The organism is Chryseobacterium sp. KMC2 (assembly GCF_016756935.1).
In the GTDB taxonomy this organism is placed as follows: domain Bacteria; phylum Bacteroidota; class Bacteroidia; order Flavobacteriales; family Weeksellaceae; genus Chryseobacterium; species Chryseobacterium rhizosphaerae.
In genome coordinates this window covers 1-57,671 of sequence record NZ_JAESIT010000012.1, presented here as the reverse complement: position 1 = coordinate 57,671, position 57,671 = coordinate 1, and the positions used below count along the sequence as shown (strand labels likewise).

Genomic DNA, 57,671 nt, shown 5'->3' with positions numbered 1-57,671 from the left:
ATATGCAGGAGCAAAGGCACCGGTAGAACATTTTACAAGAGCAGCTTCTAAAGAATTCGGTGGAAGAGGAATCTCTGTAACTGCTGTGGCTCCAGGTCCTATGGATACACCTTTCTTCTATGGGCAGGAAACGGATGATGCAGTGGCTTATCATAAATCAGCTGCTGCTTTAGGAGGACTTACCGATATCAAAGACATCGCTCCACTGGTAGAGTTTTTGGTAACAGAAGGTTGGTGGATCACCGGGCAGACTATTTTTGCTAACGGAGGATATACAACCAGATAATCCAAGAAACCTGTAATCAATAACAAAACCACTGAATTATTTTCAGTGGTTTTGTTATTGATTCTAAAAAGAAACCCATACAATTAAGAGGTTTACTTTTCCTTTTCCCAAAATACTTTTGATAATAATGGACGGTCCCGGAAGTACAAATGGGGTATTTTGAATCTGCTCATAATTTTGTTAAGTAGAAGCTCTGTAGACCAATTCTGCATCCATTGTAACTGATCGGCTTGCGGCTGAACTATCTTTGATTTTTTCCAGTGCCAGTTCTGCAGCTTTTTCACCCATTTTCTCCAGGGGCTGTTGTACACTGGTTAATTGGGGATATACCATTGACGATAATTCGGTTCCGGAAAAGCTTGCGACAGCCACATCTTCAGGTATTCTTATCTTTTGCTCGAGAAGATAATTCATGACCCCCATTGCTAAGGTATCACTAAATGCAAAAATACTGTCAAATTCTATATTCTTATCCAATAGTTGTTTGATTATATCTCTTCCATGCTGAACGGTCATCCCATTAGCCTGTATAATAAGGTTTTCATCAAAAATGTTGTATTTCATAAGAATACGTTTGTATCCATTCATTCTTTCCGTAACATTCCGGATGGTTGTAGGACCCATGATATAGACAATTCTTTTTCTCCCTGTTTTAATTAAATGTTCTACCATTAATGATGCTTTGATAGAATCATTAACAATTACTTTCGAAACATCTAAGGATTGATGGGGGAGTCTGTCAAAGAATATTAAAGGGATTCCCTGTCCCATAATATGCTGATATATGTCGTTGTTATAAGTTTCATGACAGAGGTTGATAATAATAGCATCCACATTAAACTCTTCCAGTAGTTGTAGATTTTTTCTTTCTATAAGAGGATCTTCATCTGATTGGGTGATGATAATCCGGTATCCAAGTGGATACAATATATTCTGAATTCCTTTAAGAACTTTTGCTGAAAAAGGAGTGATCATTTCAGGTACAACAAATCCGATAGTCTTGGATTGTCCGGACTGGAGACTTAGCGCAGTAAGGTTTGGTTTATAGCCCATTTTATGTGCTGCGTCCAATACCCGTTTTCTTGTTTCATCATTAACATTTTTGTCATGAAGGAGTGCTCTGGAGATGGTAGAGGTAGATAATGACAAAAATTTAGACAGATCTTTAATAGTAATACGCTTCATTAGACCTTACTTTTCGCCAAAAATAACAAAAAAATATGCAATTGGGAACGTTCCCTAAATTTTGGGAACGTTCCCAATTTAAATTTTTTAAAAAAACTAATGAATTAACTATTTGTTAATATAGTTTTAGCGGATTGATTAATCCGTTAATAATTTATTGCTTATGAATAAGATGTATTGTAATGATGATTTACTTGAAATTCGTGCAGGGATTTTACACATTGGTGTAGGAAACTTCCACAGGGCTCATCAACAATTTTATACCCATATGCTGTTGCATGAAAAGGATCAGCAGAGTTGGGGGATTTGTGGAGTTTGTTTACTGCCTTCAGATGAGAAGATCGTAAATAATTTAAGGGCTCAGGATCTCAAATATTCGCTGACGGTTTGCGGAAGAAACGGGAAAAATGAAGTGCATAAAATATACTCATTATGTGAATTGATTTGGGGAGTTGAAGATCCGGATGCCGTAGTCAGAAAAATTGCCGACGATTCGATTAAAATAATCACTTTAACCATTACAGAAGGTGGATATAATCTGGATAAGGAAACTGGAGAATTTATTCTGGATGATGAAAAAATAAAGTATGATCTGGAAAATCCTGCCAGCCCTACTACCGTTTTTGGTTTTATTGCAGAAGGGTTACGGAATAGAAAAGTGAAAAATGGAGGAGGAATTACCATACTTTCGTGTGATAATCTTCAGCATAATGGTGATACTGCAAAGAGAGCCTTTACGGCATTTATAGAAGCACAGGATAAAGACCTTGCAGCATGGGTAAAAGAAAATGTGACTTTCCCCAATAGTATGGTAGACCGTATTACTCCTGCCACAACTCCCGAAGATATTGAAAGACTGAACAAGATGAATGGGATGAACGACAAAGCTCCTGTTTATTGTGAAGATTTTGCACAATGGGTAATAGAAGATCGATTTATGGCTGGAAGACCTGCCTGGGAGAGAGTAGGAGTAGAATTTACGGATGATGTCACCGCCTTTGAAAATATGAAACTGAGCCTGTTGAATGCTTCACACAGTCTATTGTCTTATCCGTCTTTTCTGATGGGATATCGAAAAGTAGACCAGGCAATGGAAAACAAAGATCTGGTACAATTTATCCGAAACTTTATGGATATTGATATTACACCATTTGTTCCCGTCCCTAAAAACACAGATTTAGAAAATTATAAAAAAACACTTATTGAAAGATTTGCCAATCACAGTGTCAGCGACCAGGTAAACCGTTTGTGTTCTGACGGAGTTTCAAAATTTCCGGTTTATATTATTCCTAATCTTGGTAAAATGATAAAAGAAGGGAAAGATCTTACAAGGCTTGCTTTTCTTATTGCTTCCTATAGACATTATCTGAAATACAAAACAGATGACCATAGAAATACTTTTGAAGTGTCTGAACCCTGGCTGACTATCAATGACGAGTTACTTATTGCTAATGAAAATCCCCTGGATTTTTTAGAATTATCAGCTTTTAAAGGAGTTCATCTGAAGGCTACTGAACAATTCACAGATCTGTATATCCGGTTTGTACAGGATATCAGAAACTCAGGAATCGATTGGGTTTTACAATCAATCATAAAATAAAAGGTCATGCAAGTAAATACTAATATAAGTTCTTCAGAAAATAAGACAAACAATGCCATATTGCCCTTTGCAATCATCACCTTTATTTATTTCATTGTAGGCTTTCTGACCACTGTGAATGAACAATTGCAGGCACCTCTGAAGTTTACTTTTCTAAGTCATGCGGGTAGTCTGAAAAATACATTTACCACTCTAATTTCCTTTTTCTTCTTTCTGGGCTATCTTTTGAATGGAACTTTGGGAAGTAAATGGGTCAATGCATTTGGATATAAAAATACGATCCTGCGCGGTCTTTTTTTTATGATTTCAGGTCTTTTTATGTATTTATGCTCATCCTGGTTTGGGGGTCAGTATCCGGATTTAAAATTCAGTATTAAGGACGCTGTTATTCCGTTTGGATTTATCATTTTCGTTATAGGATCCTATTTAATGGGGACTTCTGCCGCCATTATTCAGGTAGTTGTAAATCCTTATGCCGCATCATATGAACTGAAGGGAACCCAGCCGGTACAGCGTCTGAATATTCTGACAGCCATTAATTCTATCGGGACCACTTCTGCACCATTTTTTGTTACGGTGATCATGTTCAGTGGAATTTCCATTGAAAATATAGAAATCAGACAGCTGCTGCTGCCTCTATCAGCACTTATTGTATGCATATTAATTGTAATTGTGATTACCAAAAAGCTTCACCTTCCTGATATTGCCCATACAAGAGTAGTAGGAGAAGAAAAACTGGAAAGAAGTATCTGGTCATTCAGACATTTTGTATTGGGGGTTCTGGCGATCTTTTTTTATGTTGGAACTGAGGTGGCTATTGGAGCCAATATTAACCTATATGCCTTTGAGCTGATGGATTCTGGGCATCCCATTACATTTTTCGGAAAAACAGATATTATTGTGGGTGGGGTAGATTTAGGAATTCATGCATTACTGTCTACATTATACTGGGGAGGCTTTCTTGTAGGAAGGGCGATATCAAGTTTCCTCACTAAAATTTCAGCAAGGACACAATTAATAACCACAACAATTCTTGCGACGATTCTTGCCCTAACATCTATGATGACACAAAACCTTTGGTTTCTTGTAGCAATTGGTCTTCTGCATTCTTCTATGTGGAGTTGTATCTATACCCTTTCCATAAAAGGACTGAATAAGTATACATCAAAAGCATCAGGTATTTTTATTTCTGCAGTATTTGGCGGGGCTGTGTTTACCCTTATCCAGGGTGGTCTGGCAGATATTTTATGTTCATGGAGATGGACGTGGGTGCTTACTGTAATCTGCGAATTGGTGATGCTGACTTATGCTTTGTTTGGATCAAGGATAAGAGAAAAAGATCTTATTCACTAGTTCACAATCATCTATTTTCTTAGAATCATTTTATTATCCTGTACATAATTACCGGATAGAGAATGCTTAGTATTTATATTAAAAAATACTTAGGTCATGCTAAAATTTATTGTATTGCTTTTTCCCACGATTATAGGAAGTGTATTTTTGAATGCACAGGAGATACATTCTGCTTTACAGCTTCGAAACAGTCATTTATGGCGTGGTATTGAAGTTTCTGCAGGGTTGGTTTATACAGGAGATGTCCATTTGGATTATAAGAACTTTTATGGAGGGTTCTGGGCTGGTGGTAATGTGAATGGTTCTTATAAAGAATTTAATAATTATATAGGATACAGAAATAAACACCTTACTTTAGAGTTATGGGATATTTATAATTTTTCACCCGATGCTTCGTATAATAACAAAGAATTTTTTAATTATTCGGCAAGGGAAACCGGGCGCTTTTGGGATCTGAGATCTTACTATTTCATAAGTGAAAAGTTTCCGTTAGTTCTTAGTTGGAACACTGTTGTTTTCGGGAGAGACAGGAACAGTGACAATACAGAGAACAAATATTCATCATTTGTCTCGGGAGAATATCCTGTGTATAAGAAAGAAAACCTGGAAGTGAGAGGAAGAGTGGGATATGGCTTTGCATTAAACAACAGCAACGGCGAAAAGGATAATTTTTTTGCTAAAGAAGAAGGATTCAATGAAGTGAGCCTTATTATTTCAAAAAACTTGACCATTGAAGGATATAAAATACCCATTGGAATATGGGGGATGTGGAATCCGGTAAACAATAATGCATTTCTGCAGTTTTCTGTACAGGTCTATTCATTCTGAAAAACAGAGATGAATTTAAGAAGTCTATTAACAATACATTTATTATTTTAAAATAATGGAAGATAAAAAAAATAAAGCAGTCTGCTTTGGAGAAGTTCTTTGGGATATTTTTCCAGGAGAACAGAAAAGAGTAGGGGGAGCCCCTTTTAATGTAGCATACCATCTTTCCCGGATGGGTGTTGAGACCCATATGATCAGCAGTGTTGGTGATGATCAGCTTGGGCATGATCTGTTACAGAAAATGAAAAACTGGAACATTTCCACAGAACACATCCAGATAAACACAGAGTACCCTACCAGTACCGTTATTGCTTCAATGGATGAGAATAATGATGCACATTATGATATTGTAGAAAATGTTGCCTGGGATTTTATTGATACGACCAATGCTGATGAGGAAATCCTCAATAAAACGGATGTTTTGGTGTTTGGAACACTGGCAGCGCGAAATGAGAAATCCAAAAATACATTGTTCAATTTACTGGAGCTTAGTTCTTACAATGTTTTTGATATTAACCTTAGAGAGCCATATTATGAGATTAGCATGATTAAGGATCTGCTGCACAAAGCAAATCTTGCAAAGTTTAACAAAGCAGAATTGCGCATGATGTTGGATTTTTTAGGTAAAACATATACCAATGAAGAAGACAGTATACATTATTTGCAGGATCAGTTTGACCTCCAGGAAATTATTATTTCTAAAGGAAGTAAAGGCGCTCTGTATGCTGATAAGGACGATTTTTATCTCTATCCTACCATCCCGGTTACCATAAAAGATACTGTTGGAAGTGGTGACTCTTTTTTAGCCGGGTTTTTATCAAAAAAACTGGAAAAAGAAAGTTCCGTAGATGAAACAATGATACAGGCTGTATCGCTCGGAGCTTTTATTACATCACAGGAAGGGGCATGCCCTGAATATACCGTCGAAGATTTTAACAGATTTAAAAGTGAATACCCTCTTTCGGCTTTGAAATAAATCAACAGGCTGTACACTAATTTAAAATGATTCTTGAAGAAACATTTTATACCTTTAATTGCACAATTAAGACAGAAATTAGTATGCATCATCAGTTGGAAAAACATTATGTAAACAGGGTAGGCTGGCTTAGGGCAGCTGTTTTGGGAGCTAATGACGGATTGCTGTCCACTACAAGTATTGTTATTGGGGTTGCAGCCGCAGAACCGGAGCGTCATATCATTATCCTCGCCGCTTTAGCAGGCATGATTGCAGGGGCCATGTCTATGGCTGCCGGTGAATATGTGTCTGTAAGTTCACAGGAAGATACGGAAAAAGCAGATTTAATCCGTGAAAAACGTGAACTTGAAGAAATGCCTGAAATAGAACTTAGAGAATTAGCTAAAGTGTATGAAAGAAGAGGATGTACCCAGGAAACAGCAATGCAGGTTGCTATAGAGCTCACAGCACATGATGCACTAGGCGCTCATGCCCGGGATGAATTGGGAATCAATGAAATCACACAGGCAAAACCTTTACAGGCAGCTGTTGCTTCGTTTGGATCTTTTGCAGTGGGAGCTTTATTACCTTTTATGGTCTCTTTACTGGCTCCTATCAAACAGATGATCTATTTTCAATATGGTTTCTCCATTATATTCCTTATGTTGCTAGGAGCAATTTCTGCCAAAACAGGCGGTTCAGATATTAAAATTGCCATGCTCAGAATTTGTTTCTGGGGGACAGTAGCAATGGGAATTACAGCATTGGTAGGCCGGTTTTTTGGCGTGAGTGTAGCATAAATCCATATTTTTTTGATCTGCTGAGCACGAAAAATGAAATTAAAATAAGCAAAAATAAAGAGCAGGAATTCACGACGGACAGTGTGTTTGAAGATCTTTATAAAGAAAATAAGATGAGCTCAACAGGGTTCATCTTATTTGCTTTTATTATAGGAATTTTATTTTTTTTGAAAGCTAATCTTTTGATTTACAAATAATAAAAAACCTAACAAGTGTTAGTCGTAGAAATACTACACTTTTCCAGATTTACACTTAAATATTCTTTCAGTCTGGTAAATACTTCTAATTTTGGTGATATAACCAACCACAAATCACAAAATATTAACGATTAAAATTTACGATCATGGCAGAAAGAAATTCAAGAGGAATTCTAAAATTCAACAACGGTGAAGGACAAAAGTTATTAAAACTTAATTATACGGTAGCCCGTGCTACAGACGTGTCCGGTAGAGTAGCATCTGATCCTTCTAATGCTCTTATTAAAATTACAGTAGAAGCTACGGAGAAATCTGATATTCTTGAAAGTCTTCTTAACGGAAAATACAAACCTACAGTAGGGGAAGTAACTTTCAACAAATCTCACGAAGAAGGAACATTGACAACATTAAAATGGACTAACGGGTATGTCATCCAGCACGAAGTAGATTTCGATGCCGTAGATGAAAACAGTATGTACATCAGTTTTGTTGTAAGTGCAGAACAAATTGATCTTGGTAATTCAGCTTATAATGGGGCTTGGCCTACAGCATAAGAATCTGATCTCTTAAAATTAACTCAACATAAAACAGAATAGTGCTACAAAGATGCTGTTCTGTTTTTTTGTCTGTAATTATTTCCATCGGGACATCATAAATAGACAAGCAGCTTTACCTTTTTTAAAAATTCTATAATTTTAAACATAAAGCTGATAGTGTGAATTTTATATTGTGAAAAATTCATAACTTTATGAAAAGGTCATTTGTTTTTTAATTTTTTTTATTAAATAAATTCCCCCGAAAACACCTTACATAATATGAATAAAAATACCTCGAATTCAGATAAGATTTCCGAGAATCATATTCCCGGAATCAACCGTGTGGTTAAACTGGATATTGTAATAGAAGGCAAAATCATCAAGCACTTTAAGCATTTTCGTTTACAGCAAAGTGTAAAAAAACATCATGATTTTGAACTGACTTTAGCTCATGATACCCTGGATGGAAGACAAAACCATGATCTGGAAGAAGCTCAACAGTTTTTAGGAAAACGTTTAACAATAGTTTTTAAATATAAAGATGTGGAAGGAAGTCCGGAAAGGACCTTTGTAGGAGTGATCACAAAAGTGGGTTTCAACCAGGAAAATCATAATCTTGGAAATATTGTTTTGAAAGGCCATAGCCCTACCATTCTGCTGGATGCAGCTCCCCATACACAAAGTTTTGGAGGAGGTCAGCCTGTTAATATGGGAATCATTGCAGAGGAAGTTATCAAACAGGGAATAGAAAATACTAAGTTTGATGTAAAAGTAAATGCCAAAGCTTCTTCCCAGATCCTCTACAGTGCTCAGTATAACGAAACTCATTATAATTACCTCTGCAGAATGGCTGAAGCCTATGGCGAACAGTTCTATTATGATGGCGAAGTACTGCACTTCGGAAATATGCCACCTCAGAATAAAGCATTGGAACTGGTGTATGGAAGCAATGTTTCTGATGTGAATGTTGAATTAAAGGCAGTTCACATCAAACCCAGTTTTTATGGATATAACAGCAGCTCAAATGCTAAACTCTCTTCAGGAGAAACTCCTATAAAACATGTAGGAAATTTAGCAAAAACGGCTTACCAGAATAATGATGGAATATTCAAAACTCCGGCATTACAGGTAGCTCCCATAAAAGCGGCAACCGATATGGATGTTGTTATTTCCCAAACCAGTACAGCCGGAAGTAAGGCGGTAGAAGTCTTTACGGTTTCAGGAGGAACAACTATTCCTTTTTTATATCCGGGATGCGTTGCCGATATCAATATGCGCAAAACAGATACTAATCAGACGTCCTATTTTACAAAGCTCATGATGACGGAAGTGATTCATGAGGTAGATGCTTTAGGACGCTATACAGGAAGATTTGAAGCAATAGCCTCAGATACTGGATTTATCCCGAAACCTGATTTTACTGTTCCTGTGGCGCAACCTCAGATTGCCACCGTCATATCCAATACAGACCCGCAGGAACAGGGAAGGGTAACTGTAAGATTTGACTGGCAGCTTAATGATACGACCAATTTCATCCGAATGATGGCTCCTGATGCAGGAGGAACAGATCAGATTACCCAAAACAGGGGGTATGTGGCTGTACCTGAAGTAGGCGATCAGGTGATGGTTGGTTTTGTACATAATCACCCTGACCGTCCTTTCGTGATGGGAGGAATGTTTCATGGAGGAACAGCTATGGGTGGCGGTGTCAATAATCATTTGAAATCTATACAGACCAGAAGCGGAATCAGGATTTTAATGAATGATGCAGAAGGGAGTGTCAATATTATCGACCCTAGCGGAAATAATTATTTTATGGATGGAAAAGGTAATATTGTGGTCACTGCCCCTAAAAATATGACGTTCAATGCAGGAGAGAATCTTAATATTAATGTAGGAAAAGATATGAAGACCAGTGTGGGAAATGATCATACAACTACTATTATCAATGATCACAGATTTACCTCAAAAAATTATAAACAGACGGTCAATGAAAATAAAACCATTAATGTAACAGGGGATCTAAAAGAAACAACTTCTACCACCACCCATAAAGCAAAAAATGGCGATATTTTGTTACAGAGCTCAGGAGTGGCGAAAATGCTGGGTAAGATAGATGCTAAGGTGAATAAAGGATAAAAAAATGTTTAAAAAAGCGCTGATCTCTTTCTTTTCATCGGTCTTATCGGTAGTGGCTCTTGTCATTATTGAATTAGGTTTTATGGATCTGACTACAGAGTATAGTCACGGAGATTATGGATGGGTTGCCCTTTGGTTGATTTTCGCTTTTTTTCCGGTATTATTTGCTCTGCCGTTTGTAATTGCTTCTAAACGTAAACAAAACGAAATAAATGATTTTGTTTTATTTTGTTTTTACTCTTTTTGTATATGTTTTCTTGTGATATCGTTAATTTTAGTGATTATCCTTCCGTTGATGTCATAAGACTCATTAGGTAACAACAATTAAGAGTAAATTATTAAAAAAATGTAAGGTGTTAATAATGAATAAACTAATAAAATATCTATTAAGCTTTTTATTTTTTACCCAGATCTCGTGTCAGGAAAAAAAAGACCATAAAAAAACTGAAACTATGACAAAATATGAATGGACTGAGGGGACTTCTGCCCCTTTAGGATATCCGATGGAAGTATACAAAGGGGGAATGGAATGCGAAGGGGGAGAATGGGTAGGATTAAGCTTTGGTATCGCTCCCGGGAGCCGCCCCTGGGGTTCAATTAATCATGGGATGGGGAATGGTTTTAAAAGTCTTCCCTCCCGTTTGGATTTTATCTGGATGTCTTATATGGAGAACCAGTTTTACATGATTGATACTGCTATTGATACCGCTAAGATTAAAGAGTATTTCAGTAAAGGCTATCAGGTAAAAGTAACGAATGGAAGTGGTGAAATTGAGCATTTAAATTATAACAATATTGCTGTAGGAATGGCTCCGGGGGGTGTGGTTGTAGTCTGGGTAGTCGGTGTTGGGGTTCAGAAGGAAGTAGGCCGATATCAAGGGAAAAAAGTGACGATTCCTGAATCGGAAATTGCTAAGCTGGACAGCCATGAGAACCGTTTTTGGAGGAAAGATTACCTTGATGAAGTATTTAATAATGGCAAGGTTATCCCTGCTGAGGTAAGAGAAAAAAATAAAGGGAAATCTATTCCATTTGGTTTATGGGATACCTACAGAATACGATACAGCTGGAAACCGGTTTTCGAATTACCGGAAAATGCTAAACTCAACCCATTGACAGATATTGGAATATCAGCAATTAATGGCGAATGGGAACAGCTTGATGCATCGAAAATCTCTTTGGTTGGGAATGAGTTAAGAGCAATACCCAGAAGCATTGGTTTCGACTTTATGGGTGCTGATAATAAAAAATATGGAGCAGATTGTGATCTGAATGAAAAGTCAGCTTTTGAAGCCTATAAGACTGTGTTTGGAAATGATCCTAATTCAACTAAAGCTAATATTATTGTAAAGGTTAATGAGTCTAATAGCTACTTTACGATAATGCTAAAAGGTGAAAATGGTAAAGAAGCTTTCATAAAAGCAGATAAAATAGAAGTTTTCTAAAACAAAAACGATGGGAAAGACTTTTGTATATAACACGGGCAATGCTAAAATTCCTCTCAATGAGCTGCACCTTGAAATAGGGGTGTTTTTCGATGGTACTTTAAACAATTTAAAAAATTCTGAATTGAGAGCGAAGTACAGGGATGGAAAGAATAAAATAGAAAGCACTGATACCGAGGAGGAAATACTGAAGAAAGAAAAGGCCATTGAAGACACGAGGGCCCAACAGGAAAAAGAATATAAAAAACTTAAAAATAAAGAAGTATCTGATAATGACTCCGAGTATGAACGCTATCTTAAAGGGAGTCACCGATCTTGGCTGGATAGCCAGGGGGTTGATAATAGTTTTAGTAATGACTATACCAATGTAGCAAGAATGTATAAATGTAGTGAGCAATATAATTATGGGGTTTATGTGGAGGGTATTGGTACACTTGATAACAGTAGGGATGTAGATGATGGGTTCCAGTACGGATCCGGTAAAACCGGAGTGCGGGGAAAAGTAAGGAAAGGATGTGAAATGGTTGCTGATAGAATCGGTGTTTTAAAAAAGCAACAACGTGATAAAAAAGGATTGACTAAAATTACCATTGATACTTTCGGATTCAGCCGCGGAGCTGCTGCTGCGCGGAATTTTGCTTACGAAATCAATGGAAGAAAGAGAACAAAAGATATTGAGATAAAAAAATCCAGAAAGATCATAGGATATACTCAGATGGATTCTTCTGAGGGCCCTATTACTGTTCCGGAATATGGAGATATTTGGATAGATAAAGATGATACGGAGGTAGATCCTCGATATATTAAAGATGGTAAACTTCCAAAATTTGGATTTTTAGGATACTATCTTTTAAGTAAGAGAATTTTATCAGAACAACAACTTGAAGACTTAGAACTGGATGTTCGTTTTATCGGGGTTTATGATACTGTTTCTTCTTATGAGGAATTTGGTGATATGGGCGGCATGAGACGTGTCGGATGGGAAGGGATGAAGCATTCTACCTTAGGTTCTGCGTACAATTTCGGAGATGATGTAGAACAGTTACAGTTATTGAATCCAGGATCTTATTTCAAAGCGGTTCATTTTACGGCAGCCAATGAGCATCGGGAAAACTTTTCATTAACCAGATTCCCGGGCAGTATCGAAAAGGAGTTTCCGGGGGTTCATTGTGATATAGGCGGTGCTTATGAAAACGGAATGGAAAAAGTGGATGAAATAGAAACTTCTAACCATAAACCCGTATGGTTCTTAAATAAACGCAGACAACAACTGATTGATGAACATTGGTACGATGAAGAACAGATTGAAATCAATAATAGCTTTCTGAATTTTATTACAGCGGGAAGTGTCTATCGTAAAATAACCGGAACCCGATTTCTGAGAAAAGAATACAGCTATATTCCTCTGCATTTTATGGAAGAGCATGGCAAAAACCTGTATGATAATCAATTGATGATGAAAACAGAAACTACCTATTCTATAGAAAATGATCAATATCTTCCTCATGCAAAAGATCTTTTACATGGTTATGTATTTGAAAATGAAGGGAAGTGGAATTTCAAACCAGATGAACAGGTTGAAAAAGAAAAACAGGAAAGAGCATTGCAGAGACTGCTAGACCCGGAACCGGTACAGGAACAATCTCCTGATGAGACGGTAGATGAAAACGGTAATAAAATCAAAACGACAACATTGGAAGAAGTGACAGTTACTTCCTACCATCCACAGACCTTATTAAGAATTATACGCAATAAATACCTTCATTGGTCGGCGAATAGGGACTGGATGGGAATGGATCCCAATAATGATTATCAAAGAGTAATATATCCGGAATAATGAGTAATATACTGCAAAACCTTCATCAGAAAATATACCGCCTGGAAACGATTGTTACAGAGCAGAAAAACGAATTCTATTCCACAGAAAAAAAATACGTCAGACAGGTGGAGATCTATTATCTGGGGAAAATGAAAGAAGAACATCAGTTCCAGATTTTAGTTGTTGATTTCGACTTCTCGGATGACGATGAAGCAATGGGACAATTTTTTAAAAAGATCAGCTATTTGTTTGACGAAATAGAATGCAGGGTAGATGAAGAAGGGAATATTACAGCGGTAGACAATTTATTTTTTCTGCAGATGAGGTGGGTGAAAATTCAAACTGAATTATCACAGACCCATAAAGGAGAGGCGGTAGACAGCTATTTCAGCCGGGTGAGCCGCTTGTTGGAAAATGAAAATGAATTGATTGAATTTTTAGGAAGTTATCATATGTTTGGCCTGCTTTTTAATGGCTTATTGCAGTCATTCGATACCAAAAGAAAAAGAATATCTCCTCAGGGATATACGGAAATTATGACTCCTGTAATGGATGGTGAAAAAATGATGCTGACTATTTCTTCTGAAAACTTAGAACAAACTGAAATCAGCTATTTCAGAGGTTTATTTGTTTTCAAAGGCGATCTTTATGAGGAAGGCTTTACAGAAGTTAAAAAAGACAATACCCATTTAAAACATTCATTAGTATGGATAGGTTAAATAACGATGGCGAAAATACCATCCCGGAAACTCAAGATCACGCTCCGGCACAGACTCCCGATCAGATGAAAGCTGCCAACAGCCAGAAAATGGAAGAAAAGCGTGCCGAAAATGAGGAGAAAGATAAGAAAGAAGAAGGATTATTGCTGGCCATAGACGGAGCAAAAATAAAATTTAATACCCATTTGGGAACATTTAAAGTACTGAATGATGTACCAACTACACAAGATAAGCTTACAGGAACTATTGTAGAAAAACAGATTCCTAACTTTATCTTTGATGATGGGTTTCAGATGATTTCTCTCACAGAGTGGCAGGATTTTGGAACTGTGAAAGTTCAGGAAAATTATGTGCTGCTAAAAAAGTCCACTTTACCGGGAATAGGCAAAATGCCGGGAAATGTTCCCCCTGAGACAGGAAAAATAGAATTTGTAACCTCCGGACAAGTAAATGTTCCGGAAAGTATTGAGGCGAAAGGAGTACCGATGCCGGAGAATAAAGATGATAAGTGTCCAAATTGTTCAAAAGAAATAACCGCTGAGTTAATAAGAGAAACAATCGGTGTAAAAAGCTTAAGTGCAAAACAACAACAAATTATAAATTCAATATTACCTTATTTAAATAAATATAGAAAAGATTTTGGTTTAGATACATGCTTAAGAAAAGCTCACTTTGTTGCGCAAATTGCTCTTGAGTCAGCTTTGTTTACAACATTTGAAGAAGGAGAAGAATATTCTTCTAGTATAAGTTTAGGAGTTTTTAGTTCCTCTGCAATTCCAATCAATACAACTATTGTTGAATCTTTGAAAGATCATCTAGCATCAATTTTTAAAATAATTGATGCTAAAGGAAATACAATTTCAAAAACAAATGATGAGCTTAAAACAATATTATTGAATGATAAACCATCTATTATAGATGGGGAATTATATGGGAAATTTATAGGAGGAAAAGATCCGAAAAATCCGAAACAAAGAATAGGAAAAGTACTTAAAGAGGTTTTAAAATCAGATAAGTCATTAGATTATAAAATAGTATTGCAACCTCATACTTATTTTGGGATTCCTTTAATGTCTAGAGCTTATGCCCCTTATCCAGGTGATACAAGAGGACTTGGAAATGGAGATGAGCTAACGAGAGATGGGTGGAAATTTAAAGGTAGAGGTTTAAAGCAGGTGACAGGAAGGGCAAATTATGGAAGTTTTTCAAAATATAGGGATAAGAATCCTTTTACTGATGATGCAACGGGATCCATAGATTTTGCAGAAGAAAAACAAGGAGCCCCTTTTAAAGGAAAGTATTTAAAATTATCTGAAGATCCAATGTATGCAACTCAGTCTGCATTATGGTTTTGGAATGAAGGAACAAAATATAATAAAAAAACAGCAAAGCAGCATGCTGATAATGATGATGTTGATTCTGTTTCAAAAGCTATTAATAGATACGATACAAAAGCACTCCCTAAAAGGGCTAAAAATTATGAAAGAGCAAAAATTGCTTTTGGAATTAAAGAACATTATGAATCTATAAAAAAAGAAAAAAAATGATAAAATATCCGCTAAATATATTACTTGTTTTTTTGTTTAGCATATTTTCATATGCTCAAAATGTTTCTGTTTTAAAAGATTCGATATGTATTTCCAAAGAATGTTTTGAATTACAGGAATTAAAAATAGAAACTAAAAATACAGTAATTTACAAGAAAATTCAAAAAAGCTATGATCTTTTTAATGGTGTTTTTTTTGATAGCCCAGAAAAAAGATTGAATGCAAAAAAAGACACTTTAAAAAACTTAATTTCAACAAATTCTTTACGTGACTACCAATTTGGATTTGAAAAATATAAAATATTTCTCAATAAAAACGGTTTACTAAACGTATCTGTACATATTCAGTCTTATGGCTCCCCATGGGAGTATACGATCTATTATTTCTTTGATGAAATGAATGATACAGAAGTTGGAGAAAAATTATTCATGAACAAAAAAATGCTCCTACAGATATGTGGTAAAAAATTAAAGACAGATAACAACGCATTCGTTCCAATAAAGAATCTCAATCAATACAAAATAGATACAAGTATAGAAGGGAAAATAATAGGAATAAACCTCATTTTTTATGATGAGAAAGGTAGAACAAATAGTGGCTATCCGGAACACTCTGTTTATTTTACATGGAAAGAGATTGAAAAATTTATAGTACCACAGTATAGAAGACGATTGACACAATATTAAAACATAATGGTTATTAAAAAAATTTAGTTAACCTATCCAATGATTTTTATACTAATGGGTTTTATAACCCAAGCTCAGGAAATAAAGATTTGGAATAAAGTTTTAAATATTAATATCATACTTTAATATTGCAAATAGCTATTGGAATATCGGACAAAAAGGAAAAGCCATAGAAAATTATAAAATATATCTTTCTTTAATGAAGTCTCAAAAGAAGGATTTGAAGAAAGTTCCAGGGTATGTACTGGACAGAACGAAATGATAAAAAATTTAATACATACATTACTTATTCTGGTGGCGTTTCATATAAACGCTTTTGCACAAACACCAAAATCTTATACCGTTACTCATATTGTTAATAAAACTATTGATAAGGGAGAATACGTAGATGATAAAAGAATTGACAAAAAGGATAAAATAAGTACGGGTAACCTTATTTATATCTCCAGCCCTAAAAATGATAGTATTGCTTTCTATGAGTTTAATGATTCTCCGGTATCAGAAAAGAAAGTACCCAATATATGTGCTTTGGCAAAAAATCAGAATAGTCTTTTGTTGACTTATAAAAATGAAAGCTACAGTACAAAGTTTAAGATTACATTCAATAATAATGAAAAGACAGTTTTAATCGGAGATAAGGATGTCTTTTACTTAAATGATTCTTACTATAAATATATACAGAAAAGTGTTGGCGATAATTTAAACATCCCCGATCTGATTGACTTCCTGGAAGATTTTTTAGCAGGGTATGCACTGGAAGATTTAAAATATATTTCATCATATGAAAAATACAAGCATAAGGATTTCAAAATAATAAAAGCTTATATGGAATCTTTCAGAACTCAGGCAAGTGATTATCTGGACAAATGGAATGTAAAGTTCTCGTATAATAATGCAGGAATACCAAGCTATGTTTTAAAAGAATCTGTAGAAGGAGATCGGGAAATAGAAAAAAAACTGATCTCTTCTAATAAAGGAATTTTTAAATATACAAAACATACCAATTCAGAGAGCAGATTGATTACTGATACTGACATTCGAATGGATGTCAATAATCATAGATACGACGAAAAAGTAACTTCACTTCAGGTAGGATTGGGAAAAGAAACCCGATATGAAAGTAAGCAGATCTCCTATAAAAAAATTCCGTTCAAAGAATTGAAGCTTACCTCTGGCAATATTTCCAACATCATATTATCAAAATAAAAAAAGAGGTTAATTGTAATCCTTCTGGTATAAAAGCATATCAGCAATTCATGAGAATGTGATATAAAATTGCATATGTGGTTTATAAATGAGTATTTTTGTTTTGGATTAAAAAATGACCATCTTATGAATAAAAAACTAATTATTTTAACAGCGGCAATCACTACAGTCGTATTATCATGTAACAACGATAGAGATGAGGAAGCGAGAAAAAAAGCCATAGAATCGGTTAAAGCGAGCTCTCAGACCTTAAAAATAAATAATCCGGATAATACAGTATCTATTCAAAGTGCGGTTAATTCAAATGATAACACCCTGAATCCACAGGATCCGACAGGGCCGGTTGGAGAAGATCCAACAATTGATCCCACAAAGCCAGACAGACCAAGGTAAAATAATAAAATAAAGAAAGGCAGCAATATCGGTATTGTTGCCATTTTTTCACGTTTGATATAAACTTATAAAAATCAAAAACCTCTGAAAATCAAATGATTTCAGAGGCTTTTTGTACCCATAACCGAAGAGATATCGAAACATTTGGTTGAGGATTTGGAAAGAATTGTAGAATTACATAATCCTGTCATGTGAACTTAACAGGATGCTACCCAAACTCTTTTTTTACTGATTTAGAAAATATTTTAGAAATATTTTGAAAATGAATTATTTATGTTTTTGTTTGAATCCTGTTGACGATTTTTAATATTTCGATACAAAAAATGAACCTCATTGACTTATAGATTATTACTGTTTTTGAGGAACGGCTGAATAGCAACTGCTTGAAAAACAGATAATTACTAATCCAAAGGTAGTTGTATTTATAATTTGAACCAAATAAAACAAAAAAACAACTTTTCTCAATTTCATCTAGTCTTTATTAATAGTTACCCGTTTGAGGCTTTTCTATCGTAAATGTTTTGGTTTAAGATTCAGCGCTGCACTTTCTACAACTTCCTCTATGCGCTTTTGCCTGGTTTCCTGTTTTCTGACGAGGATAATCCAGCTCAATATTATTTTTCTTGTTGATTTGCTCAACCCTAGAAAATAGTCTTTCGCGCCATTATGTTTTTCGAATGCAATTTCTAAGTCGTTCGGAATTATCACTTCTTCTATTTCATCCAAGATTGTCCAATATCCGTTTTGTTTCGCAATCTCAACACTTTCGTAACCCGCTTTTGTCATCCTTTTGTTGCCAATGAGCTGCTGGACTTTTTCTTTGTTGATTTTTGACCAGTTGCTTTTCGGTTTACGTTTGCTAAAAAACTGCATAAACGAAATGTCGTTAATCTTTTTCCTTGTGCTGTCAATCCAACCGAAGCAAAGAGCTTCATCAACGGCTTCACTCCAACTTAATGAAGGGATATTTGACTTTTTTGTATAAAAGACAAGCCAAACAGATTGTTTGGACTGATGGTTTTTTTCCAACCATTGTCTCCAATCTGTTTGGCTTTGTGGACTATATGTTTCAATTTCCTTATTATGCATTCTGTTGTGCTAACCATTTTAAAATTGAAAGGTTTGTTTCCTCCGGTTTTTCCTGCTGAATCCAATGACCACAATCTAAACTGACAATGTCCAGATTAGGAACGATATTTTTCAGGTTTTCAGACTTTGGAATCGTATCCTGTTCTCCATATATCATCAGAGTTGGCTGATGAATGATTGGCTTTATGTTCGCCATCAGGTGCCAGTTTCTATCAAGGTTTCTGTACCAATTTATAGCTCCGGTAAATCCAGATAATTCAAAGGCAGAAACGAATATAGATAGTTCATTGTTTTCCATTAGGGGCTTCCCAAAAGGTTTTTCTGCTCTTGCGAGATTTATCATTAGCATTCCCGGAGCAGGTGGAGCGGGAGGTACATCTTTGCGAAATATGTTACGCAGGAATTGAGGTGTGTTTTCATTCATTATAGAATCTGCAACTCCCACTTTTTTGTTGAAATGAACAAAATAGAAGTCTTCTCCAAATATGGTTTCCATAAATTCAATCCATGGTTGTTCTCCGCGCTCCTGATATGGCAGAGCTAAATTTATTATCTTATTAACCCGTTTAGGATACAATAGTGCCAGATTCCAGACAACATTTGCACCCCAGTCATGACCGACGAAGGTGGCATCCTTGTATCCGTAGTAGTCGAGTAGAGCAATAAGGTCACCCGTCAGGTGCTTTATATCATAATCAGTTACTTCGGTTGGGCAAGATGAGTTACCATAGCCACGTTGATTTGGGACAATGACATGATAACCTGCTGCAACAAGAGCTGGTATCTGATAACGCCAAGAAAATGCGTGTTCTGGAAAACCGTGACAGAGAACAATTGGTTTGTCTGAATTTTGTTTTCCTGCTTCAAATACTTCTAACACCACATTGTTAACTGAAATCATAGTAGGCTTTGGAAATTCGGTTTGATTGGATGCTGTACTGTGTAGTTCTCTCATGTTTTTATTGTTTAATAAATAATTGTGAGACAAATTTAAGTCTGGTTTGTGACAACATGATGTCAGTAGTCAAAAGTCCTTTAGTGATAACTATCAAAATATTTCTGTAAACTCATGTTGCGGTTCAAGTTTTACGAACAGAAAGAAAATACTATACGTGAATGATAGGAGCAGCATCCTTTTGCTCAGTAAAAGATATAGGCATAGACATGTCCAAAAGATTAACTTTTTCTTATAAAGTCGTAATCTAATAACAGTCTTGGAACAGATTGTACCAATGTATTTATTGCTGGTTATAATTATTTTTAATTTTTTAAGGCTATTTTACTTTTCAGTCATCCTATATATAGATACAATTAAATTAATTAGTACACTATTTAATGACGATGAGCAAGCAATTATTATTTTAACCAAGAATGGAATTCAGGTAAATGAGAAGGATGCTAAAATTATATTGGAATTACTATATTTAATAGCAAAAAACTACAATGAGTCAAAAGAGAGAAAAAAGTTCTAACCTTAATGAGATTTATTATGTTTTCTTATAATTTGAATGTCCTTTATTTGATAATATATATAAGATTATTGGCATTTATTTTTCGTTATTATTCATAGTGATTCCTAAGATGTCTGAAATTTTCTTTATCTAAGATTGATTGAATTTTTAAAAGATCTGCGATGAGCTTACTTTTGACAATAGAAAAACATCCACGTTAATTACGATATTATAGAACTTACTTTTTTTGTAACAGAATATAAATTTGTAATTTAACTTTCTAAATACTGTGGTATATGGCGAGACTTTCAGACGAACAACTTTCTAAATATGTGGATCAGCTTATGCAGTTGGTTGCTAAGTTACCTTTAAAAGATGCAGGCAAGGATTATTTACAAGCCCAAATAATTATTGATGTCTATGACGTATGACAATTTGATGATGAAAGTAACACGTTCTCTTTGGATGAATATCTTGCAGATCCAAAGAATCCCCGGTATAATAATGTTAAAGCTGCCTATGGTATTGAAAATATATCACAATGGAAAAGATATGCAACTACTTTTGTTAATAATATCAAAAAGGTAAGAACTGCTTATCTTAAAAAATATCTTGATTCTTTAGACAGGCTTTCACCTCAAGAGAAGTCTGTAGCTATTTCTAAACAGCTTGAAAAATTCAACAAAGCAGACTTATTCCATAAATATGGTATAACTGAAATAAAAGATCCGGAGTGGAATGAGCAGGTTAAAGATGTTTTATCAAACAAAATGAAGTTTGCTAAGGAACAGGCTTTCTACATTACTAATACTGAAATTCCCGTTCGAGAGTCGGGCCAAAATGACGACAGAGTATACATTGTCGAAGAATTAGAAGACCGATTATATCGACCTGTATTATTTGCACCGTATTGACCCTCAAGTTCCAATTGAAGAAAGTATTGGAGCAATGAGTGAGCTCGTAAAGGAAGGTAAAGTTCGTTACTTGGGTATTTGCGAGGCATCTGCTAAAAGTATTGAAAGGGCAAATGCCATACATCCAATTGCTGCATTGCAAAGTGAATATTCTGTATTGACGAGGGATATAGAGAATGAGATATTACCGGCCGTACGAAAAAATAAGATGTCGTTAATTTCATTTTCACCATTGGGCAGGGGAATGTTCACAGAAAATTTTGATAGCTTAGAATTCAGCATTAATGATTCGAGATTTAGATTTCAAGGTGAGCATTTGGAAAATAATAAAAAATTGGTAAAAAAGCTTTCCGAGTTTGTCGACGAAAAAGGGATATCGACCTCTCAATTGGTACTTGCTTGGTTGTTGGCACAGGGAGATGATATTATTCCGATTCCGGGCACAAAGAGGCAAAAATACATAGAACAGAATATCAAAGCTGTTGATGTTGAATTGTCAGCGGAAGACATTAGAACCATTATAGATATTGTTAACGAATATCCAAATACCGGTGAAAGATATGGTGTTGATTCACTGAAACTTACAAATGGCTGATTTTAAGCTGTAGAGTCTACAATTTCGGTAAATATTTTTTGATAAAATCGAATTTACTTTTTTTCATTTTTTTAATCCTATTATCGCTAGAAGATTTAGAGCGGACAATCGTAGTTTTTTTGCAGGTTAGCACGAATGGAACGTTTAAGCATATTCCTTACCACTAAGCTATGAAAGAGGTCAATTGAGTGAAAATATAGGTATCCAAACCAATTATGAAAATGGACAATTGTGCATACAGTCACTCTTTTCAGGTTGTCTTCTGATTCTGCTATCGACATGGATATATACGCCTTCAAATGCTTATCATCCAATAAAAGGATGGTCTCATTTGAAGACCTGTCCGAAACCGAAGCAATAGGATGGGCAGTGCCCTTTTCAATACATGCCGCAATACTTCCAGTACCTTCTTTTCTTGAGGTCTTTAAACCAAAAGGTTTGACCAACATGTTACGCAATTCAAATAATGCTTTTATCCAACTTTTTTCTGATCCCCAAAAGGCAATCTGCAAATGATCGGGAGTTACATGATCAGAGATCGGAGCGACACATTCAAAGGCATCAGCATAATTAGCTGGAAGATATTTATTGACTAAAAATGCCTTATCTACGTTAACCTTATTTACTTTTAAATTCATATGATCATCTCAAAATGATTACTTACCATTAGACCTTTTTATTCGTTATCCGTTTTATTTTTAATAAGAATTTGATATAACTCATTAAACTCATCTTTTGATATATCTGGAAGTAATTGTTGTATTCCTATCAACGTTCCATATTGCACAATTGCCGAATTTTTGGCTTGTTTTGTATCTAGACCTTTTTGAACATTTAGATCAGTAAGATATTCCATTCTCATATCGTCAACCTGTTTTACATATTCTTTGACGATGTCATTCGAGAAGCCCCACGCACGGATCACCTGCTCGACTTTATGGGATGAAGAGCCTGTCAAATCATGGAGTATAAAATATTTCGTCTGAACATCAGATTGTTCTTCCGTATATTTAATAAATTCAAGTGTGTTTTTATTCTGCCAATATTTCATCAATGCTTCAATATAGCCCTCGGTATTTTTAAAATGGTGGTAGAATGAGCCTTTGGTTACTTTCAAAGACTTGCAAAGATTGTCTATGGTAATGCACTGGAAACCTTCTGTTTTCAGGAGTTTCATTCCATCTTCAAACCAATCGGTCCTTTCTATTTTTTTCATGGTCTATTATTAGAATTAATGAAAGATAATATAAAACAAAATGTTGCGGATAGTAAGCAAGTATATGCCAAGGGGTGGAAGTAGATTACCGCAATAATGGATGCTATAAGCGAAAGGAAAATATTTGCAAAAATAACGGGCTTACTAGATTGTTTGATCATAAATAATTGAAATCTAAATGCTAAAAACATAAATCCCATCATGACACTGAACCCCGTATAAAATTGCATCACAGTATGCTCTCCCATAAAATCAAATGTCGTCCTCTCCATTTTTAAATACATTTGCATTACGTTTTGAGGACGCTTTGGGGTACTAATTAAATAAATAAGATGTAATGCACCCAGCAACATGTAAAATGACGCTCCAATTTTAAAATAGTTAAACTTCTTCATTTCGTTTCGAATTATCATACCATACCTTATGGTATGGTATACAAATGTATTATATTTTATTGAACAATTGCTTAAACTGAATCAAAAACATTTGATTAATTTAAAATGGTACCTCATATTCCCAAATTAAACCGGTTTTTGAATTAGGATAAATAAAATTTATAAATGAAAAGTGACGTAAAACTTAAATATATGCTATAATATCCCGTATTATATATGAAATCTGGAATTAGTATTTAATTCATCTTAGTTCTCGGCAATGGATGTATTTGACTTTCCTTTAGATGAAGCTGATAAACTGACGAGGAAATTAATAGACATCGCAGTCGCAAATAAATAAGTAGATGATTGAGAGCATTCAGTATGGTAAGGATAGGATCGAATTTGAATTGAAATATTCAAAGCGAAAAAGTGTTGGAGTAAAAATATTACCTGACTCTTCTGTTGTTGTTAGTGCACCAATGGAGGTACCTATGGATAGGATAAAAGAACTGCTTTTGAAAAAAGCGAGTTGGATCATTAAGCAAAAATCATTTTTTCTACAATTTGAATCCACAATTTTTGATTATGAGGTTAAATCAGGTTATTCCATCTATTATCTAGGTCGTCAATATAAATTTACAGTGGAAAAATCTTACAAGGAAGAAGTTTCATACAAAGGAAATTTGTTTTTAGTATCTACAAGAAGTAAGGATAGGGCTCGAGATCTTTTTTTAGAGTGGTTAAAGATTAAAGCTGCCAATAAAATAACGGAAATTGCAAAGCCTATTATCAAAAAGTTTTCCGAACGCTTTGAGGCACCAAAAAGCATATATTTTCAGGACATGCCAACACGTTGGGGAAGCTGCACGGTAAACAATAAGCTTATTTTTAATCCCAAATTAGTGCATACTCCCAAAAGATGCATTGAATATGTTGTAATGCATGAGTTGTGTCACATCGTAAATAAACATCATGATCAGAATTTTTTTGATTTATTGACAGTTATGATGCCTGATTGGGAGAGGAGAAAAGCTAAATTAGACTCGTTTGCGTAGAATACATAGTTTAAAGTGACTAACCTTTTAAATTAAATAAGCAAAAATATGGTAGTGAAATTCGAAAGTATCGTGGAACTAAAACTCAAAAACCTCTTTCCAGGATGAGTTTATTACCAAATTTAAAATAAAGTTGTAAAGTCAAGCTATGAATAGGGTTGCTCATTTTTTAGAGATTTCGCTCAAAGTAAAATTTACAGCTGTTTGGACCGATACAAAAATTATGACAGGAAAAGTTCCGTATATGAATGTTTTAATATTGATGAATTAAAATAATTATTTAGAAGAGTATAAAAGCCTCCAAAATGGAGGCTTTTGTTATGAATAGTGTTTAAATAACTACTGTTTTGGTTTTAAGATAAAGTTGTCGTCTTTTTCTGAAAATCGTTCAATTACATATTTTTCAAATGATGGTGGAAATTTTCCATATCCAGTTGTTAATATAACCTGAAAATCTTTATAAGTACCATCAGCCTGCTTTCCAAGTATTAGAGCATCCTTCAATAATTCCAGGTTTTGGTTTAAGTGCTCGGTATCAATTCCCGAATCTTCCGGTGTATCTATGAGAAGAAATCGAGGATGTTTGACAGAAGGCAATTTCATAGCCAGTGAGAGTATTGTAAAGTAGTACATTAATCTTTTTGGGACATCACTGCTATTGGCTCTGTATTCCCTATTGTCGATGAAAGGCATGTAGTCTTCATCAATATGAGCTTCCGTGCTTTTGTATGAGGATTTTGCCAAGAGGCTGCTGTACACCGTATTGAAAGACTCAATAGTTTCTGCGTTATTTAAATTGTAAGCATTTTTTGCATTATTATATTCAATCTGTGCTGTTGTAAGGTTCGCAATTTTGCTTTCTAGATCATCGTTTAATCTTTTCCAGTCTCTGCTAGTTTTTAGGGCATAGTCCAGCTGTAACAATTGTTCTTTCATCTTGAGGATACGGTTGTTATAGTCATCGATGACAGTAGTACTTCCCGCAAACTCAGCGGTTTCTATAACTGTTTTAAGTCGTTGAGTATAATCGTCAATCAGCTTTGTGTTTTTTTCTATTTTGCCTGTGACTTCGCGAACATCATGTGCGTAGTCCTGTTTGGCCTGCGTGATTGCTTTAATACTTTTCTGTTTATGAGAAAGGATGTCCTTATATTCGCTTGAGTTGTAGACAAACTTTTCATAATCATCTTCATTGAATTTTGACCCACAGATACAGATACCTTTGGCGATTTCTTTTTTGTTCATGCAAAATGGGCATACTTCCATCGAAAAAAGGTCGAGTTGGTCGTGGGTAAAAATAATTTTTTGAATCTGCTGTATCTCTTCCAATAGTGTACGATGAACATTATCAACCTTTACCTGTTCGTTCTGCAACGATCTCAAGAAAATTCTTTCTCTTGAAGTTTTTAGTTCCAGATCAACCAACATAGACTGGATCCCGGCTAATTCACCGATTTTATCGTCCACGGTTGTTTCTTTGATCTGATAGGACTCCCTTTCCTGTTCCAATTTTAAAATACTAGCCTGAATATCAGATTGACGCTGGATCAATAAGTCATTACGCTCTGGCTTTTCATGTGTAGATTCGTAATTCTGAAATAGAGCTTTTGCCACATCTCTTTTTTTTTGTTGCAAGCTTTAGTTTTTCCAGTTTGTCGAAATAGTCAGTAGAAGACATGCCTAAGAGAATTTCGAAGATGGACTTTCTGATAATGATGGAATCGGCGATAAAGTATTCTGCAACAGGAGATTTATAGATTTTTTTAGGTTCTGTATTCTGGTCGTAATTGAGCAATCTGAAAAGATCGTTAAAATTAAAATACCAATGAGTGGCACCTAGAAATAATTCGAATACCGGTATTTTAAGTTTCCCTAATAACCAGTCTGAGAAAATGAATGGAGCGGATTGTCTGCTAATGGGATAAGTTTCGGTTGTAATACCGTTGTTTACAAAAACATCCTGCATTCCTATAAACCTTTTTAGGGAATAGTCTATATCATCGATGAGAATATCGATCTGAACATAATTATTTGTATCGTTCAGAATCAACGAATAGCGGGAATCCTCATCGTCGTCATCAAAGGGTTTCACTTTACCTCCCTAGTATGCTATATATTCTCTTCTCTTGTAATGATCATTTTTGTATCCTTTTAGTTACAATGGTATTATTACTTATTGATCAAAATCATTAAATGGGAATTACTGTACTTTTCTGAATAATTTAAAATATTTCATATTTGGTTGTAAATCAATGTTTTGATTGTTTTGTAAATGCTATTTTACAAAATGTCAGTTATTGTTTTTACCTTTTTTTCTTTATTTTTTTTTTGAGGTTATAGTTTTGTCTCATCAAAGTTTCAGAGCACTGCCTGATGTTTTAGACCCGGGTATGCATAAAAATTATTTATGATACGACTGAATACTATGATTAATCTCAATTTTTCAGATAGACAAAACTCTAAGCATAGTCCAATGGATGATGAATTAGCAAATGATGAAAAACACAAATGATAGTGAGTATGCTAAAAAAGTTTCCGATGAGGAGATTTCTCCTCATCATGTCTGTCTATAATTAATAAGCTTAGTTAGAATCGGGTGTTACCTAATCCGAAAATGAGAGTTATGGAAGATTTTAAAAATATCCATTTAGGAGAATTTATTAAAAAGCGAATTGAAGAATCTGCAATGGACATAGACAGGATCACTGCTTTTATGAATAATACAGAGGGAGAAATTAAAGAAATGCTTTCAAGTCCTTCCTTAGATACAGTAATATTGCTTCGCTGGAGTAAATTGCTGCGTTATGATTTTTTTAGGTTATATTCTCAGCATATCTTGCTGTATGCTCCTGCCGGAGCCAGGGAAACCGGAAGGGAAACAGAGAGTAGAAAAGGTTCTATGCCCCGATTCAGGAAAAACATCTACACTCCCGAGATTATTCAGTTTATCCTGGAGCTTATTGAGACTGGGGAAAAAACAAAAATAGAAATCATTGAAAATTATCGAATTCCTAAAACAACTTTGTATAAATGGATAACTAAGTATAGGAAGAAACAAAAAGAAAATATGGCAATGGATACAATTAACAATAGCTCTAAATAAAATCTTTTTTTCGTTAAAAGTGTGATTGTAAAACATATAAGTGATGTGGTAGGATTGCATACTAGAAATTAATGTTTCTGAACATTTTGGCTCGATGCTATATAGAAACTTAAATCGAGTGTGCATTCTTTTTTAGAAAGACCTGGCAGGCTTTTGATAGTGTATCGGAAAACGCAATAATGAATAAAAAATGATGAAACACAAAATCATGAAAGATATACACAAATATAGCCTGCCCAATGGGGAGATTTTTCTCCCCGTTATGGTCTACTTTAAAGCGGGTGTAAGGCCTTGCATATTCATAGCCACTGTAAAATCCCTTCAAAAAAGCAAAATCCAAAATTTAATCTATTATTTTTTGGAGCAAAATTTTAGTGCACATTGGGGCCCAGATAGCTATCAGGTTATTATGAATAGATACCCATTGTAAAAAGGTATTATAAACGAAATTTTAATAATAAATATGTATTTGAAAATCAATAACAGTATGAAAAATTTTAATCTGTTAGGGAATGGAAAGATCTGAAAATAGTCAATATTATAATCTTCAGGGGCTTACTAAGTATGAAGTGAGAGAAATGCTGGGCAGTGAATTCAATTTTTTTCCTGCACGTTCCTGGAGCTATGCACTGAAAATAAGATGGTGGGAATCTGCCCGTCATCTTGTTCTCATTTTTGAACAAGAAGTGATAAAGGACATCTATATAAGTATATCCTATCTTGGGTTTTACACAAGAAAACACAAAACCAACGGAATGATAAGGAAAAGTATATTAGAGTACGGAGCAAATAAAAAAATATAATAATAACCATAATAGATAGTGATGAAAAGTCCATTAATCAATGAGGCAAGTCCTGATTATAAAAGGATCTATAAAGATCTACTTGAAATGAAATATCCTGAAAAGAAAGAAGCATGTAGTATAATTTTAAAAAAAACTAAGATTACTGCTCTTGATGTGATCCAGATAAACAGAATCATATTTGGCAAAAATAAGACGAAAAGAAAACACAGGTCTTATGATAAAAATTCAATAACAAAAATATTGAAATATCAGTATGACAATAGTATGACAAATATTGGCTTAGCCCAGGAGTTGGGAATCAGCCGTAATACTATCGCAAAATGGAAAAAATATTTTCAGTATAAAATATAATAATAAGAAACAGGAAATATAAGTTCTGCCCTTGCTTTCTTAAAATATTAGAATATCATTAGAAAGTAGATATATTGAGAAAAAATATGACTTAAAATCGTTATTTTTGTAAGCCTCAGGAAAGAGGACTTATAACCAGATATTGATATGGCAGAGCTATTTAAGTATATATATACTTCACTACCAATGATCTCTTCACTCACTTGTGGTATGCTTTTCGTCGTCGCTTACGGACAGGAACTAACCAAAGTGGAGAAGCAGGTCAAGAAATTACTGGGTGTTTATTTTGCTTTTATGGTCTTAAGCTGGGTATATGTTCAATTTAATTTTAACTATGAGCATCTGTTGAAATATTACCTTCCTCTAGTCTGTTTTGTATTGCAGCTCAATCAGGTTATTTTTTATCATTTTATCAGCCTGCTGACCCCTGTAGAAAAAGACAATCTGTTTCATATAAAAGTCCATTATATTATACCACTGATCCTTCTCTTTGTTTCAGGAATTTTTATGATAACTTTCACGGGAATTAATCAGCTTTCAAACGACGCCGTTTCATCGTTATTTATGCCCTATACATCTCTTTCAGTTTTCTTTTTCATGCTTTGCTATGCGATATTGGGAAGCATAAGAGTTATCCGGTATAAAAGAATATTGATAAAAAAACACGGAAGAGAAAAATGGAAAGTGATGCGTTGGATGGTGCCACTGATGGTCGTAAGATTTTTGCTTCTAATCCTGTTTATATGTAATCCGTTGCAACTTAACTTTGTATTGATAGCAATGACCCTTCTTGTTCCTGTACAGCATATCATCATTGTCTATAATATCCTGATGAGAAATTATGCAATATTATCTTTCGGTGACCATAATACCGTTATGATTGCAGGAGGGGAGATTATTGCATTGTCAGATGTATTTAATAATCAGGAGGCTAAACCTGTAAGCAATGCATCACTGCTTCTTGCCAAGGAAGAGCTGGAACAATACTATGAAGAGAGTAAACCTTATCTGAATGCCGGGTTTAAGATGCAGGACCTTGCTGTTTATTTTGAAACGAACAGAACCTATCTTTCAGGATTTATCAATAAAACCTTTGGAGTCAATTTCTCCCAATACAATAACCTGTGGCGACTAAAAGAGATGAAATATCTTCTGGAACATCCTGAACATAAAGATAAAAACCAGGAAGAACTCGCTCTGATGGCTGGGTTCTCTACTCCAAGAGCATACTGGAGAGCCAAAAAAGCTGCAGAACAAAAGGTTGAACAAAAAGACAATGAATAAATATGGAAATTGAACGTTTATTATTAATCATGTCATTTTCTATTGCTGTATTTTCTGCTCTTTTTTGCAGTATATTGCTTTTGATAAGACTGTTTTGGAATAAAGATGAATTTATAAAAAGAGTAATTATACTTCTTATTAGTGGGTATATAGTTGAAATTATTTATGTGATTACTATTTTCTTTTATAATTTTGATAAAGATACTTTTATTCAGACCAAACCTGTTAATTTTTTGACAATGCTGCTGTTACCAGTCATGTTTTATCATTTGATCTTTAAAATAACCAGACTCCGGACTGCTGAGCAATTTTCATTCTGGCATTACGTACTCCCATTGAGTTTGGCTGCAGGATATGGATTATGGTTTGCATTAACACCCTGGAGCATTCTGTTGCTTATGGATGCAAAAGATATTCAATGGATAGCGGGTTATAAAGGCTTTATTTTTTTTGATTACAGTCGTTTTTATATAAGGTTGATTCTGAGTCTGATTTATTTAGGTCTGGCAGCCAACAGAGTAATTCGTTACAGAAAAGAAATAGTGCAATATTCTTCCAATATGGAAGAAACTTCTTTGGCATGGCTTTATCAGATCTTTGGTGTGCTTTTTTTGGTTATTCCATTTCCTGTATTATATTATTTTATTGGATCAGAGATATATACGAAGTTTGTCGGATTGGTAGTTCCTCTTCTATTCATATTGCTATTAAATGTAACTACTTGTTACCATATTTTCAGACAGAACTTTATACTGCTTACAGAAGATATCATAGCAGACAGGCTTTCAGAACAGGAAAAGGAATCCAGGGAACCTCTTAGCCATGAAGTAGTATCAAAATACATGGATGTAAAGAAACCTTATCTGGACCCTAATCTTAAAATTACAGATCTGATCACTGCTTTTGGTACCAATCGTACCTATCTGTCTTCTTTTATCAATACAACATATGGGCTTAACTTCAGCATGTACATCAACCGATACAGGCTGGAAGAATTTCAGAGATTAAAAGAGCTCCCGGAAAACAAAATGGCTGATGAGGAAGAATTGGTTTACCTTGCAGGTTTCAGAAGTCATCAAAGCTTTAAAAGGAGTGAGAAAATTTTAAAGTCTGCTGTTAATACCGAACCGAATGAATAACGAAATGCTTCTTTTTAATCTGACATTGCCGGTTTATTCAAAATCCTGACAGAATATGAGCGGATAATTATACCTATCCAATCCAAGCGAAACTTTTGAGTGGGTTTTGTAAAATCATTAGTCTGGATGATGATATGATGGCTTGCTGATTGCTTAGTAGATCCACTAAATAGCACCTGATAATATAATCATTTGATATGTATTGTTTTGTAAAATCATACATCGTCATTTACATTTTGTCAGTTCTATGTTTACAATTTGTCATCATCATTTGTACTTTTTTTAATTTCCTGTATCAGAAAGGGCGATAATTTTGATATCTCAAAAATGAAAATGCCAATGTTTTTTTAATGATCTCATATTATATCAGATTAAAAAAACACTGTTTCCTGCATTTTTAATTATTGGATATTATTAATGAATCATAGGACATGAATAGAAAATGGACAATTGTTGCTGTAATTTTTTTAAGTTTTTGTGTAAAAGGTCAGGTCGGAATTAACACTGAAACCCCGGAAAAAGACTTGGATATTAATGGAGACATTTCTTTAAGGAGAGAATTCAGGGTTGGCGGTAATGAATTTATACAGGGAGATCCCGGACAATACGGACAAGTATTGGTTTCCAGAGGGACCAATGAGCCTCCTCAATGGAAGTTTTTAAACATTCCGTTTTTAGAAGACAGTGAAATAAAGCTTCAGCAGAGCTATGCTGTGAAAGATGAAACGGGTATTGACTTTCTCACAGGTGAGGGTGACGGGAATTACATCGGGATACTGGATGAACCTTTAACCGAAGCATGGAAGAAAATAACAGATCTCAAGACTATTATTGAGGTTGGCCGGGCAAAGAATAAAGTGGCGCTTTTTTTTCAAACCGGAGTAGAGATGTCTTACGTGAACGGGGCTACCCATACGAGATACATTTGTGGGGTGTTTATGGATAATCAGCTAAAAGCAGTACGGGGGGATCAAATTAATTTATTTTCAGCTAAGACCGCTAATCATCAGTCGTTATTTACCCTGATCTATACACTGGATAATGCTCCGGTGGGAGTTCACACCATAGAAGTTGCATGCAGAAAAACATTTACAGATGCTCCTACAGCCAGTTTTGCTATTGGTAAAACAGCTTCTTCCACTGTTGCAGCGATCACTAATAATTTTATGCTAAAGTCAAACCTAAAGATTGATATAATGGAATATATCAGATAAAACTATGATGAATATAATGAATGTAAGTACTTTTTCGGTCTTTTTACTTGTACAGTTAGGTCTTTCATCTTCTCTTTCGGGGCAGGTGGGTATTAATACCAATAAACCGAAATCAATGTTGGATGTAAATGGAGATATGGTAATCAGGGATAAGATATATGTGGGAGGAACAGATGCTGTAAAAGGAAATCCGGGAGTTCCGAAACAGGTGTTTACCTCACAGGGTGATCATCATCCACCCGTATGGAAAACACCCAACATTCCCGAAGTAAAAGATTTTAATTATTACCTGATCTACAATAACGTTTTTGAAGATGAAACAGGAGTTTTACTTTGGCAGAAGACATCATCTTTATTGCCTGAAGATTATCTTATGACCAATTTGCCGGCAGGGTACTGGAAATCTATCGCCGGGTTAAGCGGAAAAGTATTCAAAGTAAGCAGTACTCAGAACAAAGCTTATTTTACCTTCGAAACAGTGGCCCATCTCCGTGCTGATGAAGATGGGGTATTTCCTGCAACTGATTTTGCATGCGGTATATTTGTGGATAAGAAGCTTAAAGGAATAAGGACTGCAACGGTAAGACAGGTAAAATTAACATTTCCTTTTACAACTGTTACAATGCTTATTGTTACCGAAGGCCTTGCAAAGGGTAATCATGTTGTAGATGTTTTGTGTTCGCGTTCTAGGGACTTTAATAATGCAGGCTTTTATGATCTTGCCATTGGAAGAACTGTAGATAACATCAATCTTAATGATTTTATGGCCAGATCAACATTGAAAGTTGAAGTATTTGAAATACCGGAAGAATTTGAAATAGTAACCCCTTAAGTCTTATATTATGAAAAAACACATTTTCCTGTCTTTAATTTTATGTCCTATTGCTTTTTCAGCCCAATTCGGTATCAATACAAGATCTCCTTTAACAACTATGGATATAAATGGGGATACAAATGTCAAAAATAAATTATATCTTGCTCCTGCCGGAATACCTGTTATTGGGGACGTCAACAGCCTTATTACATCTAATGGGGAGCATCAAAAACCAGAGTGGACAAAACTCATGATTCCAGCCGGATACAGAGGAATGTTGAATCTTACCTATGTTAATCAGAAATCTGACGAGAATGGTCTTTACATAGAAAAAACAGGATTTGGAACTTATACTAAAGATATTCCTCTTAGTAGCAACTGGAGCCAGATTCCGGGACTGGAAATGAATTTTAATATTTCTAATCCAGAAAACCGGGTCTACACTAATTTTCAGACAGCTGTACAAATGAACCTGGTAGGATATCCGGCAGGAAACAGCAGTTTTGCCTGTGGCGTATTTGTTAACCAAAAACTTAAAGGGGTACGGGTTGATTTGCTTCAGGGACCTGACAAAGCGTATAAAATTTTTACGATAAATGCTATGTTAAGTAATTTGCCTACCGGTGTTTATAATGTGAAGGTAGCCTGTAGGGCAAGGGAGATAACCAGTAATAATGTTCATGTTGCTGGAAAAATTGCATTTGGAAGGCCTGTCAGTTCGTCTGATGTTCAATTGAATGGAGAGATGGCAAAGTCAACGTTAAACCTGTCTGTGCTGGAAGTATTACAGTAATCTATCTTATTTTTAAACCCTTTCAAAAATACTTGAATGAAAAGAACAGAGCTTGTCGCTACTCCTGATTATTTTGACAGATATATCAATTTAGTTGAGGATATTGATCTATTTGATGCATTTGATGATAGCATTCATCAGATAGATATGCTGAATGTTGATGTACTGAAGAAAATAGGATTAAAAACTTACCTGCCTGACAAATGGACTATACCTGAAATCCTTCAACATATAGCAGATGTAGAAAGACTATTAGTTTCCGGTACACTAAGATTTGTAAGAGGGGAGGAGAACTACATTATTTCTTTTGATGAAATAGCCATGGCCAGACATTCCAGGGCCAATACCAGAGACGTTTCCCGGATTCTGAACGAGTTGAAATCTGTAAGATTTTCTACAATTGAGTTATATAAAACCTTTGATGATATAGACTTTCAAAAGTCCGGAATCAATTGGAAGCACCGTATATCTGCTGACGCTATGGGATTTAATATAATAGGGCATCAGATTCATCACCTGAAATTTATAGAAGATCATTATTATCAGTTCGCATAAAATTTACGATAATAATTTAAACAGGATCAAATACAATGAAGTTTAATGATGATAATGTAATTAGAAATGGAACTGCTTGAATATATTTATCTTTCTCTTCCTATGGTATCATCTCTTACCTGCGGAATACTGTTTGTTGTTGCCTATGTGCAGCAGCTTACTAAAGCAGAACAGCAAGCAAAAAAACTGTTGGGAATGTACTTTGCTTGTATGGTTATTTACTGGTTGGTTGTTCAGATGTACCCTGTATATAATTCAGTTTTAATATACTTTATTCCGTTGATCTGTTTTGTATTACATGTAATGCAAGTGGTGTTTTATCATTTTATATATCTGCTTACTCCTTTGCAGAAGGCGAATGAGCCTTATGCAAAATTGCATTACATTATACCCCTGGGTCTACTTGCGGTTTCAACTGCTTTTATGGTTATCTTCACTGGTGTTCAGCATTTGCAAAATAATGTTATTTCAGCCGTTTATGCACCTTATATTTTCTTTTCAACTATTTTTTTTATACTGTGTTATACGGTTCTGGAATGTAGTAGAATTATTCGGTATAAAAAAAGAATAGTAACGGATTATGGTACTGAGAAATGGAAGAATATGCGATGGCTGAAATGGATCACTGGTCTGAAAATCCTGTTTATTATTGTATTCGCTTTCAATCGTATGAAGCGGGATGAAGCATTCTTTCTTCTGGCACTGTTGATATGTCTGCAGCATTTAATTATTGTATACAATGTACTAATGAGGAACTATACCATATTGTCTTTCTATCATAATCAGACCATCATGATCACCCGGGGACAGGTGATCTCTTTATCAGCTCGTTCTGAAGATACATCTGGAGGAAAGGTGAAAACTATTATCAGCGGGGAAGAACTGGAATCTTATTATAGAAAAAATAAGCCGTATCTGAATTCGACACTTAAAATTAATGATGTGGCTGACCATTTTAAGATCAACAGGACCTATATGTCCGGATTTATTAACAAAACATTTGGAGTCAATTTCTCACAATACAACAACCTCTGGCGCCTGAAAGAAATGGAGTCTCTTCAGCAATGCCATAAACATAAAGATAAAAATCAGGCTGATCTTGCCCTAATGGCCGGGTTCAACACCCCCCGATCCTATTGGAGGGCAAAAAAATTGCTCAGGAAAGAAATGAATATAAAAACTATGAATATTATACTTAAGACTTTGCTGATTTGCTCTTTCTTCTTAATAACTATAGTAAGTCCTGTAAAGATTTAATTTATATTAAACCAATGTGTTGTAAAAAATATAAATTACAATTGCTGATTTGTCAGTTGTACTTTTTACGTTTTTTTCATCCTTCGATATCTAGACGGGTACTTTTGCCGTCATAAAATCTGGTAACTAGACTATTTATTCTGGTAGATGCGCAATTGTGCAGAGATATAACTCCTGATCGTTTTTGATGAATAAGAAGTATATCCTTATTACTGGTTTTTATTATTATTTGAAAAGTAAAATTATGATCAGCAAAATGTTAAGTGCTCATTTTGCAGGAATATTCCTGCCTCTGAGTTTGTTTGTTTTTATGCCTTGCAATGGGCAGATTGGTATTGGAAAGACATCGGTGGATGGAGACGGGATACTGGATTTTGGCGATTCTCCAAAAGGAATTGTACTGCCTTTATTACCTGATCTTCCTGCTAGCCCATCTCCCGGAACTTTCGTGGTTGACAACAGTGATCTGAAGGTAAAGGTATTTAGTAATGGAAACTGGATTTCTTTAACAGATGTCCCTGGAAATTCAGATAGACGTATGATAAATCCATCTGCTGAAACCGGTCGGGGAGTCATCATTGGGGCTCCTGATTCTCCTGCGAAAGGAGTATTGGTCCTGGAGTCTGAAAATAAAGCACTTATCCTGCCTAAAGTTGCCAATCCCCATCTGAATATTCCCAATCCTGTTATCGGGACTCTATGTTATGATACAGTAAGCAAAACCCTGGCAGTATTTGATGGTAATCAATGGCATTACTGGAAATAGCAAATAAATAATAGTATGAAAAAAATTGAAAAGAAATTACTGGCAATGGTAATGCTGATTATCATGTTACCTTTTACCGCCATGAAGGCGCAGCAGTGTAACGAAGTGGTTCCCACGTTAAATCTTTCTATGAGCAATGAATTTTCACATTGTCCCGGGCTCAATACAAGCATTAATACTAAAGTTATTTCAGGAGATATTCCTCAAGGAGCTGAGGTAAGATGGTATGATAATCCTAATGCTTCCGGGAGTATGGTAAATGGTGGAAATATTACTCAGACAGGTACTTATTATGCCTTTTATTACCATACGACGACCAGCTGTTACAGTCTGCCTTCAGATCCGGTTTCCGTCATATTACTTTCGGATACTCCGGTTTATCTTAATAATAAAGCCCGGTATTTTGGTTTCGGTCAAACGTTTAACCTGATAGCGTTGGAAGATACTTCGCGTCTACCTGTTGGGGTAAGTGTTTCTGTAAAGTGGTATTCAGATGCTTCAGGTACAGTTCCTGTTCCTAATCCTGCGCTCGTAAATTTTACCGGACCCTCCAGCCCCGGGCTGCCTCCGACTACTAAAACTTTTTACACCAGATATGAGCAAAATTTTAACGGGCATATCTGTAATGGGCCCCTGCAGGCCGTGGAAATAAAAAAGATTGCTCCTTTCCCACAGGTAAGACTGTATACTGATGCAGAATTTGATGATCCTGCTGTAACAGGGGGTATGGGATACAGAATTTCAATATGTGAGCCAATTGATCTGACTTTGTTAGAAGTTCCGTCTGCTTCTGGTATGGTAACCCCGGGAACAGTGGTAAAATGGTATTCGGTGGGTAGTGTTAATACGGATTTACAGATTAATGCTAATGTTGTAGATCCTTCTTATTGGACTAATTTATTGGAAGTTCCAAATCCACATGCTTCAGGGGGAGGTACGGTTTCTCCCCGTTATTATGATCCGGCAATCGATTATTATGGTCCCAAGGGATACCATGATGCAAATAAAGCATATCATCAACTTTCTGGAACTTATAGAAAGTATGCATCACCACGGTTGAATATTTCTACTAATAATATGCCTCCAACACCATGTACAAATCTTCATAATGGTGGAGAGCCGTTTGTCCTTACGCCTCAACTAACTGTTTGTCCGGGAGAAAAAGCTGACCTTACAGTTCCTGGTATTATTGAACCCTGGACTTCTGGCGGGGTCAATATAAATCCTCCAAACCTATATTGGTATACCAACGATCATCATGGAGGAGATCCTGTTGCTGATCCGTCAGCAGTAGAGGCAGGTACTTACTATCCTTTTTACTATTATTCAGAGCTTAAAATTTTTCGGCCAATAAGGTCAACTTCTACAGTAACTGTGGTCGAAAAACTTAACTGTAATGAATGTACCAAGCCAGGTAATACTTCAGTTCCCGCAGATATCTCTCTGATAGGCATTTCATCATTAGAAAATCAGGCTGACGGCTGGCCACAGCATTACAGTGCTTTCATTGTTCTGGACTCCAAAACGAAAGGATTTGTAATAACAAGAATTGCAGGTACTTCACAGATTACAAATCCTGTTGAGGGAATGCTGATCTATGATACCGTGGAAGGTGATATAAAGCTTTATAATGGAAGTATCTGGAAAAAAATTGAAAAAAGCTGTAATGAATAACCACTTTCATTTCTTACCTTTTCTTAATTTTGAAGAATATGAAGAATTTATGGGAAATAAAGTCTGAAAATGACCTTTTGACTACCTTAAAAACAGTAAAATTGATAAAATAAAATATAAATAACGGATAAATTGCCATTAACAATATTTGTATTTCGATTTTCCCATCAATGCAATGCATAGCCCCAAATGTTGTAAGCAATACTTTCCATAAATGTGGATTCAAACAAAGAAAAAAGTAAATGAAGATCATCACCCTTCCTGACGAACTCAATGTAGACCAATCACAATCCGTTCATATTTTTGATTATCAAAGTTCAAAGGAAATAGCAAAACAACAAATTGTATTAAACCAAAATACATTCAGTTTTCTTACCGAAGGAACTAAAGACGTTATTTTTGACAATTCAGCTCTGTCAATAGATAATTCTAAATTCCTCATCATGAAATCCGGGCATTGCCTTATGACCGAAAGGCTCTCAAACATCCGGAATTATAGAAGTGTGCTTCTGTTTTTTTCAAACGAAACTTTACTGAAATTCATCCGGAAAACTGAACTAAACCAAATCAAACCCACTGAATATAAATCCGTTTACTCGTTTGGCTACGATGAATTTACGCAACGATTTGTAAGCAGTTTGTTGGATATTTCCAAACTTTCAAGAGATACACAAAAGAAAATGCTTGTAGCGAAGCTTGAAGAGATCATACTATATCTTACGGAAATACACGGGACCGAATTTCTTTATTCGCTAATAGAAAACAGTAACGATACTACACAAAAATTTATCCGCACTGTTGAAACCAATCAGTTGAGTAAACTGACATTAAAGGAATTGGCTTTTTTGTGCAATATGAGCATATCCACTTTTAAAAGGGAATTTGAAAAACATTATGCTGAATCACCTATCAAATGGTTTCAGAACAAAAGGCTGGAACATGCTCATTATTTGCTGAAGCAAGAGAAAAAAACTTCAACTGAAATTTATTTTGAAATGGGTTACGAAAGTTTATCTAGTTTTATTCAGGCCTATAAATCAAAATACGGTATTACGCCAAAACAACATCATAAAAATTGAGCTTTTATCAACAGTTTTTGAACATTGTTCTCAATTTATTTGGTATTATCCAGCCTAATTTTGCTTAAAATTTAAATCATTATACAATGAAAAAAGCAAATTTGATTTTAGTGTTGTCTTTAATTTTCTCAACAGCACTTTTCGGACAAAAAACATTTACGTTATTAAGTGAAGATTTGGGTGGAGAAACTACCAAAATACAAGAGTTTAACGGATTTGGTTGCTCGGGAGATAACCAATCACCTCAATTATCATGGAAAAATGTACCCGAGGGAACCAAAAGTTTTGCTGTCACAATGTACGATCCTGACGCACCAACAGGAAGTGGATTCTGGCATTGGGTTATGTTTGATATTCCTGCCAATGTAAACGAACTAGTAACCAATTCAGGGAATGTTAAATTGAATTTAGCTCCAAAAGGTGCTGTCCAGAGTATAACGGACTACGGAATTAAAGGGTTTGGAGGACCTTGCCCGCCTGAAGGACACGGATTTCACCAATACATTATCACTGTTTATGCCCTGAAAACCGATAAATTAGGATTGGATGAAAACAAAAATCCCGCAATTGTTGGTTTTAATCTCTGGAACCAGACGTTAGCCAAAGCGAGTATTGTTGCTTATTACAAACGATAAAACAAAAAATGAAACGGATTGAAATTTAATTCTCAATCCGTTTTTTTTTACTCTAACTGGAATTTGTATGTTATTGACTGTTCTTAAAGGTTTCTAAAATTTACTGCCTCAGATGATCGATATGATAGTAAACTCTTTTACGAAAGTACCCGAAAAAAAGTTGCAATGAATAAATTTAGATACTCATATGGATTAAGAAATTTATACATTATTTTATGAGAATTCTATGGTAAAAAAATGATGAATAAGATTTGTTTTACTATTTTTTATCATAAGAAATATGAGCCTTAACTGTAAATTGTTACGTTGATTTATTGATTTGTTACTGATTTTTTTATTTTGTAATATTAAGAATATCAGTTGTTTGTAAAATTGTAAAAAAAAATTGATGATTTGTCAGTGAGGCTTTTTACTTTTTTTTCTTCATAGCACCAGAGACCTTTTTATTTTTGCCATGTCAATTAATGATCAATTGATAAGAACTGGAGAATCTACTAAAGTTTTTCCAATACATATTAATACACAGTTTCATATGTCTGTTGGAAGGATTGCTTATTTAGAGAAATCTTCTTTTCCTTGTTTAAATAAGTTTAAATCTTAGAACAGCATTTATAAAAATAGGTGCAACATAAAATAATTGGTAGAATGATATAAGGTTTTTCCGGTAGCGAAAAATAGTAAATAATTAAACAAAAATGTAATGAAAAAAATAATGATTACAGGAATACTTTCTGTATTTACTTCAATAAATATTTTTGGTCAGGTAGGAATCAATACCACCCAGCCTCATCCATCAGCAGCTTTAGAGGTTGCGGGAGATCATAAAGGATTTCTCCTTCCACGTGTAACCCTAACAGCCACAACGGATAATACAACGATTGCAGCGCCAGCTACAGGATTGCTTGTTTATAATACCGCTACATCAGGAACAGTTCCTGATGATGTAGTTCCCGGGCAATATTACTATAACGGATCCCAATGGATAAGGTTGTCAGATGCTGCTTCAGGATGGAACGTAACAGGCAATTTCGGTACCACGGCAGGCATAAACTTTATCGTACCACAGACAATACGGATGTAGTTTTTAAAAGAAGAAATATTCATGCAGGACTATTAAGTGATCATCAGACTTACAACACTTCATTTGGAGTGAATTCCTATAAAGGATCTGCCAACGGAATCCAGGGAATTCGTAATACTGCAATTGGCTCTAATAGTCTTCACGGAAGCTCTCTTGGTGTGGTAACCGGATCAGATAATACCGCAGTAGGAGCCAATAGTTTATTGGTAAATGATGCTGAACAGAATGTGGCTGTAGGATCAGATGCCCTGAGAAATAATACCAGTGGTGACAATAATACGGCAATCGGTTTTGCTGCTTTAACTAAAAACACTACCGGACGATATAACATTGCTAACGGATCGTCTGCGCTGAAAGAAAATACGGATGGCTTTTTCAATGTTGCGATTGGTGGCTGGGCATTATCGAGTAATAAAAAAGGAAGTTCTAATACAGCAGTTGGAGGGTCCAGTCTATCTTCTAATGTAACAGGATACTATAATACTGCCATCGGTTATTTAACAATGGAAGCAAATAAATCTGGAAGTTTTAATGTTGCAATTGGATATGATGCACTTTCAAAAAATTCTTTGGGATCAGAGAACATAGCAATTGGTCATGGAGCAGGCACTTTAATAGATAATCTTAAAAATACAATTGCTATTGGTACTATGGCATTTGTGAGTGAATCCAATAGCATACAGTTAGGAAATGCAGACATCACAAAAATAACAGGTCAGGTGCCCTTTACAACCACTTCTGACCGACGATTTAAGGAAAACATTCAGACAATACCGTTAGGACTGGATTTTATAAATCAGCTTCATCCTGTAGAATACATTCGTAAGAATAGCACATTAAAAACAAAAGAATGGGGTGTAATTGCTCAGGAGTTGGAAAAAACGCTTCAAGAAGTTGGGTATGAAGATGCAGGTATCGTACAGGAAGATGGCAGCGCCAATAAAATGCTCTCTGTTCGGTATACAGATTTAATTGCTCCCATGATTAAAGCCATACAGGAATTAACTGAGCAAAATAAGCTGCTAAACAACAGAATCATTCAATTAGAAAGAGGGAGAAAATAATTGTTGATGCAATTAAATTAACGCATCAAAAAGACAGCAAAAAATACTAAAAAATTAAAACAAAATCATAATGCAAAAAATAATAATTACAGGAATACTATCTGTATTTACTTCAATAAATATTTTTGGTCAGGTAGGAATCAATACCACCCAGCCTCATTCATCAGCGGCTTTAGAGGTTGCAGGAGATAATAAAGGATTTCTACCTCCCAGAATTGCCCTGAAGGAGATCAGGGACAGTATAACGATTAAAGATCCGGCAGCCGGACTTTTAATATATAATACAGCTGTAGCAGGTAACAGTACAAATGCTGTTGTACCCGGGTATTATTATTGGAGCGGAAATAACTGGACCTTGTTGTCAGATACCCAAAATACATGGGGAACTTATGGGAACAGTGCGACCAATCCTGGTACCAACTTTATAGGAACTACAGATAATCAGGATCTGATATTCAAAAGAGGAGGTGTTATCGCAGGAAAATTAAGCGGGGTAGGAATTTATAATACCTCTTTTGGAGTAGGATCTTACAAAGGAAATTCAGGATTTGTAGGACGATGGAATACAGCAATAGGATTCGAAAGTCTTAAAGGAGAAAATGAAAATATGGTTGCCCATGACAATACCGCGGTTGGTAGCCATAGTTTGACATCAAATTATGATGGTGAAGGAAATACAGGGATAGGTTATCAGGCATTAATGTTGAATAGAACCGGGAAGTGGAACGTAGGAGTAGGACATCAAAGTTTAGGCAGCAACAGGACAGGTAACTACAATACGGCCCTTGGTAAAGGTGCCTCAGGACATTTAAATGACGGATTTGAAAATACAGCAGTTGGTTTTCTTTCCCTTGGAAACATGTCATCCGGAAGACAGAATGTAACATTGGGTGCTTATTCAGGGCAAAGACTAATGATGGGTGACAACAATATTATGATAGGAAAAAGTGCTGCCCGGAACCAATCCTCCGGATCAAACAATATTGTCATTGGCTCCAATATCGACTTAAAAAATACCTCGGGAAGTAATCAGCTCAATATAGGAAACAGTATTTACGGTAGTAATGTGAATGCAGGTGGGAATAGCTATGCCAGTATAGGAATTAATACAGCTTCGCCGGGTAACAATCTGGAAGTGAAAAGTGAACAGCCTGGCAATTCCGGATTGAGACTTACGAATTTGGTTAATACATTTAGACTTGGAACCAACAGTGAGGGAGATATTATTGAAATACAGTCTTCTGTAAAAAAGATCACAGCAAATTATACGATTAACGGAACAGATGAAATTATTTTAGCTGATGCTTCCTTTGCAGACCTTAGTCTTACTTTACCTGCTCCATCCCAAAAAGGGAAAAAAATTATTATTAAGAAAACAGATGGTTCTAGTAATAATATTGTAGTTCAGTCATCGAACCAGATTGATGCACAGTCTGACCTTTCAATCAGCCAGCCGTATTCAGGAGTGATCGTTTTGGACGATGGGACAACTTATTGGGTTATTGGAAGAATTTAGATAGAAGAAAGCAATTTTTTAAATACCAGCCACCTGATTTTTATGAAATTAAAAAAAAACTTTGTGAGTAGACCATCGCCTATTTTGCATAAAATGCTAATAGTTAATTGTACATTAATATCGTCATCATTATAAAATACAGTTCTTTCCATGCCTCTCATATTCTTGATACAGAAGAAATCACTGAGGCAATACGCCATATCCGTGCGGATATAAAAAGTGAATTTAAATTTGTCCACTTTGTGATTATACAGCCAGAATAGATGCCTAAATATGTAAGTAACGTGTAGACAAAATTGTTTTAATTCTTGCATGGTAGTGAGCTTCTTCTGTCTGCTGGTTAAACAATCCAGCTGCATATATTAGAAAAGTGTTAATTTTTTTTAATCGAATGAGTGTTCGATAATATATAACCTTTAAATTGATATTATGACAATTAATCACTTAAACCTCGTCGTTACTGATGTTAGTAAATCGGTTCTTTTTTTTGAGAAATATTTTGAGTTCACTTGTGAGCTTATAAAAGGAGAGTACATAATTGCTATATTAAGTAATAAAGAAAATTTTACGCTCGTTCTAATGAACAGTAAAAATGAAGATACCACATATCCAAAAGACTTCCATATAGGTTTTATTTTAGATGATCTAAAAGCGGTCGATGATCTGCATCAAAAACTGATTAAAGGTGGCATAGCAATAAGCCAGTCGCCTAGAAAAATCCGGAACAGTTATGCTTTCTACTTCTGGTTCGAAAATATATTTATTGAAGTAGGATACTACCTTTCCTAGATTTGCAGGATTTTAGAAGTTGGGATTGAATATTTTTTAATTATTTCCTTGTATAATCACTTCGGAAGGAAGCACCCTTTCAATTGCGACATAAGCTTTTTCATTACTTCCAAATTACATGAAATATTAATTTCGTTAATAGATAGGTTAAAATAATTTACGCATTCGGGAGCTAAATTCCATGATTAATGAATAGTCATCATCAACAAGCAAAGGTATTGTAAGCAGTGCACCTTCGGGTTTTTGTATTGTGTAACAATCTGAAAATAGAATTGGGACTTGCTCCTTCCCGGAATATGTAATCTCCCGGAGTATAATGTTGTTCTACAGCTCCGATAGAGCGTAGAAGTTCTTCTTTAAAAAACATACTTTTAATTTTTCTGGTTTGTGATAAGAATGGAGGTATCGGTAACAATGTGCTGCGCCTTGCAACAAATGCAAAACCTTTTCCTAATTCCATCAGGAGGGATACCGCTAAGATAAATATTTTAATATAAATGAATCATGACCCAATTGAGCTTATTTGATGCAGAAGAGTTGTATGAGTTTCCAAAAGACCTTTTGGAATACAGAGAAAATTTCCTGAGCAGGGAAGAAGCAGACCTGCTTAAAAACAAATTATTGGAAACCGCTCCATGGGAACAGCGTACACAGAAAATGTATGATAAGATGGTTCTCACCCCACGTTTAACAGCCTGGTATGGTGATACAAAATCCTACGATTCAGCCGACAATAATACGACCAGAAGAAATGAATGGACTCCCGAACTGTATGCTTTGAAAGCAAGAATAGAAAAAGAGTTCGGTTATCAATTCAATGGTGTATTGCTCAACTTTTACCGGGATAACAATGATTCGGTAGCATGGCATCGGGATAAGGAAAGCCGATATGGAAAACGACCTGTCATTGCATCCATCAGCCTTGGACAAACCAGAAACTTTGATTTCAGAAAGAAAGACCATCATCAAAGCAAATACAGTTTACCATTGCCTCATGGTTCCTTACTTATTATGAAAGGAGACCTTCAGGAACATTGGGAACATAGGATTGCCAAATCAACTTTACCGATGAAAGAGCGAATTAATCTGACTTTTCGATTAATAAAGTCCTAAGAATAAACCTGTTCAAGAGTATGTTATAATTTTTGCAAATGCTTTTCGGCACATTCGTGTAAAATCTTGTCAATTTCCGAATCAATCTCAGGGGAGATATCTTGTGTCCTGCCAAATCCGACTCTATCGCTTCCAGACTGTCCGAACGAAATCATATACGCTGTTGAAAGATCTATTTTTTCTTTAGAAAGAAAATCTTTATGTTTTTCATTAAGTTCTGCTATTTTAATTTCAACACAGTCTGAAAATCTTTCAGCACCATTTCCAAAAAGCTGTTCAGTTAAGCCCATAGTCTTTATTATTTTACTATAAATATCGATTTTTTTGATAAAAGATTTACTACTAATAAAATAAATCTTTTCGGTACTACGAAAAAGTAGTGATTTTATATCATTTCTGTTGATCAATTTTACATCACCAATAATCATAAAAATCACAATTATGAATATCGAAAGAACAGAATTTATAGCCTGGATGGAGAGAATCATGGAAAGATTTGACCTACTGAAAGAGCAAATGCTTAAGAACCAATCCAGATTTATAGAAGTAGACGGAGAGCAGCTTCTGGATAACCAGGATGTTTTACAGCTTTTAAAGATAAGTTCCCGATCATTACAACGGTACCGGACTGATAAAAAGCTGCCTTACTATACCATCAGCGGAAAGCTGTACTATAAGCTTTCGGATGTCCATCAATTGATCAGAGAATGTTTAAACTCTTGATAGTAACAAGACATCCACAGCCAAATCATTCATCACCATTCCAATCTTTATCAGTCACTTAATTAAGCCTATACCTTCGTTCCATTAAATAAAACAAAATGGAACAAGAAATAATAAACGCTCAGGAATCCGATGAACTCAAACCATCAGCAGACACACTCCTTGTCCTGAACATTCATACCAATCAGGTTGAGATGGTCAAAGGTGTAGATAAAGAAGGAAACCTTCAAAAAGTTCCTCCACAAGAAAAGGAGGATAGTGACCCGCTGATCAGAGTTGATAAACACGGCGATCTATTCTCCAACTTCTTTTCCAACTTTTATCGGCAGCTTAAAAATCCCACGCATTTCAACTTTTTCAAAGTTTCAGAATATGATGCTGTCAATACCGCCAAGGATCTTCAGAACTATGTTGATCAGGCATCTTCTGAAGAAAAAGAAAAGCTGAAGGACTACGAAGTTTTACCTAAAAATAATAACAATCCAAAAAATCAAAATACAATGGACAACAACACAGACAATCAGGAATATCGTTTTCAGCCTGAACAGATCGACTGGAAAACGATGGAAAAATTCGGACTTAATCAGGAAAAGCTTGAAAAAATGAATGCTATGGATTCATTACTCAGAGGTTTTAAAACCAATACATTAATTCCGATAACCATTAATCTGGGAACGGCAGTGAGCAAAATGGATGTCCGGCTATCCCTTCAAACAGGAGATACAGGACAGGTTGCTGTTCATCTGCATGGAATCCGAAAAGAGCCCACTCTCAATAATAAATTCTTAGGTCATCAGTTCAGTGATGAAGACAAAAAAAACCTTAGAGAAACCGGGAATATGGGCAGGGTAGTAGATCTTGTCAATCCTAAAACAGATGAAATCATTCCATCAGTGATCAGCCGTGATCGTTTAACCAATGAATTGGTTGCCTATAGAGCAGAGTACATGAAAATCCCTGATGAAATCAAAGGAATACAGCTTGATGAACATCAGAAACAAACCCTATTGGAAGGAGCATCATTGTATCTTGAAGGCATGATCTCTAAAAAAGGTGAACTTTTCGATGCCACCGTACAATTCAATGCAGATAAGCGGTATGTGGAATTTCTGTTCAACAATAACCAGGTGACGCAACAAAGTCAACAATATCATCATAGCCAACCGCAAACCCAACATATGGATAAAGAAGTACCTAGAGTATTCAGAGAAAAAGAACTGGACGATTCACAATATGAAAAATTCAAAGCCGGACAAACCGTGTACGTTGATGGCCTTACCGATGCTAAAGGTAAAGCTTATCAAGGTTATATTACTTTCAACAAAGAAACTTCCAAAACCGACTTTTCATTCACCAATCCTAATAAACTTAAAGAGGAGACAAAACCTAGGGAAGATCATAAAACCCAAACTGCGGTTAACACCCAGGGTAACACCAATGAAGCTACTAAAAATGTGAAGGAGCCTTTAGAATCAAAACAGCAGCAGCCTGCCCATAAACAGCAGGAGGATCAGCAAAAAAAGGTTAGAAAACCAAGAGGGCAAAAACTATAATAATTATCTAAATCCATCATATGAAAGCAATCATCGCAGAAAAACCGAGCGTCGCAAGAGAAATCGCACAATTGTTAGGAGCTCATCAAAAGAAAGATGGTTATCTATCCGGTAACGGATATTGTGTCACCTGGGCATTAGGACATCTGATCGCATTAGGAATGCCGGAGGATTATGGTATAAGAGGCTTTAACAAAGTCTCTTTGCCTATCTTTCCGAATCCTTTTATTCTAACTCCCAAAAAACTAAAGAAAATAAAAGGCTATGAGCCTGATCTTTCGGCTTTAAAACAACTTAACACCATAAAGCAAGTCATCAATCAATGCAGCAGTATTATTGTCGCAACAGATGCAGGAAGGGAAGGAGAGCTGATCTTCCGCTATATCTATTACTACCTACAATGCAACAAACCCTTTGAAAGACTCTGGATAAGCTCCCTTACCGAAAAGGCAATACATGAAGGTTTTAAGAATCTTCAGCCAGGCGATACCTTTGAAGGTTTGTATGAAGCTGCTAAAGCCAGAAGTGAAGCGGACTGGCTGGTAGGAATCAATGCTACTCAGGCATTAACCATCGCAGGAAATCAAGATGTTTATTCATTAGGCAGAGTACAAACACCAACTCTTGCTTTAATCTGCCAACGGTTTCTTCAGCATCAAAACTTCACTAAGCAAAAATACTTTCAGATTCAGCTGAGCCATAGAAAAGAATATACAGACTTCACCAGTCTTTCACTATTACAATGGGAAGAAAAAAAGCAGACAGAACAAATCCAAAAATCCATAGAGCGGGAGGGGAGAGCTGTTGTAGAAGATGTATCCATTACAACAGTGAAGGAACAATCTCCGTTACTTTTCGATCTCACAGAATTACAGAAAGAAGGCAACCGAAAATTGGGCCTTTCTGCAGATGAGGTTTTAAAAATTGCCCAAAGCTTGTATGAAAAGAAATTCATTACCTATCCCAGAACCGGCAGCAAGTATATTCCTGAAGATTTATGGACAGAGATTCCTGAACTGGTCAGAATCCTCAATACAAACGATCAATTTAAATCAGCCATATCTACTTTAAAATTCGGAAACTTCAACAAGAGAATCGTTAATGATGTAAAAGTAACGGACCATCACGGTTTACTCATAACAACCAAAACACCTTCCGCACTTAGCGCTACGGAAAAAGCCATTTATGATATGATTGCTTACCGTTTATTAGAATCCTTGTCCCATGCCTGCACCAAACAAGTCAGCCACATCATCATCAAAGTACATCATTATGAATTCCAGATCAAGGGATCAAAAATACTCAACAAAGGCTGGCGAGCCATCAAAAGAATTTTATCTGACAATGAAAATTCCAATAATAAAAATGAAGTCCTTACTGAACTTCCGGAATTCAAAATCGGAGATGAGCTGAAAATATCAAAAACAGAATTATTGGAAAAAGTAACGCAACCTCCCAAACTTTTCACAGAAGCTGACCTTTTATCAGCGATGGAAAATGCTGGTAGATCTATTGAAAACAAAGAAGAACAGAAAGCACTCTCCAATATCGGCATCGGAACCCCAGCCACCAGAGCCTCCATTATCGAAACGCTGCTCAGCAGAAACTATATCATCAGGAAAAGCAAAACGTTGCATCCTACAGATAAAGGCCTACAGGTTTACAACCTTGTCAAAGACAAAAAAATAGCTAATGTCCAAATGACCACAGAATGGGAAATAGCATTGGATAAAATTGAAAAAGGTGAGCTCAATAGAAATCAATTTATCGATGACATCCAACACTACACAGCAGAAATCACCAATGAACTTTTATCAATCCACATTCCCCAGGAAAATATCCCGGAACTCAAATGTCCTAAATGCCAACATCATCATCTTATGATCAAAGATAAAATCGTAAAATGTCACGATGAACAATGCAATTGGATTTTCTTTAGAACTATATGCGGAATACAACTCACTCTCAAAGATCTTATTTTACTACTCACTCAAAATAAAACTTCACTCATCAAAAACATGAAAAGCAAAAGCGGTAAAAAGTTTGATGCTTTCATCATTCTTAAAAATGATTTCAGTACATCATTTGAATTTGGAAATAAGAATTAATTTCAATAAAATAATAATGTAAAGAAGCAGCCAATGAGCTGCTTCTACATTTTACATTTTATCAAAATCTAATCTCCTTTTTCGTGTTCGTGAGGTTTTAGCTTTGGATGCTTTGGTTGATTGGGAGGGTTTACCCTTCTTCTTCTGTCAGGTTCTCCATCTGGTTTTTTAGGCTTGGGTCCTGGCTTGATTGCTTCGATTGTATTCATAGTACAATAAAGATTAATTAATAATTATTTTGATATCAAAACAGATTAATACCAGATCAAAAGTAAATTTTCGGTCATCATTTTCATTACGGAAAGCCGTAACTGTTGGTTTCTGAAAAGTTGGATAACGTATTTTTTAGACAATCAATTTTGATTGCAATTACCTCCTTCTCGGTGCACTCCTTGTATGCGGTCTAACATAGGTTCCATCTTTTCGCGTATAACCTTTAACATGTACTGAACCGCCTGAATTTGATTGAGAACTGTAACCAGAGGATGATCTTACTGATGGAGAAGAGTACGATGAGGTTTTAGAATAGCCACTATAAGCTGAGTAGCTGGGTTTATAAGCCCACCCGGAATAATTTCCCCATTTAAGTTTGCTGTAATTTTTCTTACCAGCTTTTGAAGACAAGAAAACTTCCGTATCTTTAGGAATAATGGTAGCTGATCTACTGCTGTCACTGCTGTAGTAAAGAGGTGTATCTTCCTGAAGTCTAACAGTGTAATAGTTTGTACATGAAATAACGGAGAGAAGTAATACAAGATAAAGTAACGATTTTTTCATTGTAGTTAATTTTATATCTACAAATCTAAATGAACTTTAAAGGAACTAATTACGGTTTTCCGTAGTCTTGTAAATCTTACAATTGCTGTTTTTGTTAAAGCTAGTATTAACTTCTCTTTTCTCTGCGGTTCGGGTTATCTGTGAATTGGTGATTTTATTGTCTATCGTTGAGAGGATGATTCGTCATTTTCTTTTCCCTGAAATTAACCCACCGTATCGACTTTGATATCTGTTCCGCGGGATATATTTATAATGATAGGAATGTTTTTAGGATTTTCCGCAAATACTTGGTGAAATAAGCTTATTATTTTTATATATTAATGATTTTTAATTCTGTTATTAAATTGCTGATGTGATACATATCACCACTCTGAACATAATAGTTTTCCGCATCTATTTTTGTGTAATGATTAAGAATTGAGTTTTGTGGCAGAACACAGCCATCAGCAATTGCTTCAATAATATTTTGTTTTGTACAATAACCAGCAATATCATAACTCCAGGAATTTTCAGAGATTATTTCTTCAATATCAGACTTATTTATAGTATCACTGTAAAGCAATCTTTTAGACTTAAAAAGTTTTTTAATATCTGGATCGATTCTCACTAAAATGAAGTAATCATAAAGAATCGTGGAACCATTATCCAATAGAACATTTGGGAGGTATCTGCCGCTGTAATCCCAGTCCCGCGTTTCAAGCAACAGAAGATTTGACTGTGAAGCAGCTGACTTTACATTAATTTTCATCCCGTTGATCTCTAAGTCCGAATCATCCCATTGTCCTGCTCCTAATATCCGAAAATCTGGCGTCTCTAAATTTAGATTTTGTGATTTGAAATAGTTATACAATGCAACTTCAGCTAATTTTCCCTGAAATGTATTGCAGAATTTTTCTCCTGCTCTTCTGCCATACTGTCCGCCGGTTCTGTTTGCTCTATGATGCCCTTGTCCAAAGCACATATTGTATGCAAAATCAAGCACATTCTGGATGTCCTCATCGGCAATAGGTAAACCATTAAATGGTTTTGGCCTGCTGACATGATACTTATTTGAATTTGATGTTTGATCCAATTTCATATCTAGATTGTTCTAGTGCCTGCCACTTCTGCTATGATATTCCAGTTTTCTTTATACTGCTCCAGAGAAGATAGACTCACGCTGGTTATTTCATCGTCTGAAATAGTCTCAACATAGTTCATAGGAATAATGTAGCATATGCCGACCTGCTTATCAACCGCTGCATAAATATCGCAGTGTTCCGCCGTTATTCTCTGCCCTCGGTTTCGTTCATGCTGATAATCAATTCCCTGTCCTCCTCTGTCTCTGTCTTTAAAACTGATTGTATTTCCTGATGCTCCTTTGATCTGAATTCTTAAAAGAATATTGTTATAATCTATTACTGCATCATATTTGCTGGATCTAACATCAACATTTGAGCAGTTAAAACCTGCAAGTATCGCTCTTGCCAAAAATAGAAACTGAGCACTGTCTCCTGCATTGGCTGTCATTACCCCGCTGTTTATATTTTGAATGTTTGTCGGAAATCCGTTTGAAAAAATAAAATCGTACTGCTTTTCCAGAATTTTCCGAAGGCTTGTAGTTGTATATCTATAGTGATGGGGATTCTGCATATTTTGCCTAATGTAATTTACTGCATTATCAATAAATCCGTGTTTATCTAATTGGCTACTGATACTAGCTTGTAAATTAGCATCATAATAATTTTGGAGATCAGATTTTAAAATGAAATGACGGTTTGCAATATCTGTAATTCTTGCTTTTACAAAGTTAACAGCTGCGAACTCCCGATCTAAAACCTGGATAAATTCAGAATTGTTACACCTTTCTATGAAATAACGCTTCATTATATTTTTAAAATCAGTCTGAGAACCAAACAAAGCAGTCCCATTGCGACCGACATTTGTGATATTAAAATTCGGTGCGTTTACGGCATTCATATTTTCCGTAAGATATTCAATTTGTTCTTCTGTCATCTTCCAATAAATCTATTATGCTCACACCCAGTCCAGATGCAATTTTTTGAATGCTTGTCAGTGTAACGTTTTTTTCAGCTCTTTCGATCATTCCGATATAAGTACGATGAACATCAGAAAGATGAGCCAGCTGTTCCTGTGAAAGCCCTTTTTGAATTCTTAAATTCCTGACAGTACTGCCGAACTTTACTAATATTTCTGATTTCTCTTTCATTTCTGGTTGTTACACGTAAATCTATAGATTGTTCCTATTTTAATCAACATACTATAGTTAGCATATGTTCAGGTCTAACGTGATATAAAAACTTTACCTGCAGATTATATATTAAAATAATAGCCATTTGTAAACAGATTTACTTTACTTTGTACTTATTATGAAAAATTTTATCAGCTATGTTCTGCCGTTCAGAAGTACCTTTCATCAAATTGCTGTCAGCAGAACGGAATTGTCAGTGTTAGAGAAATTAGTGATCAGATATTTAAGCGTAAGGGATTTAAATGAACTTCGGGACAGATTTGAAGGGCAGGCTTTTTTGGATAATTATTTCCAGAAAGCTGTGCCGATGCTAGGACTTCAGAAATATCTGAAAACAGATTTAATAGATTTTGAAAATATTTCACCGGATAAAATCAAGCCGGAGATTAAAATTGATGGAAATACAGTAAATATTATTCAGTTTGAGGATTACCTGCCTCTTATTGACACTGCTGATAATCTTCCGTGTATATTTATTTATTCTACACAGAAACAAATACTTGAGCTGTGTGGTTTTGCTTCAGCCGAAACTGTTAAAAATTATATTTTAGATGTTAAGAGATATGGATTTGGTTCAAAAGAAACAATAAAAGGTTCCTTCTACGGATTTGATAAATTGAAAATGTTTGAAAGTATTGATGATTTGGCTGAACTGCTTAAAAAGTAAATTAAACAAGTTATTCAGCATCGTCATTTTCTAGTACAGGTTCACTTTTCATAAAAGCTTCAAAAGCTCCAACCGGAGCAAAATCAATGTGTATTAATGAATAGTCTTCTTTTTTTCGCCAAAGACGGACTGAGTCCGTACCCTTTTTTTCAAGCCAGTCTTTTGTAACCAGAGTTCTGCTTTTTAAGCCTAAGACATCAACAAGGAGCCACTGCCCTAATGCTGACTGTCCATAGATATTTCCAAACTGGTCGCGCTCCGTTAAGCTTCCTGATTGAAAGTTTTTCAGATTATCACCAGTCAGAAGTGCAGGAATAGTTCTTCCATCGGGAAGGGCTAAGTGAAAACGGGCTTCTGGCCGTAATATTCTGCTGGCTTTTCTTTCTTCTATAACTTTTAAAATATCTGGGCAGAAAAAGTTTCTGAATTTCTGATGAAAATCTATTGGTATCGGTATGTAAATTTCGTTTAAAGGCCTTAAAGTATTAGACCCTTTATTTTTAGGAGCTGCGTTCCATGCGTTCAAGCCTGATTTTTCTTCTACCTCTTTGGTTCTGTAAGAGTAAAGAGGCAGATAGATTTCAATTATGTCCTCCGCTTTCTTATCTTTCTCTGCTGTTTCTGTAAGTTTTAAATAAGCTTGCAACAGAAATGAAAATGGATCTTCAATAATTTTTATATCGAAGCGGTTTAGAAGAAGAGTATTATATTTATCCGAATCAAATCTCTGCCATATTTGAGAGTCACCGAATGTATATTTATATTCTTTCATGCCGTCAGACCAGACTATTCCGCTGTCATTTGAACTGATAGTAGTAATGTTTGAAACATCAATCAGGGGATAAGAACATTCATGTATACTGAAAAGACCTTTATCTCTTGTAACATAGTGATAAATGTTATCTGTCTCCGTAAGCCCGAGTCTTACGTAGTCGCTTGACATTCTTTCGTTTTTTATTTCCGAAATCTTAGAAGCTAGAGAGTGTGCATCTGATTTGTAAAGGTCAATTTCATTCTTGTACTTTTTCAGTTGCATAACTTTCTGGAAAGAAGGCCTGCTTCCCATCCATGTTTTTAAGCCTATCCCAATTCTTTTGTTTCCAAAAACTGATAAAACATCATGAGGAGTATTCCCTATGTCTACGTTTACACTGTCAAATATTTTAGCAAAAACAGTCTCTTGAAATTTAGAATCCAGATGGGGTACAGCATCGCCGTGCTTTTGTCTGAAAAGATTAGACAAAGCTCCATAAACCTGCAGAAACTGTATGTATTCTTTCCGCTGGTCAGTTGCATACTGCTCCCAGACACTCATATTAAAGAACTTTTATAATTTCATGGCTGATTCTTTCAATTAAAGTCGTGGTCACAGAATTTCCTGCCTGCATGTAAAGTTTACTGTCCGCAATTTTAGGAAGAATATATTTATCCATCGGATATCCCTGAAAAGCAAAACATTCTTTCGGAGTCAGTTTTCTGATTCCGAAATCATCCTTGATTAACGGCACGTTATGTCCTCCTGCGCCCATATTCGCTGTAAGAGTAGGGCAGACGTTGCTTTTATTCTCTCTTACATATACTCTTCTCCACTGATAGACAGTATCCTTTTTTGTCATTGTTTTTTCCAGCTCAGGATAGTATTGGTGGGTTTCTTTATAATAGTATTTTTCGTCTTGTTTCCCTTCCTCCAAAAAGTCGTGGATTGTATGAGTAAGCGGAATCTCTTCTGGAAATTTGAAATCAGCGAAATTAGTGACCTGTTCAGAATCAAATGCGACAATGAAAATTCTTTCTCTGTTTTGTGGCACATTTCCGTGAGTCATAGAGTTTAAAACTTTTGCAAAAACTCTGTACCTTAATTTTTCTTCAAGGATTTCACAGATAACTCTAAATGTTTTCCCATTATCATGACCTACCAGATTCTTTACATTTTCAAGGAAAACAACTTTAGGTCTGTGCTTTTCAACAATTTTTTCAATATCAAAAAATAATGTTCCTCTCGTATCTGAAAAGCCTTTTTGATAGCCTGCAATGGAAAAGGCCTGACAGGGAAATCCCGCACATAAAACATCAAAATTTTCGGGAATATAATTTTTAATATTTTCCTGAGATATGTCACCGAAAGGAATTTCTCCGAAATTTTCTTTATAGGTAATCTGTGCATCTTTATTCCACTCGCTGGTATAAATACATCTTCCTCCTACATTCTGCATTGCAATTCTGAAACCTCCGATTCCGGCGAATAAGTCGATGAACTTAAAAGTATAGTTTTTTGGAGTAGTAAATGGAACGTTTTCAACTTCTGCAAGCAGTTTTTTTACAGCTGATTTTACAGTAGTTTTTTCAGCATTTTTTTTTCTGTAGTTTACAAAATTTTCAATTATATTAAGAGCTTTTTTTTCGTAATGCTTAGCTACACCGTTATGGTAATTATGAAGATAATGAGTAAGCACAGCTTTTTCTTCAGAGGCGTTTCCTGCTACTGAAAATTCATAATCTTTATTGTCTAATTCAGCTATTTTTATACTATCTGTATCTAACATCATTCTCCTTAAATTGTGAAGCGCAATTTACAAAAAAAGGCTGAATAGTCAGCCTTAAATTTTCGTTAGAAGAATTTCAAACGGTCCTGTAAATTCAATTTTTAATTTATCACCAGCCTTAATTCCAGCATGTTTGTACCAGGCTCCTAACAGCTTTAAATCGCCATTTCCATGCATGTTTTTTGCGTACATACCTCCTTTTGCTGTATTACCCGACGCTTTAAGATATTGGTCTTTAAAATAACCATCGCTTGTACTAAACTTATAAATGTTAGTCTGCTTCTTATTGTGCAGATTTGTAATTTGCAGTGATAATGCAATCTTTGAAGGAATTGGAAAATATCCTTCGTTATAGACAAGCCCTCTAGTCCTTGTTTTCCTGTAAGTTCCCCAGCCGACATGGGTCTTCTTTAAAGTAACTTCAAATGAGTCTCCTGTTTTTGCCATGATTTTAAATTTTAATGATTTGTAGTTTTTTTATTTTTTGCTCAATTTGGACTGAGTACAGTTCAGTATTTTTCTCAATATCTTTTGCCCAAAATCTCAAAACTGTCCAGCCTTCTTTTTTTAATTCAGCATTTACAATTTGATCTCTGCTGATGTTTTTTTCTATTTTAGGAATCCAATACTCTCGATTGGACTTTATATTTTCCTTTCTTGTTTCCCAGTCTTTACCGTGCCAGAATTCGCCGTCAACAAATATTGCAAGCTTAATTTTTTTGAAAGTTAAGTCGGGTTTTCCAAAGACAGATTTATTGTTTTTGCGATACCTGTATCCTTTGGAAAACAATTGTTTAGCGAGAAGAATTTCTGCCTTGGTAGCAGTTCCTTTGATTGCTATCATGTTTTTTCTTCTCTGTTCTGGTGTTAAATTATCCATTTGAAGCTAATGTTTTATGAAAATTTAAAGTGATTTCTAAATATCACCAGTATATCTTCTGTAACTACTATCAAACATTTTTGAATCTATAATCCTGTCAGCTTTTAATGATTCAATATATAATTTTTTTAAATCTGTTTGTAAGGCAGGATATTCATTAATTAGACTTCCGATTACTATGTAATAGAAGCTATCAAAGAAAAATGTATATTGTTCATCACGATAGATATGACCCATTCGTAAACTTTTTTCTGTCATTTCTTCAAAAAAATTAGTATAATTTCTAAAATATTTATTAAAGATATATTTTAGTTGATCGATATTTGTAATTGAAAGATTAGATTCATATAAATCAGAGAAAAGATTAAACCTAACCTTATAAAATTCTCTTCGAAATCTTTCATTTAAATTATGAACTTCGTCAATTCGAATGTCCGTAACAATTTTCCAATCATTGTATCTATCCAGCTTTAATTTATCCTTGTTTGATGTTTCAGCTGCTTCAAGCCTTTTAATACCAAAGTATGCGATAATTAAAGTTATTGTTGCACCGAATAACGCATTGTAGTCTGCAAAATCTTGCAAATAGAAATTTAATCCTTTAGGAGTGAATGAAAAATCTGATTTAAGTAAATTAATTTGGATTATTACAAATGTTGTTAATGAAAAAAGAACTAATATTATTGCGAAAATTATTATTAAGTAGCTAAATGCTTTATACATGTTGTTATATTATTAAAAGTGT

At 35.1% G+C, this 57,671-nt stretch carries 63 protein-coding genes (1 of these 63 running past the window's edge); 43 read left to right on the top strand and 20 right to left on the bottom strand.

What is annotated here, in order from left to right; genetic code table 11:
• Nucleotides 1-286, top strand: the 3' portion of a protein-coding gene (locus JML65_RS15045; RefSeq protein WP_047487648.1) for an SDR family oxidoreductase. 470 nt of this gene lie to the left of the window's left edge; only the last 286 of its 756 coding nucleotides appear in the window; the start codon falls outside the window, past its left edge; it ends in the stop codon at nt 284-286.
• A 180-nt stretch (nt 287-466) separates the two neighbouring features.
• Here JML65_RS15045 and JML65_RS15040 read toward each other — a convergent pair whose 3' ends face one another.
• Nucleotides 467-1,471, bottom strand: a complete 1,005-nt coding sequence (locus JML65_RS15040) for a LacI family DNA-binding transcriptional regulator (RefSeq protein WP_202271314.1) — start codon at nt 1,469-1,471, stop codon at nt 467-469.
• A 163-nt stretch (nt 1,472-1,634) separates the two neighbouring features.
• On the opposite strand from JML65_RS15040, the gene JML65_RS15035 reads away from it, so the two are divergent.
• The 15 genes from JML65_RS15035 (at nt 1,635) to JML65_RS14965 (ending at nt 17,694) form a co-directional block, all read left to right on the top strand.
• Entirely contained in the window at nt 1,635-3,071 is a 1,437-nt protein-coding gene (locus tag JML65_RS15035) for a mannitol dehydrogenase family protein (RefSeq protein ID WP_202271313.1), read from the top strand.
• 6 nt (nt 3,072-3,077) lie between these two features.
• Nucleotides 3,078-4,424, top strand: a complete 1,347-nt coding sequence (locus tag JML65_RS15030) for an MFS transporter (protein ID WP_202271312.1) — start codon at nt 3,078-3,080, stop codon at nt 4,422-4,424.
• A 96-nt stretch (nt 4,425-4,520) separates the two neighbouring features.
• Nucleotides 4,521-5,252, top strand: a complete 732-nt coding sequence (locus JML65_RS15025) for a hypothetical protein (RefSeq protein ID WP_202271311.1) — start codon at nt 4,521-4,523, stop codon at nt 5,250-5,252.
• A gap of 55 nt (nt 5,253-5,307) precedes the next feature.
• Complete coding sequence (locus JML65_RS15020; RefSeq protein WP_202271310.1) at nt 5,308-6,228, top strand: carbohydrate kinase family protein; 921 nt, start codon at nt 5,308-5,310, stop codon at nt 6,226-6,228.
• Between the two features lie 83 nt (nt 6,229-6,311).
• Nucleotides 6,312-7,007 (top strand): VIT family protein, encoded by a 696-nt coding sequence (locus JML65_RS15015; protein ID WP_047487920.1) that lies wholly within the window; start codon nt 6,312-6,314, stop codon nt 7,005-7,007.
• Between the two features lie 343 nt (nt 7,008-7,350).
• The gene (gene tssD / locus JML65_RS15010) at nt 7,351-7,758 is read left to right on the top strand and encodes a type VI secretion system tube protein TssD (RefSeq protein WP_047487665.1); all 408 of its coding nucleotides are present in this window, start codon (nt 7,351-7,353) and stop codon (nt 7,756-7,758) included.
• A gap of 261 nt (nt 7,759-8,019) precedes the next feature.
• Complete coding sequence (locus JML65_RS15005) at nt 8,020-9,879, top strand: type VI secretion system Vgr family protein (RefSeq protein ID WP_202271309.1); 1,860 nt, start codon at nt 8,020-8,022, stop codon at nt 9,877-9,879.
• A 4-nt stretch (nt 9,880-9,883) separates the two neighbouring features.
• On the top strand, nt 9,884-10,183 hold the full coding sequence (locus tag JML65_RS15000; RefSeq protein ID WP_123863308.1) for a hypothetical protein: 300 nt from the start codon (nt 9,884-9,886) through the stop codon (nt 10,181-10,183).
• A gap of 58 nt (nt 10,184-10,241) precedes the next feature.
• The gene (locus JML65_RS14995; RefSeq protein WP_202271308.1) at nt 10,242-11,324 is read left to right on the top strand and encodes a DUF2931 family protein; all 1,083 of its coding nucleotides are present in this window, start codon (nt 10,242-10,244) and stop codon (nt 11,322-11,324) included.
• A 10-nt stretch (nt 11,325-11,334) separates the two neighbouring features.
• Complete coding sequence (locus tag JML65_RS14990) at nt 11,335-13,161, top strand: phospholipase effector Tle1 domain-containing protein (protein WP_115918266.1); 1,827 nt, start codon at nt 11,335-11,337, stop codon at nt 13,159-13,161.
• Nucleotides 13,161-13,862 (top strand): hypothetical protein, encoded by a 702-nt coding sequence (locus JML65_RS14985; protein ID WP_047487671.1) that lies wholly within the window; start codon nt 13,161-13,163, stop codon nt 13,860-13,862. The genes JML65_RS14990 and JML65_RS14985 overlap by 1 nt, the downstream gene beginning before the upstream one ends.
• 89 nt (nt 13,863-13,951) lie before the next feature.
• The gene (locus JML65_RS14980; RefSeq protein ID WP_202271307.1) at nt 13,952-15,409 is read left to right on the top strand and encodes a hypothetical protein; all 1,458 of its coding nucleotides are present in this window, start codon (nt 13,952-13,954) and stop codon (nt 15,407-15,409) included.
• Complete coding sequence (locus tag JML65_RS14975) at nt 15,406-16,095, top strand: hypothetical protein (RefSeq protein ID WP_202271306.1); 690 nt, start codon at nt 15,406-15,408, stop codon at nt 16,093-16,095. The genes JML65_RS14980 and JML65_RS14975 overlap by 4 nt, the downstream gene beginning before the upstream one ends.
• Before the next feature lie 258 nt (nt 16,096-16,353).
• Entirely contained in the window at nt 16,354-17,301 is a 948-nt protein-coding gene (locus JML65_RS14970; protein WP_202271305.1) for a hypothetical protein, read from the top strand.
• 126 nt (nt 17,302-17,427) lie between these two features.
• Complete coding sequence (locus JML65_RS14965; protein ID WP_202271304.1) at nt 17,428-17,694, top strand: hypothetical protein; 267 nt, start codon at nt 17,428-17,430, stop codon at nt 17,692-17,694.
• Nucleotides 17,695-18,201: 507 nt separating this feature from the next.
• Here the strand turns inward: JML65_RS14965 and JML65_RS14960 are convergent.
• Nucleotides 18,202-18,783 carry a YdeI/OmpD-associated family protein gene (locus JML65_RS14960; RefSeq protein WP_202271303.1) on the bottom strand — a complete coding sequence of 194 codons (582 nt, stop codon included), beginning with the start codon at nt 18,781-18,783 and terminating at the stop codon, nt 18,202-18,204.
• Nucleotides 18,776-19,738 (bottom strand): alpha/beta fold hydrolase, encoded by a 963-nt coding sequence (locus JML65_RS14955; protein WP_202271302.1) that lies wholly within the window; start codon nt 19,736-19,738, stop codon nt 18,776-18,778. The genes JML65_RS14960 and JML65_RS14955 overlap by 8 nt, the downstream gene beginning before the upstream one ends.
• 792 nt (nt 19,739-20,530) lie before the next feature.
• On the opposite strand from JML65_RS14955, the gene JML65_RS24015 reads away from it, so the two are divergent.
• From JML65_RS24015 to JML65_RS14945, 3 genes are read left to right on the top strand one after another with little or no spacing between them, the layout of a single operon-like run.
• Complete coding sequence (locus JML65_RS24015) at nt 20,531-20,665, top strand: hypothetical protein (RefSeq protein ID WP_262896500.1); 135 nt, start codon at nt 20,531-20,533, stop codon at nt 20,663-20,665.
• A 30-nt stretch (nt 20,666-20,695) separates the two neighbouring features.
• Nucleotides 20,696-21,148, top strand: coding sequence for a hypothetical protein (locus JML65_RS14950; RefSeq protein WP_202271301.1), 453 nt, complete (start codon nt 20,696-20,698; stop codon nt 21,146-21,148).
• Complete coding sequence (locus JML65_RS14945; protein ID WP_237390895.1) at nt 21,135-21,743, top strand: aldo/keto reductase; 609 nt, start codon at nt 21,135-21,137, stop codon at nt 21,741-21,743. Before JML65_RS14950 ends, JML65_RS14945 begins: the two co-directional genes overlap by 14 nt.
• A 95-nt stretch (nt 21,744-21,838) precedes the next feature.
• On the opposite strand, the gene JML65_RS14940 is transcribed toward JML65_RS14945, so the two are convergent.
• Genes JML65_RS14940 through JML65_RS24130 form a run of 3 tightly spaced genes read right to left on the bottom strand, consistent with a single transcriptional unit; the run spans nt 21,839 to nt 23,354 of the window.
• A complete protein-coding gene (locus JML65_RS14940; RefSeq protein ID WP_202271300.1) occupies nt 21,839-22,381 on the bottom strand; it encodes a DUF2867 domain-containing protein in 543 nt (180 codons plus the stop codon).
• Nucleotides 22,382-22,419: 38 nt separating this feature from the next.
• Nucleotides 22,420-22,959, bottom strand: coding sequence for a TetR/AcrR family transcriptional regulator (locus tag JML65_RS14935; protein WP_202271299.1), 540 nt, complete (start codon nt 22,957-22,959; stop codon nt 22,420-22,422).
• On the bottom strand, nt 22,956-23,354 hold the full coding sequence (locus JML65_RS24130) for an LIC_13387 family protein (protein WP_410669550.1): 399 nt from the start codon (nt 23,352-23,354) through the stop codon (nt 22,956-22,958). The genes JML65_RS14935 and JML65_RS24130 overlap by 4 nt, the downstream gene beginning before the upstream one ends.
• 344 nt (nt 23,355-23,698) lie before the next feature.
• Between JML65_RS24130 and JML65_RS14930 the strand changes: the two genes are divergently transcribed.
• Nucleotides 23,699-24,391 (top strand): M48 family metallopeptidase, encoded by a 693-nt coding sequence (locus JML65_RS14930; RefSeq protein WP_202271298.1) that lies wholly within the window; start codon nt 23,699-23,701, stop codon nt 24,389-24,391.
• A 339-nt stretch (nt 24,392-24,730) separates the two neighbouring features.
• Here JML65_RS14930 and JML65_RS14925 read toward each other — a convergent pair whose 3' ends face one another.
• Together JML65_RS14925 and JML65_RS14920 are read right to left on the bottom strand one after the other, a co-directional pair.
• Nucleotides 24,731-26,005: a hypothetical protein gene (locus JML65_RS14925; RefSeq protein WP_202271297.1), complete on the bottom strand. Its 1,275-nt coding sequence runs from the start codon at nt 26,003-26,005 to the stop codon at nt 24,731-24,733.
• Nucleotides 25,965-26,483, bottom strand: coding sequence for a hypothetical protein (locus JML65_RS14920; RefSeq protein ID WP_202271296.1), 519 nt, complete (start codon nt 26,481-26,483; stop codon nt 25,965-25,967). Before JML65_RS14920 ends, JML65_RS14925 begins: the two co-directional genes overlap by 41 nt.
• Nucleotides 26,484-27,014: 531 nt before the next feature.
• On the opposite strand from JML65_RS14920, the gene JML65_RS14915 reads away from it, so the two are divergent.
• The 18 genes from JML65_RS14915 (at nt 27,015) to JML65_RS14830 (ending at nt 44,311) form a co-directional block, all read left to right on the top strand.
• The gene (locus tag JML65_RS14915; RefSeq protein WP_202271295.1) at nt 27,015-27,494 is read left to right on the top strand and encodes a recombinase family protein; all 480 of its coding nucleotides are present in this window, start codon (nt 27,015-27,017) and stop codon (nt 27,492-27,494) included.
• Nucleotides 27,495-28,006: 512 nt separating this feature from the next.
• Nucleotides 28,007-28,297, top strand: a complete 291-nt coding sequence (locus JML65_RS14910; RefSeq protein WP_202271294.1) for a hypothetical protein — start codon at nt 28,007-28,009, stop codon at nt 28,295-28,297.
• 21 nt (nt 28,298-28,318) lie between these two features.
• Nucleotides 28,319-28,651 carry a transposase gene (locus tag JML65_RS14905; RefSeq protein WP_202271293.1) on the top strand — a complete coding sequence of 111 codons (333 nt, stop codon included), beginning with the start codon at nt 28,319-28,321 and terminating at the stop codon, nt 28,649-28,651.
• Between the two features lie 147 nt (nt 28,652-28,798).
• Entirely contained in the window at nt 28,799-29,935 is a 1,137-nt protein-coding gene (locus JML65_RS14900; protein WP_202271292.1) for a helix-turn-helix domain-containing protein, read from the top strand.
• Nucleotides 29,936-29,937: 2 nt separating this feature from the next.
• On the top strand, nt 29,938-31,074 hold the full coding sequence (locus tag JML65_RS14895) for a helix-turn-helix transcriptional regulator (protein WP_202271291.1): 1,137 nt from the start codon (nt 29,938-29,940) through the stop codon (nt 31,072-31,074).
• A gap of 431 nt (nt 31,075-31,505) precedes the next feature.
• Complete coding sequence (locus JML65_RS14890) at nt 31,506-32,288, top strand: hypothetical protein (RefSeq protein ID WP_202271290.1); 783 nt, start codon at nt 31,506-31,508, stop codon at nt 32,286-32,288.
• Between the two features lie 4 nt (nt 32,289-32,292).
• Nucleotides 32,293-33,120 (top strand): hypothetical protein, encoded by an 828-nt coding sequence (locus JML65_RS14885; RefSeq protein WP_202271289.1) that lies wholly within the window; start codon nt 32,293-32,295, stop codon nt 33,118-33,120.
• Nucleotides 33,121-33,130: 10 nt separating this feature from the next.
• Nucleotides 33,131-33,895 carry a hypothetical protein gene (locus JML65_RS14880; RefSeq protein ID WP_202271288.1) on the top strand — a complete coding sequence of 255 codons (765 nt, stop codon included), beginning with the start codon at nt 33,131-33,133 and terminating at the stop codon, nt 33,893-33,895.
• 36 nt (nt 33,896-33,931) lie between these two features.
• Entirely contained in the window at nt 33,932-34,450 is a 519-nt protein-coding gene (locus JML65_RS14875; protein WP_202271287.1) for a DinB family protein, read from the top strand.
• Nucleotides 34,451-34,516: 66 nt separating this feature from the next.
• Nucleotides 34,517-35,707: a helix-turn-helix transcriptional regulator gene (locus JML65_RS14870; RefSeq protein ID WP_202271286.1), complete on the top strand. Its 1,191-nt coding sequence runs from the start codon at nt 34,517-34,519 to the stop codon at nt 35,705-35,707.
• Nucleotides 35,708-35,951: 244 nt separating this feature from the next.
• Nucleotides 35,952-36,473 carry a hypothetical protein gene (locus JML65_RS14865; RefSeq protein WP_237390894.1) on the top strand — a complete coding sequence of 174 codons (522 nt, stop codon included), beginning with the start codon at nt 35,952-35,954 and terminating at the stop codon, nt 36,471-36,473.
• Nucleotides 36,474-36,488: 15 nt separating this feature from the next.
• The gene (locus tag JML65_RS14860) at nt 36,489-38,147 is read left to right on the top strand and encodes a hypothetical protein (protein ID WP_202271285.1); all 1,659 of its coding nucleotides are present in this window, start codon (nt 36,489-36,491) and stop codon (nt 38,145-38,147) included.
• A gap of 242 nt (nt 38,148-38,389) precedes the next feature.
• Nucleotides 38,390-39,226 (top strand): helix-turn-helix domain-containing protein, encoded by an 837-nt coding sequence (locus JML65_RS14855; protein WP_202271284.1) that lies wholly within the window; start codon nt 38,390-38,392, stop codon nt 39,224-39,226.
• Between the two features lie 86 nt (nt 39,227-39,312).
• The gene (locus JML65_RS14850; protein ID WP_202271283.1) at nt 39,313-39,861 is read left to right on the top strand and encodes a YbhB/YbcL family Raf kinase inhibitor-like protein; all 549 of its coding nucleotides are present in this window, start codon (nt 39,313-39,315) and stop codon (nt 39,859-39,861) included.
• Nucleotides 39,862-40,561: 700 nt separating this feature from the next.
• Nucleotides 40,562-40,942, top strand: coding sequence for a hypothetical protein (locus JML65_RS14845; RefSeq protein ID WP_202271282.1), 381 nt, complete (start codon nt 40,562-40,564; stop codon nt 40,940-40,942).
• Nucleotides 40,870-42,006: a tail fiber domain-containing protein gene (locus tag JML65_RS14840; protein ID WP_202271281.1), complete on the top strand. Its 1,137-nt coding sequence runs from the start codon at nt 40,870-40,872 to the stop codon at nt 42,004-42,006. The genes JML65_RS14845 and JML65_RS14840 overlap by 73 nt, the downstream gene beginning before the upstream one ends.
• 70 nt (nt 42,007-42,076) lie before the next feature.
• Nucleotides 42,077-43,522, top strand: a complete 1,446-nt coding sequence (locus tag JML65_RS14835; RefSeq protein WP_202271280.1) for a hypothetical protein — start codon at nt 42,077-42,079, stop codon at nt 43,520-43,522.
• 429 nt (nt 43,523-43,951) lie between these two features.
• Nucleotides 43,952-44,311 carry a VOC family protein gene (locus tag JML65_RS14830; RefSeq protein ID WP_202271279.1) on the top strand — a complete coding sequence of 120 codons (360 nt, stop codon included), beginning with the start codon at nt 43,952-43,954 and terminating at the stop codon, nt 44,309-44,311.
• Nucleotides 44,312-44,513: 202 nt separating this feature from the next.
• Here the strand turns inward: JML65_RS14830 and JML65_RS14825 are convergent, their stop codons facing one another.
• Nucleotides 44,514-44,678, bottom strand: a complete 165-nt coding sequence (locus JML65_RS14825; protein WP_202271278.1) for a hypothetical protein — start codon at nt 44,676-44,678, stop codon at nt 44,514-44,516.
• Nucleotides 44,679-44,815: 137 nt separating this feature from the next.
• Here JML65_RS14825 and JML65_RS14820 point away from each other — a divergent pair, with 137 nt between their 5' ends.
• Nucleotides 44,816-45,424, top strand: coding sequence for an alpha-ketoglutarate-dependent dioxygenase AlkB family protein (locus JML65_RS14820; protein WP_202271277.1), 609 nt, complete (start codon nt 44,816-44,818; stop codon nt 45,422-45,424).
• Between the two features lie 23 nt (nt 45,425-45,447).
• Here the strand turns inward: JML65_RS14820 and JML65_RS14815 are convergent, their stop codons facing one another.
• The gene (locus tag JML65_RS14815; protein WP_202271276.1) at nt 45,448-45,852 is read right to left on the bottom strand and encodes a hypothetical protein; all 405 of its coding nucleotides are present in this window, start codon (nt 45,850-45,852) and stop codon (nt 45,448-45,450) included.
• A 13-nt stretch (nt 45,853-45,865) separates the two neighbouring features.
• On the opposite strand from JML65_RS14815, the gene JML65_RS14810 reads away from it, so the two are divergent.
• The 3 genes from JML65_RS14810 to JML65_RS14800 all read left to right on the top strand — a co-directional run bounded on the left by JML65_RS14810 (nt 45,866) and on the right by JML65_RS14800 (nt 49,808).
• Nucleotides 45,866-46,147 (top strand): helix-turn-helix domain-containing protein, encoded by a 282-nt coding sequence (locus JML65_RS14810; RefSeq protein ID WP_002980966.1) that lies wholly within the window; start codon nt 45,866-45,868, stop codon nt 46,145-46,147.
• 98 nt (nt 46,148-46,245) lie between these two features.
• Entirely contained in the window at nt 46,246-47,700 is a 1,455-nt protein-coding gene (locus JML65_RS14805) for a DUF3945 domain-containing protein (protein ID WP_202271275.1), read from the top strand.
• Between the two features lie 20 nt (nt 47,701-47,720).
• On the top strand, nt 47,721-49,808 hold the full coding sequence (locus JML65_RS14800; RefSeq protein WP_202271274.1) for a type IA DNA topoisomerase: 2,088 nt from the start codon (nt 47,721-47,723) through the stop codon (nt 49,806-49,808).
• Between the two features lie 68 nt (nt 49,809-49,876).
• Here the strand turns inward: JML65_RS14800 and JML65_RS14795 are convergent, their stop codons facing one another.
• The 5 genes from JML65_RS14795 to JML65_RS14775 form a co-directional block, all read right to left on the bottom strand.
• Nucleotides 49,877-50,017, bottom strand: a complete 141-nt coding sequence (locus JML65_RS14795) for a hypothetical protein (protein WP_165690254.1) — start codon at nt 50,015-50,017, stop codon at nt 49,877-49,879.
• Between the two features lie 160 nt (nt 50,018-50,177).
• A complete protein-coding gene (locus tag JML65_RS14790; RefSeq protein WP_202271273.1) occupies nt 50,178-50,585 on the bottom strand; it encodes a hypothetical protein in 408 nt (135 codons plus the stop codon).
• A gap of 310 nt (nt 50,586-50,895) precedes the next feature.
• A complete protein-coding gene (locus JML65_RS14785; protein ID WP_202271272.1) occupies nt 50,896-51,663 on the bottom strand; it encodes a hypothetical protein in 768 nt (255 codons plus the stop codon).
• A 2-nt stretch (nt 51,664-51,665) separates the two neighbouring features.
• A complete protein-coding gene (locus JML65_RS14780) occupies nt 51,666-52,580 on the bottom strand; it encodes a hypothetical protein (RefSeq protein WP_202271271.1) in 915 nt (304 codons plus the stop codon).
• Nucleotides 52,561-52,794, bottom strand: coding sequence for a helix-turn-helix domain-containing protein (locus tag JML65_RS14775; RefSeq protein ID WP_202271270.1), 234 nt, complete (start codon nt 52,792-52,794; stop codon nt 52,561-52,563). Before JML65_RS14775 ends, JML65_RS14780 begins: the two co-directional genes overlap by 20 nt.
• A 160-nt stretch (nt 52,795-52,954) precedes the next feature.
• Here JML65_RS14775 and JML65_RS14770 point away from each other — a divergent pair, with 160 nt between their 5' ends.
• Entirely contained in the window at nt 52,955-53,503 is a 549-nt protein-coding gene (locus tag JML65_RS14770) for a hypothetical protein (RefSeq protein ID WP_202271269.1), read from the top strand.
• A 10-nt stretch (nt 53,504-53,513) separates the two neighbouring features.
• On the opposite strand, the gene JML65_RS14765 is transcribed toward JML65_RS14770, so the two are convergent.
• Genes JML65_RS14765 through JML65_RS14745 form a run of 5 tightly spaced genes read right to left on the bottom strand, consistent with a single transcriptional unit; the run spans nt 53,514 to nt 57,649 of the window.
• On the bottom strand, nt 53,514-54,818 hold the full coding sequence (locus JML65_RS14765; RefSeq protein WP_202271268.1) for a restriction endonuclease PLD domain-containing protein: 1,305 nt from the start codon (nt 54,816-54,818) through the stop codon (nt 53,514-53,516).
• A 1-nt stretch (nt 54,819) separates the two neighbouring features.
• Complete coding sequence (dcm, locus tag JML65_RS14760; RefSeq protein WP_237390893.1) at nt 54,820-56,049, bottom strand: DNA (cytosine-5-)-methyltransferase; 1,230 nt, start codon at nt 56,047-56,049, stop codon at nt 54,820-54,822.
• 51 nt (nt 56,050-56,100) lie between these two features.
• Nucleotides 56,101-56,493, bottom strand: a complete 393-nt coding sequence (locus JML65_RS14755; protein WP_202271267.1) for a hypothetical protein — start codon at nt 56,491-56,493, stop codon at nt 56,101-56,103.
• A 4-nt stretch (nt 56,494-56,497) separates the two neighbouring features.
• On the bottom strand, nt 56,498-56,926 hold the full coding sequence (locus JML65_RS14750) for a very short patch repair endonuclease (RefSeq protein WP_202271266.1): 429 nt from the start codon (nt 56,924-56,926) through the stop codon (nt 56,498-56,500).
• Nucleotides 56,927-56,962: 36 nt separating this feature from the next.
• Nucleotides 56,963-57,649, bottom strand: coding sequence for a hypothetical protein (locus JML65_RS14745; protein WP_202271265.1), 687 nt, complete (start codon nt 57,647-57,649; stop codon nt 56,963-56,965).
• Nucleotides 57,650-57,671 lie beyond the last annotated feature (22 nt).

Coding starts and splice junctions, on each gene's coding strand:
- JML65_RS15040 (WP_202271314.1), bottom strand. CDS start 1,471: ATGAAGCGTATTACTATTAAAGATCTGTCTAAATTTTTGTCATTATCT.
- JML65_RS15035 (WP_202271313.1), top strand. CDS start 1,635: ATGAATAAGATGTATTGTAATGATGATTTACTTGAAATTCGTGCAGGG.
- JML65_RS15030 (WP_202271312.1), top strand. CDS start 3,078: ATGCAAGTAAATACTAATATAAGTTCTTCAGAAAATAAGACAAACAAT.
- JML65_RS15025 (WP_202271311.1), top strand. CDS start 4,521: ATGCTAAAATTTATTGTATTGCTTTTTCCCACGATTATAGGAAGTGTA.
- JML65_RS15020 (WP_202271310.1), top strand. CDS start 5,308: ATGGAAGATAAAAAAAATAAAGCAGTCTGCTTTGGAGAAGTTCTTTGG.
- JML65_RS15015 (WP_047487920.1), top strand. CDS start 6,312: ATGCATCATCAGTTGGAAAAACATTATGTAAACAGGGTAGGCTGGCTT.
- tssD (WP_047487665.1), top strand. CDS start 7,351: ATGGCAGAAAGAAATTCAAGAGGAATTCTAAAATTCAACAACGGTGAA.
- JML65_RS15005 (WP_202271309.1), top strand. CDS start 8,020: ATGAATAAAAATACCTCGAATTCAGATAAGATTTCCGAGAATCATATT.
- JML65_RS15000 (WP_123863308.1), top strand. CDS start 9,884: ATGTTTAAAAAAGCGCTGATCTCTTTCTTTTCATCGGTCTTATCGGTA.
- JML65_RS14995 (WP_202271308.1), top strand. CDS start 10,242: ATGAATAAACTAATAAAATATCTATTAAGCTTTTTATTTTTTACCCAG.
- JML65_RS14990 (WP_115918266.1), top strand. CDS start 11,335: ATGGGAAAGACTTTTGTATATAACACGGGCAATGCTAAAATTCCTCTC.
- JML65_RS14985 (WP_047487671.1), top strand. CDS start 13,161: ATGAGTAATATACTGCAAAACCTTCATCAGAAAATATACCGCCTGGAA.
- JML65_RS14980 (WP_202271307.1), top strand. CDS start 13,952: ATGGAAGAAAAGCGTGCCGAAAATGAGGAGAAAGATAAGAAAGAAGAA.
- JML65_RS14975 (WP_202271306.1), top strand. CDS start 15,406: ATGATAAAATATCCGCTAAATATATTACTTGTTTTTTTGTTTAGCATA.
- JML65_RS14970 (WP_202271305.1), top strand. CDS start 16,354: ATGATAAAAAATTTAATACATACATTACTTATTCTGGTGGCGTTTCAT.
- JML65_RS14965 (WP_202271304.1), top strand. CDS start 17,428: ATGAATAAAAAACTAATTATTTTAACAGCGGCAATCACTACAGTCGTA.
- JML65_RS14960 (WP_202271303.1), bottom strand. CDS start 18,783: ATGCATAATAAGGAAATTGAAACATATAGTCCACAAAGCCAAACAGAT.
- JML65_RS14955 (WP_202271302.1), bottom strand. CDS start 19,738: ATGAGAGAACTACACAGTACAGCATCCAATCAAACCGAATTTCCAAAG.
- JML65_RS24015 (WP_262896500.1), top strand. CDS start 20,531: ATGGCGAGACTTTCAGACGAACAACTTTCTAAATATGTGGATCAGCTT.
- JML65_RS14940 (WP_202271300.1), bottom strand. CDS start 22,381: ATGAATTTAAAAGTAAATAAGGTTAACGTAGATAAGGCATTTTTAGTC.
- JML65_RS14935 (WP_202271299.1), bottom strand. CDS start 22,959: ATGAAAAAAATAGAAAGGACCGATTGGTTTGAAGATGGAATGAAACTC.
- JML65_RS24130 (WP_410669550.1), bottom strand. CDS start 23,354: ATGAAGAAGTTTAACTATTTTAAAATTGGAGCGTCATTTTACATGTTG.
- JML65_RS14930 (WP_202271298.1), top strand. CDS start 23,699: ATGATTGAGAGCATTCAGTATGGTAAGGATAGGATCGAATTTGAATTG.
- JML65_RS14915 (WP_202271295.1), top strand. CDS start 27,015: ATGGAAGATTTTAAAAATATCCATTTAGGAGAATTTATTAAAAAGCGA.
- JML65_RS14910 (WP_202271294.1), top strand. CDS start 28,007: ATGGAAAGATCTGAAAATAGTCAATATTATAATCTTCAGGGGCTTACT.
- JML65_RS14905 (WP_202271293.1), top strand. CDS start 28,319: ATGAAAAGTCCATTAATCAATGAGGCAAGTCCTGATTATAAAAGGATC.
- JML65_RS14900 (WP_202271292.1), top strand. CDS start 28,799: ATGGCAGAGCTATTTAAGTATATATATACTTCACTACCAATGATCTCT.
- JML65_RS14895 (WP_202271291.1), top strand. CDS start 29,938: ATGGAAATTGAACGTTTATTATTAATCATGTCATTTTCTATTGCTGTA.
- JML65_RS14890 (WP_202271290.1), top strand. CDS start 31,506: ATGAATAGAAAATGGACAATTGTTGCTGTAATTTTTTTAAGTTTTTGT.
- JML65_RS14885 (WP_202271289.1), top strand. CDS start 32,293: ATGATGAATATAATGAATGTAAGTACTTTTTCGGTCTTTTTACTTGTA.
- JML65_RS14880 (WP_202271288.1), top strand. CDS start 33,131: ATGAAAAAACACATTTTCCTGTCTTTAATTTTATGTCCTATTGCTTTT.
- JML65_RS14875 (WP_202271287.1), top strand. CDS start 33,932: ATGAAAAGAACAGAGCTTGTCGCTACTCCTGATTATTTTGACAGATAT.
- JML65_RS14870 (WP_202271286.1), top strand. CDS start 34,517: ATGGAACTGCTTGAATATATTTATCTTTCTCTTCCTATGGTATCATCT.
- JML65_RS14865 (WP_237390894.1), top strand. CDS start 35,952: ATGATCAGCAAAATGTTAAGTGCTCATTTTGCAGGAATATTCCTGCCT.
- JML65_RS14860 (WP_202271285.1), top strand. CDS start 36,489: ATGAAAAAAATTGAAAAGAAATTACTGGCAATGGTAATGCTGATTATC.
- JML65_RS14855 (WP_202271284.1), top strand. CDS start 38,390: ATGAAGATCATCACCCTTCCTGACGAACTCAATGTAGACCAATCACAA.
- JML65_RS14850 (WP_202271283.1), top strand. CDS start 39,313: ATGAAAAAAGCAAATTTGATTTTAGTGTTGTCTTTAATTTTCTCAACA.
- JML65_RS14845 (WP_202271282.1), top strand. CDS start 40,562: ATGAAAAAAATAATGATTACAGGAATACTTTCTGTATTTACTTCAATA.
- JML65_RS14840 (WP_202271281.1), top strand. CDS start 40,870: ATGGAACGTAACAGGCAATTTCGGTACCACGGCAGGCATAAACTTTAT.
- JML65_RS14835 (WP_202271280.1), top strand. CDS start 42,077: ATGCAAAAAATAATAATTACAGGAATACTATCTGTATTTACTTCAATA.
- JML65_RS14830 (WP_202271279.1), top strand. CDS start 43,952: ATGACAATTAATCACTTAAACCTCGTCGTTACTGATGTTAGTAAATCG.
- JML65_RS14825 (WP_202271278.1), bottom strand. CDS start 44,678: ATGTTTTTTAAAGAAGAACTTCTACGCTCTATCGGAGCTGTAGAACAA.
- JML65_RS14820 (WP_202271277.1), top strand. CDS start 44,816: ATGACCCAATTGAGCTTATTTGATGCAGAAGAGTTGTATGAGTTTCCA.
- JML65_RS14815 (WP_202271276.1), bottom strand. CDS start 45,852: ATGATTATTGGTGATGTAAAATTGATCAACAGAAATGATATAAAATCA.
- JML65_RS14810 (WP_002980966.1), top strand. CDS start 45,866: ATGAATATCGAAAGAACAGAATTTATAGCCTGGATGGAGAGAATCATG.
- JML65_RS14805 (WP_202271275.1), top strand. CDS start 46,246: ATGGAACAAGAAATAATAAACGCTCAGGAATCCGATGAACTCAAACCA.
- JML65_RS14800 (WP_202271274.1), top strand. CDS start 47,721: ATGAAAGCAATCATCGCAGAAAAACCGAGCGTCGCAAGAGAAATCGCA.
- JML65_RS14795 (WP_165690254.1), bottom strand. CDS start 50,017: ATGAATACAATCGAAGCAATCAAGCCAGGACCCAAGCCTAAAAAACCA.
- JML65_RS14790 (WP_202271273.1), bottom strand. CDS start 50,585: ATGAAAAAATCGTTACTTTATCTTGTATTACTTCTCTCCGTTATTTCA.
- JML65_RS14785 (WP_202271272.1), bottom strand. CDS start 51,663: ATGAAATTGGATCAAACATCAAATTCAAATAAGTATCATGTCAGCAGG.
- JML65_RS14780 (WP_202271271.1), bottom strand. CDS start 52,580: ATGACAGAAGAACAAATTGAATATCTTACGGAAAATATGAATGCCGTA.
- JML65_RS14775 (WP_202271270.1), bottom strand. CDS start 52,794: ATGAAAGAGAAATCAGAAATATTAGTAAAGTTCGGCAGTACTGTCAGG.
- JML65_RS14770 (WP_202271269.1), top strand. CDS start 52,955: ATGAAAAATTTTATCAGCTATGTTCTGCCGTTCAGAAGTACCTTTCAT.
- JML65_RS14765 (WP_202271268.1), bottom strand. CDS start 54,818: ATGAGTGTCTGGGAGCAGTATGCAACTGACCAGCGGAAAGAATACATA.
- dcm (WP_237390893.1), bottom strand. CDS start 56,049: ATGATGTTAGATACAGATAGTATAAAAATAGCTGAATTAGACAATAAA.
- JML65_RS14755 (WP_202271267.1), bottom strand. CDS start 56,493: ATGGCAAAAACAGGAGACTCATTTGAAGTTACTTTAAAGAAGACCCAT.
- JML65_RS14750 (WP_202271266.1), bottom strand. CDS start 56,926: ATGGATAATTTAACACCAGAACAGAGAAGAAAAAACATGATAGCAATC.
- JML65_RS14745 (WP_202271265.1), bottom strand. CDS start 57,649: ATGTATAAAGCATTTAGCTACTTAATAATAATTTTCGCAATAATATTA.